Source organism: Achromobacter sp. HZ01 (genome assembly GCF_003267925.1).
Classification (GTDB): domain Bacteria; phylum Pseudomonadota; class Gammaproteobacteria; order Burkholderiales; family Burkholderiaceae_B; genus Achromobacter; species Achromobacter pulmonis_A.
Window position 1 is genome coordinate 1 of the sequence record NZ_LWKV01000001.1, and the last position, 54,822, is coordinate 54,822.

The following is a 54,822-nucleotide window of genomic DNA, read 5'->3' on the forward strand; positions in this document are numbered from 1 at the left end:
AGTCTTGGCGCTCGAGTCGTAGGCATCGCCGGTCAGCGTCACGGTGTTGTGCGTGCTGCCGTCGTACATTACCGCGTCGGCCGTCGACGCTTTCAACTGTGCGACGTTGACGGCGTCGGTGTCCTGCGTGCCGCCGGCCAGGCCATTGATCTGGCGGGTCTTGCCAGTGGCGGCATTGCCGACGCTCACGGCGCCCAGCGTGCTTTTCCAGGCGGCGCCCGCGTCGGTCGAGGCCATTCCGGTGCGAGGATTGTAGGCCTGGACGGAAGCGCCCGTGGTCGCCAGCGAGCCTGAGCCCAATGCGACGCCGTCGCCGACCGAGGCTACGGCGGCGCTACCTAGCGCAAGCGAATTGACGGCGGAGGCGGAAGCGATCGCACCGCTGCCGATGGCAATGGCGTTCGCTGCCCCTGTCTGCGCTTTCGCTCCCTGGCCCATCGCGATGGTGCCGACGGCCGAGGTCGCCGCTTGGTAGCCGATCGCCGTGGAGTTGTCGGCGGCCGCGTTGGCGGAGTTGCCCAACGCTACCGCGCTGCCCTTTGACGCGCTGGCGCCCAGACCCAAAGCCGTGCTCGACGAGCCGCTAGCCGTGGCATTGTGGCCGAATGCCGACGCGGCGTCGCCGCTTGCCGTGGCGTTGGCGCCAACCGCCGCGGAATTGGCGCTCTTCGCTACGGAAGCAAATCCGATGGCCAGCGCATGATCGTTGGAAGCGTTGGCATTCAATCCGATGGCGATCATGTCGGTATGGGCGGCGTTGGCGCTCGCAGCGGTCGCGTTATGACCGATGGCCACCGTGTCGTTGTTCGAAGCCTTCGACGACTCGCCCATCGCCAGCCCGCTTCGCCCGCCCGCGGTCGCACCGACTCCGCCGGCCAGCGCGTTGATGCCCGTCGCGCCGTCGTTGTTGTAGTTTCCGCCGGCCACGCCCGCGTCGTTCACACTGTAGTAATGCGTCTGCGAGCTGGCGAAAGCGCCTTTCAATTGGGCGACGTTCACCGCGTCGCTGTCCGCCGTGCCCCCGGCTACGCCGGTGATCTGGCGATACAGGCCGTTTGTGGAATCGCCTACCGAAACGGCGCCGCTCGTGCTCGTCGTCGCGGCGATGGCACTGGCTTGAGCTGCGGTCGTGCGAGGCGGAATAAATGGCGCGACTCCAGCCGCCGTACTCGATACGGAGTTGCTGCCCAGGGCGACGCCGCCAGCCACCGTGGCGCTGGCTTCAGGCCCAGCCGCGAGGGACCTGTAGCCCGAGGCGGTGGCATGGGAACCGATGGCGGTACTCCAGAATCCAGAACCGAGCGAACTGTCGCCTATCGCCACGGAGGACGCGTTGGTGGCCTGCGCCGCGGAGCCGATGGCGGTCGAACTCGTACCGGAAGCATAGGCGCTTGGGCCGAATGCGGAGGATTGGCCTCCGACAGCGCGTGCGCCATTCCCGACGGCGACGTCATAGGCGAGTTCGGCGACGCTCTTGAATCCCAATGCCGTGCTGCCGTAACCCGAAGCCCGCGTCTCGGTTCCGATGGCGGTGCTGCCCTCGCCGGATGCGGTCGCGCCGATGCCTGCGGCCAGCGCGTCGGCGCCGGTGGCGCCGTCGTTCGCATAGTTGGCCGCCGGCGTTCCGCCGTCATTGACGCTGTAGTAATGCGTTTCGGCAGACGTCGCCGAGGCGACCAGCGCGCCCGCGATGGCGATCAAGGCACGCGACGAGCGTTTCTTTTTTCCCTTCGCCAATTCGGACGCCACGACCCATTTTCCGGTGGCCTCGTTAAGTATGCACTTGTAGACCTTGTTCATGATCAACTCTCAGTACAGTGAACCAGCAAAACAAACATGCGTGCTCTCGTCTCGCTTGGGGCGCTAATGCACGGCCTTTCGCGCCTTGATACAAGGATGGAGCGGTCCAGGATTTCTGAGGTTGGGAAACCGATGAATGGGGCTGCGGAAAATTCCGAACGTACCCGATTCCGCTATTGCGGCGAAACGCCTATTCGCCTTTACAGCGATATGCGGCGGCAAGCATCTCCGCCTTCAGCAGCAGGTCTGGATCCACGCGCAGCGCCTTGGCCAGGAGATCGACCGTCCATTCGCACAAGGCCACGTCGCCGCTGTCCAATGCCAGCAAGGTGGGAAGGCACAGATTGGTGCGCGCCTGAGTCGAGGCCATGGACAGACCACGATGGGTACGCCAGGCGCGCATTGCGCTGAAGCCTCGGGCTTCTATCAGCACCTGTACCGGCCCTGGAAGGCCCTCTCGGTGTCGCGGCCAGGGGTGGGGCGTCTCGGATGTCAGGACGTTGAGCTGACGCGTGGGTTGCGGCGCGACATAGGTGCTCTGGGCGCGTCGGATCGGCCGGACTGGCGTGAATTGCTTCATGGTCTCGGAAGAGGCATCGGGCACGGCCACAAGAGACGCCCGGCGGAGGGAGCCGCCGGTCATGGCTGTTGTGTCTTCATGTCCGCGCAAGAATGCATGGGTCGCAGCACTTCCGGACCGGGAAAATTCCGCAATCCGCCGGGGAAATTTCCGAACATGGTTCTCGTCTCGCCGGCAACGGGGCGGCGACTAAGAACTTTCCGCAAAACATGAGGAAATTTCCACAGCAGGGGACGCCGGGAACTGTTGCAGACTTTAGCGGGGCCGGTTGCGCTGTGGCAGCCAGGCAGGCGGTGGTGGGAGGAGCTGATCAGATGATGGCGCGTGCATTGATAATCTCGGACAGGCTGTCCACTTATGAGGACTTTCGGCGGACGTTGAACCAGTATCCCGAGCTTTCGGTATGGGTGCTGGATGCATCGGACCTGCGTTTTTTCGAGCTGGAAGACAACGCGGAAACGCCCGAGTTGGTCATTCTGGATGTATTGGCCAGTCCCACCAAGTGCCTGGCCGCGACGGCCAGGGTGCGAGCCTTGTTCCCCAAGGCGAAGATCGCCGTCAGGGCGCTCGCGCTATGGGAGCGGTACCTGCCGCTAATTCTGCAGGCGGGCGCCCATGGCATCATCGACGGCTATACCTATCACAGCAGACACGCGATGTCTATGCTGATAGATTCGATGATGGCGGGAAACATCATCTACCGCATCCAAGGTTCAGACTGACCCCGTCGCGGCGTTCAATCCTTCGCCGGCAAGAGGGCATCGTTGGCCGCGTCGATCCCGCGGAAGGGTCATCAGCGCCTCCAGGGCCATGGGGCGGCCGAGCAGGTAGCCCTGCCCATGGCGACAGCCGAGCTGGTAGAGCGCCCGAAGTTCCGCAACCGTCGAAATGCCCTCCGCGACGACCCGCCAACCCATTTCCTTGGCGAGGCCCAGCGCGAATCTGACCGACTGCCGGGCAATCGGACTGTCGCCGACCTGAGCGGCGAACACGCGATCGAGCTTGAGTTCGTCTATGGGCAGGTCCAGAAGCCGGTCCAGATTTGCATAACCGACGCCGAAGTCGTCAATGCTGACTTGGAACCCGTATTGCCGCAGGCGGGTCAGCGCAGCCTTAAGCGCCTTGGCGTCGGCGGCGGGGGTGTCTTCGGTCAGCTCCACCCTGATAAGGGCGGGATCCACGCGTCTGCGCAATGCGGTCGACCTCAGAAAGTCGACATTGTCGTGCGTAGACAAGGTGGCGGCGCAGGCATTGACGGCCAGCGGCAATGGCCTGGACGCGAGGTTCAATGCGGCGCTGGCCGCCAGCGCAAGCTCTGTCACGCGTCTGAATAGCGGGGCTTGCATATTCATGCCCTGAATCGCGCCGATGAAGCGGCCCGCGGGCAACACGCCCCAGACGGGGTGATTCCAGCGCGCGAGCGCTTCGGCGGACTCGATGCGTCCGGTCTTCAGATTTACCTGGGGCTGGAACACGAGTTGGAGCTGCGAAGGATCCCGCAGCATTTCGATGACTTCGTGCTCATGGAACTGAATGAGTCGAGCCGAATTTTCCTGGCACCACATGGCGTGCTTCCCGGTTATGGTCGAGACAACATGCCTACAAGGCTAGCAACTCCGCCTTGCGGCAGGGGTAGGAAATTTCACATTCGGAGCCAGCCGCTGCTGTAGGAAATTTCCGCAGAAGGTTCCGAAATTTCGTCAGCCCGGGATACTGAGGAACACGTAGATTGCATCCGTGCGACAGTCATTCTTTGGTGTCCTGTCATGGATCCGGCCTCACTTCTTCGTCCCTGTCATCCCCCTTCCTGCGTACGATCGCGCTTGAGCCGTTCCACGACGTCGCGCGCCGCCATGGCGTTCGGCGGCGCGGTCGCCGCGTTTCCCGGTTTCACCGAACCCATGACCGCGCTCTGGCTGGAGCTGACATCGCTGGTCTGCGTCACAGGGTTCGTCGCCGCGCTGGTGGTCTTGATTCTGCTGGTCCGCAAGAGCCGGCAGCATCTGCGCTCCGAAACGCGCCTGAAGGATCTGCTGGCGTTCCAGACCGCGGTTCTGGACGCCATTCCGGATCCCATCGTGCTGCGGGACAAGGACCTGAATCTGCTGGCGTGCAACAGCGCATACGAGAAGCTGCTGCAGCGGTCGCGGGGGGCGCTGAGAAACACGTCGGTCGACCGGGCCTTGCAGATGTTGGTCTGTGACGTGGAGCTGGCCCAGATAGAAAAGGATTACCGCGAAGTCATGGCGACGGGCGTCGCACTGAGCAAAGACCGCGAATTTCACGTGCACGGCCGGGAGATGACGGTCCGGCACTGGATGGAGCCCTTGCGCAATGCCCGCGGCGCGGTGACGGGCGTGGTCGGTGGCTGGATGGACATCACGCACCGCCAGCGCGTTCTGAAGGAACTGGCGGTTGCCAAGGACCGCGCGGAGGGCGCGGACAGGGCCAAGACCACCTTCCTGGCGTCTGTGAGCCATGAAATTCGCACGCCCATGAACGCGATCATGGGCGTGCTGGAACTGACGTTGTCGCATCCGGGCTTGCCACGTCAGGACCGGAGACAGCTGAGCACCGCATACGACGCGTCCAAGTCGCTGTTGTCGCTGATAGACGATCTGCTCGACCTTTCCAAGATGGAGGCCGGGAAATTCCAGTTGTCGCCTCGGCCTACGGCGCTTGTAGAGCTGGTCGAGGAGGTGGTGAACGTGTTCCGTCCCATTGCCGAAGGCAAGGGTTTGGAGCTGGTCCTGGAGGTCGATATGCCCGAGGGCGGCGCTGGCGCCTACCACGTGGATCCCTTGCGGCTGAAACAGGTCTTGAACAATTTCGTGTCCAATGCGATCCGCTTCACGCGGCGCGGCACGGTGCGGGTATTCGTGGGCGCCGATGTCCGGGAGGGAGACCTTCAATGGATCTCATTGAAGGTCGTCGACACCGGCGTGGGCATTCCCGCGCAGGCGATTGAATCCTTGCTGCAACCCTTCGTGCAGGTTGCAGAAACGCTGCCCGCATCGGACCGGGGCACCGGCCTCGGGCTATCCATTTGCGACAGGCTGGTGCGGAAGATGGGAGGCGCGATCGCGATAGAAAGCGAACTGGGCGTCGGCACGAGCATCTCCGCCCGCCTGCCGCTGCGTGAGGCGCCGGCGCAGCCTGCTTCGCCCGCGCGCATTGCAGCGTTCGAGCCGGTCGCGCCGGCGTGCGTGCCGCTGAATGTGCTGGTCGTCGACGACCAGCCGTCCAATGTCCTGCTATTGCAGCGCCAGTTGCAGAAGCTGGGCCATCGCGTTTGCTGCGCCCGCAACGGAGCGCAGGCGCTCGAGATGTTGGGCGAACAGCGGTTCGACGTCGTGGTGTGCGACTGCGCGATGCCCGTGATGGACGGCTACACCTTCGCGCGCATCCTGCGGCAACGTGGCGACGCGAGCGCCGCCTTGCCCATCCTGGGCTATACCGCGGGCGCGCACGAAGCGGAAGTCGAGCGCGCCAGGGCAGCGGGCATGGACCGGATTCTGATCAAGCCCGTGAACCTGAGTTCGCTGGGAAGAGCCATCGATGAGGTGGCGCATCGGAGCGCGCGGGGCCAGGCCGATAGCGTTGGCGCCGGCGTATGCAGTAACGCCGGGTTAGGGGACTGAGCGAAGCCATGCCGCACCTGGCTTGCCATCCGCAGGGCTGGCGACGCCGGCCCGGGCCCTGGCGAGAAGTCAGCGCCCCTGCCGCAGGCGATGCAGCTCGGCGCAGAGTCGTTCCAGCGCAGGCACGAACAAGGTGTTCAGCCGTTCGACCTCGGCGCCGTCGCCGCTGCGGGTGACGGCCTCGATGTGTTCGCATAGCCGCGTCAGCGATGCGCATCCGGCCAGCCGCGCCGTGCCTTTGATGCGATGCGCCAGCGCGCCGGCCCCATGCCAGTCCCGACTTGCGCAGCAGGCCCGATAGCCCGCCAGGTCATTGAGCCCGGTGTCGGCCAGGCTGTCGACGAGTTCGGCCACGACGGCGGCGTCCCCGTCGACCAGGCCGTGGAGCACCGCGGAGATGGCGGCGCATTCGCGGTCGTCCGGCAGACAGTAGCCGGCGCTCAATAGGGCTGGCAGCAGCTCCGAATCGGCGATGGGCCGGGCGCGATACGCCTCATCGTCAGCAATGGCGCTGCCCGAGGGCGCGATCCACAGGCGTATCGGCGCCTCCCCGACCGCGGCGGGCGGCAACGCCGCTGAAGCCTGCGGCGATTTTCCGTCCCACACGACAACTCGGGGGGTGGCCGAATAGCCCGACATGGCGGCGACATCCGGGCAGCTTTCCACCACGAGACCGAGGTTCTCCAGGCGGGCGCACAATTCGCGCATCCGCCCAGGATCGGATCCGATGACGAGCGCGAGATTCATCTGGTTCTCCGAGAGGCGGGCATGACGACTACCGGGCGATTCCGCACTGGCGCGCAAAGTCGATCAGTTCAAGCAGCGTCTGTACGTTCAGTTTTTCCATAATGCGCGTCTTGTGCGTGCTGACCGTTTTGTTGCTGATGAAAAGCGCTTCGCCGATTTCTTTGTTTGACATGCCGCGGGCCAGCATCTGCATGATGACAATCTCCTTGTCCGAGAGACGGCTCAGCCGATCCACGTTGTCGGCCGTACCGGCCTGCCGCGCGGAGTGCGGGCCCTCGGTGTTGGGAAAGACGGTGTAGCCGGCCAGGACGGCTTCGACGCAGCGAAGGATTTCGGATATTTCCTGCGACTTGCTGACGTAGCCGTTGGCCCCGGCGAGTTTTACGCGCGGCGCAAAAACCGACTGGTCCTGTCCTGATACCACCAGGATGCGGATGTCCGGTTGGATGGACTTGATCCGCGGAATCACGTCCAACCCGTTGATCTTCGGAATGTCGATATCCAGAATGACCAAACCAGGGTGGTTGTCCTTGACGGTCTGTATGGTGGACTGGCCGTTGTCGGCTTCCAGTATGCCTGTTACGCCCAACACCTGACTCAGGTGTGTCTTCAGGACCAGGCGCAACGAAGGGTGGTCGTCTACGACGAGTACTGTGGTCAAGTGCGACTCCGTTCTGTAAGGGGCGGAAAGGCGGGCGCGGGGCGGGAAGGCCGGATCGTCCGGTTTGCGTCAATGGGATTCATCGGTCCATCTCCCTATGCACTTGCGCAGCGTGGAAAGGCTGACGGGTTTGACCAGGAAGTCATTGAGGCCGGCTTGCCGAAGGCGCTCCACGTATTCACTCTGGACGTCGGCGCTCAGCCCCACCACGGGGAGGGTCCGTATGCGGGCATCGTCGTGCGCGCGAACCCGACGCGTCAATTCGAAGCCGTCCATGTCGGGCATGTGGCAATCCGTTAGCATCAACGCGTATGGCGCCCGTTCCAGTTGGTTCAACGCCTGCCTGCCGTCCGAGACCACATCCGCCTGCCACCCCAGCTTGTCCACCATATTTCGAATCACGATCTGATAAGGCAAATGGTCTTCCACGATCAGTATTCGGCGCGTTTCAAGAACGGCGCCATTTTCCCGTAGCGCCGCCGGGGATTTGGTAACAGGATGCTCCGTCTGCAACGCACTGAGACAGGTGCGCGCCAGTTCGCCAAACAACACCGGCCCGCCGGCCAGCATCTGCGCCGGGGACGTCCCTGGCGGCAAGGTCTCCGGCGCATATCCGCCCGGCGCGAAGTAAAGCGTGGCTGGCAGCGGCGAGGGCCCCGGTTGCGGCAATTCGACGACATGCAGGTCGGCGGCGCCGGGAGGCTCGACCGGCCGCATGCCCAATGCGCGCGCATATGCCTGAAGGGCGGCGTCGTCCGCTGCGCGGTGCACCTCGATGCGGATACGCTTGCCGGCCAGTATGGAGTCGGGCGGATCCAGCTGCAGGATGTGCAGGGGCAAGGTGACGTCGAACCGGCTGCCGACGCCTTCGGTGCTCTGCACTTGAATGCTTCCCCCCATCAGGCGGCTCAGGCGCATGCAGATCGCCAGCCCCAGGCCGCTGCCTCCGTATTGGCGCACGGTCGACGCATCGGCCTGCGAAAAAGGGCGGAACAACCGGCTCTGCGCTTCGGCCGAAATCCCGATGCCGGTATCCGAAACCGAGATCAGGACCGTCTGAACGGATGCGGCTGCCGCGGACCCGGCGGGCGCCGTCCTGACCAGGATGCTGATTCCGCCGGCCACGGTGAACTTGATGGCGTTGCCGATCAGGTTCAGGAGAATCTGCTTCACCCGCACCGGGTCGCCCCGATATTGCGCCGCGATCTCGGGTGCGACGCATGCGTCCAGCGTCAATCCCTTCTCCCGGGCCTTGGCCGAGAAGATATGCGTCACCTGGTCCAGCACCTCGCGCAGGCTGTACGGTATCGATTCGACCGGCACCGGACCGTCCTCCAGGCGGGAGAAATCCAGGATATCGCCCAGGATTTCGATCAGAAGCCGGGAGGCGCTGTCCGCCAGGTCGACCTGCTGGCGCTGATAGTCGTCCATGGGCGTATCGCGCAACAACTCGAGCGCGCCCAGCGTCGTCGCCAGCGGCGTGCGGATTTCGTGACTCATCGCAGCCAGAAAGCGGGACTTCGCCTGGGCATTTGCGTCGGCCTCAGCCTTGGCGCGGCTGAGCGCCTCTGCATCACGGTGCTCCTGCGTGACATCCAGCAGGTAGCCGTTCCAGAGGACCGAGCCGTCGGCGAGACGCCGGGGCAGGGCAGTGCCGACTCTCACCCATCCGTCATCGCCCGCGCGGTGCGTTGCCAGGTCGATCTGTATCGGCTTGCCGCCGTCGCGGGATGCGTCCACTGCCGCGTCGGTGGCAGGCCAGTAGTCTTCCAGGATGTTGGGCAGATTTCCCCTGCCGGACTGCTGGCGGATCTCGCGCGACGACATACGCAGGAACCTCTCGGTTTGGCCCACCAAATACGGGATCCAGCGATGGCCGCCGGGCTCCTCGCGGATCCGGAAAAATGCCATGGGCAGGGTTCGCGTCAGGTCTTCTACGGTGTCCCGGATTTCGCGGGCCTCGCGTTCGGCCGACAGGCGCGCGCTGGCATCGACAAGCGCCACCAGGGCGCCGCGAGGCGCGTCGTCATCGCCGCGAAAGGGCTGCACGATCAACATTCCTTCGATGGCCCGGCCGTCGGCGGCGTGTACTTCGATGACTTCGGCGATCGCCCTGTCCGCCACGGCGCATTGGGCGGCGAAGGCTTCCAACTGCGCCCCCAGCGACCCGGCCGCGCCATGCAGCGAGCCGGCCTTCGCCCCAATCAGCCGGCTGCGGTCCAGCCCCACCATGTTTTCGAAAGCCCGGTTCACGGTCAGGTATCGGTTCATGCCGTCGAGCGCTGCGACGAGCGTGGGGGTGGCGTCCAGCAGACGGGTCTGCATCTCGCGAGACGCCCGGGCTTCCCGCGCGTCGAGGCGCAGGCGCCGGGCTTCGGCCAGCATCTTCCGCAGGAAATGCAGCAAGACCAGTATGGCGGCGAAAAGCAGGAGGGCAATGCCGCTCAGGAACGCTTCCATAAAGGTCGACATGGCCTCGGGGTTCTCCGAAAGGAAGCCGGCTTGCCCGCTGCCGCCGGCGGACCACAAGCCCTGCGAATTTTGTTACTACATCATCACGGTGCAATATTCGCACAACGATTTTGTAACATTAATTGTCGGGTATGTCGGTGGCGTCGGCGCGAAACAGACGTGCATTCCGTGGCGGCGCCCGGAAAGGCGGCGAGAGGATCCCACGGATGGACACCGGTCAGAAGAATTCATCCAGCAAGGCGTAAAACTCGAGGCGCCGCTCGTCGCGCTCGGCGCCGTACAGCTGAAAGAATGGGCTGACCCATTCCGATCCCAGATTGCGCTCGATGCTGCGTGCCGCAAGCGCCAGGTCCTGAAAACGGTCGCTGAACCCGAGGCGGCCGCAGTCGAGAAAACCTGTGAACCGGCCGGCTTCGGCCATGAAGTTCGGCAGGCAGGCATCGCCGTGGGTCACGACCAAGTCTGGCGTGCCCCGGGGCTTCAACGACAAAAGCTCTTCAAACAGATCCGTGGCGGTTCGCCCCAGCCGTTTCTGATCGAAATCCGTTTCGTCGACGAGGCCGGCGCTAATGCGATCCTTTGCGGCGGCCATGCGCCGCTCCAGACGATGGTCGAAGGGGCATTCTGCGACGGGCTCCTGATGCAAAGCGCGCAATGCCATCGAGACAATGCCTATGATTTGCGCCGGCGAAAGCTCGCCAGCGCTGGCCAGATCCAGTCCGGGCAGCGCGTTCATGAGCAGCCAGTGACGATTGTTCTCCTCCATCGTGTCCAGAACCAGAGGGGCGGGCAGGCCACGCTGGTTCAGCCAGCGGAGGCGAGCGATCTCGTCGGGAAGCTCGCTTAGCGCGCCGACCGGCTCCGACTTCAGGAACAGATCCCGTCCGCCGCCGAGGCGAACTCGGAACACGTCGGCGCCCGACTCTCCAATCGACTGGCGTTCGATTGGCGCTCCCCGGAACTTTTCGCCCCATTTGGCGGGAATACTCATGTGCTCGTCACTCCTTCGATGGCGGGATGAATAGGGGCAGGTTACTGCGCCGGGCCGGCGCAGAGGCGCGCGTAGCTCTGGAGTCGGCGGCATCGTCGCTCGCTGATCCTCACCAACACAAACGCGTCTTTCCGACATTTATGTCCGCCTTCGGGCGGTCGTTTCTAATTATGGAGGCGGCGGTAGCGGTGCTGATAATTGGGGTTTATCGCGCCCAGTCGGTCCCGCAAGGCGCCTTGGGCTATTTCGTCCTGTACGAGATCCATAGAGGGGGAGAACTGCCGATACCAGTATCACCTATGGCCTTGTTATAGGACGGAGCCAAGAGAACAATCCACTTCGAACTTTACTTCGAATGGATAGGCCGTATGAGAATCTCGTTTTTGCACACCATCGACACTAGCGAAGCCGTCTTCGGACTCGCGGCGATGAAAGCCGGTTGGTCATCGGATCAAATTCGTCATACGACTCGCGAGGATCTGCGGCAGGCGATGGCGCAACAATCGGCGCCAAACTGTGGCGCGCACGGCCGGGTCCACGAAGCGGTACGGAGTTTGATGGCCGAGGCCGACGCGGTAATCGTGACGTGCGCGACGCTCGGCCCCGCAATCGACACGATGGGAGAAACCTCCGTTCCCATCATCCGGGCAGATGCGGCCCTGGCCAAAGCGGCGTCGCGCGCCGGCAGAAACCTCGTCGTGCTCTGTGCGGTCGAATCGAGCGTTGCGCCGAACCGAGAGCTCTTCGAGCTCCATGCGGCCGCCACCGGCGCTAGTGTGACTGTTCGCTTGATACCCAACGCCTGGGCGCTCTACCAAGAAGGCGAAACAGCCGCATGCATGGCGGCATGTGCGCAAGCGGCGGATGAGGCGTATGCCCACGGCTTTGATGTCGTGGCCTACGCCCATCCATGGATGGCTGAGTCTGTGGAATTGATGAGAAGCGAGTGCCGACCGATCCACGGCGTACAAGCGGCGCTGGACGCCGTGACTGATGCGCACTAACCCCCGCAACGTCCGCCAATGCAACGGGCCGCCCTAGGGCGGCCTGTATTGATTGTGGCGCTGGTCTCGTGCGGCTCTGCCATCCCCTCGCAGCGCGGACGTTATCGACGTAGGCGATCTGATCTGATCTGATTTCCGGCGCGCTGCGCAAAATCCCCGCCTCAATACTTCTGATTTCCGACCAGACGCCGCACCGCGGGCTCTAGAGTGATTCCCGACCTAAACGGACCGGGGAATCGCCATGACCAAACTGGAAATCTACGACCACCGCGCGCTGGCGCTGGTGCCTGCCGACGCCGTGCTTGAAGTCCTGGCCACAGGCTGCACCTGGAGCGAAGGGCCGGTCTGGATGCAGGAGGACGGCAGCGTGCTGTGGAGCGATATTCCGAAGAACCGCATGCTGCGCTGGCATCCCGACGGCGGCGGGCGCGTGTGGCGCCAGCCGGCGGATTTCGTCAATGGCCATACGCGCGAGCCGGGCGGGTCGCTGCTGCATTGTTCGCACGGCCGGCGCGCCGTTCTGCGTACGCGCTTCGGGCCCGACCTGGCGCCGCTGGGCAATGAGATCGTGGTCGATCGCTACGAAGGAAAGCGGCTCAATTCGCCCAACGACGTGGTGGTCAAATCGGACGGAACCATCTGGTTCACGGATCCCCCCTACGGCATTCTCTCCAACCATGAGGGATACAAAGCAGATTCCGAGTTGGGAGACAACTTCGTGTTCCGGTTCGATCCGGCAAGCGCCATTCTGGAAGTCGTCAGCGACTTCGTCGAGGAACCCAATGGCCTGGCTTTTTCGCCGGACGAGTCGGTGCTCTATGTGTCCGACACCTCGGCTGCGTTGCGCACCGATGGCGGCGGCAATCATCACATCGTGGCCTTCGACGTCGCCGGTGGCCGCCGCCTGCAAAACCCTAGGGTGTTCGCGCAGGTCGACCCGGGCGTGCCCGATGGTTTGCGGGTCGACATGCAGGGCTGGGTCTACACCAGCAGCGGCGACAGCGTCCAGGTCTATGGCGCCGACGGAAGGCGGCTGGCAAAGATTCCGGTTCCGGAGAAGGTCGGCAACGTGGCGTTTGGCGGGGCGGGGACGAACCAGCTGTTCATTTGCGCCAGTACGTCGTTGTATCGCATCACCCTGAACACCAAGGGAATTCCATGAAGACGAAGCGCAAACACGGCGGGGCGGAACATCGGGCTGTTGGGCGGGAGGTCCTGTTGCTGGTCGAGAAATGCAGCCACTGCTTCAGCACCTATGACCTGGCCACGGGCGAGCGCATCGCCTCCGTCGCGCTGCCCGACTATCCGCACGAATTCGTCATCGACAGCCATTGCCGCTACGCCTATGTCGGCCACTATGGGGTGGAGCATTCCGGCGTGGCCGGCCCTGGCGGGCATTCGGTGTTCCAGATCGACATCCGCGCGTCCGAGCTGGTGCGCACCATCGATCTATCTCCCTACAACCGGCTGCACGGCCTGCAGATCGACGCGCAGGACCGCCTGTACGCGCTCAGCGAGGAACGCTCCACGCTCTTGGTGCTGGACACGCCGCAGACGGACGCGGCGCCCCGGCGCGCGGTGGGCAGCGGCGGGGTCAAGAGCCATCTGCTGGCGCTGTCCCGCGACGGGCAGACGGCCTATTGCATGAACCTGCTGTCGCATACGGTCGCCAAGGTGCGTCCCTGGGACCCGCTGGCCGCGCCGGTGCTGTGCCAGCCCGGCGAAAAGCCCGAGGGCTGCTGTCTCAGCGCGGACGAGCAGACGCTCTATGTGACGAACCGCTGGAGCAATACGCTGGCGGCGATCGACACCGCCTCGATGACGGTCAAGCGCGAGGCGCCGTCCAGGAACGATCCCACGCGCCTGTACCGCTATCGCGACGGCCGCATGCTCGTCACCAACTACGGCGAGCGCAGCCTGTCCATCGTCGATCCGGACACCTTGCAGGAACTGGCGCACGTGCCAACCGAAGCGCGCGCCATCGCCTTGTCCTTCCATCCGTCCAGGCCGCTGGCCTATGTCTCGCTGGACGACGACAGGGTAGGGCTGTTCAACCTGGAAACCCGCGCGTTCGAAAGCTATATCGCCACGCAGCGCGAACCCGACGTGTCCAGGGTCGTGTACCTGTAGGGGGCGGCGGGACCCGGGAGGAGCGTGTCGCGATGACCAAGTCTATTTGGGCCTGGCTGATGATGCCGCTGTCCGGGTCGGCCACGCACAGCATCGCGGATTGGGCCGCCTGGCATGCGCGGATGATGGTGCTGGCCTGGGGCATCCTGTTTCCGGTGGGCGCTTTCGCGGCGCGCTTCTACAAGGTATCGGCGCATCAGGACTGGCCCAGGCAGCTGGACAACAAGGCCTGGTGGCTGGCGCATCGCGCGATCCAGAGCCTTGCCGTGGCGACCATGACGGCGGGTTTGCTCCTGGCCTTCGGTTCGGGCCGGGGCGAGAGCGCGGCCGCGGCGGTGCACGGCTGGCTCGGTTGGCTGCTGTGCGCGGCGGGGTGGCTGCAGGTGGCGGCCGGCCTGTTGCGCGGCAGCAAGGGCGGGCCTACCGATGTCCGGATGCGCGGCGACCACTACGACATGAGCCGCCGGCGGCTTGGCTTCGAACGCCTGCACAAGGCGGGCGGCTGGCTGGCCATCGTGGTCGCGGTGCCGACCATCGCGATCGGGCTGGCGGTGGCGGACGCGCCGCGCTGGATGGCGCTGGTGCTGGCGTGCTGGTGGGCCGCGCTGGTCGTCTGGTTCTGCCGGATGCAGCGGCAGGGGCGCTGCATGGACACTTACCAGGCCATCTGGGGGCCGGACGAGCGCCATCCCGGCAACCGGATCGCGCCCGTGGGCTGGGGCGTGCGGCGCTACTCGGCGCAATCCTGGCTGGAGCGGCCGGGCCGCTGCAAGAAACACTGACGGCGAGGTGGCGGCATGCCTGGGCTCGAACTGAACAATGTGGTCAAGCGTTATGGCGACGTGACCGTCGTGCAGCAGATGAATCTGTCGGTCCATGAGGGCGAGTTCATGGTGCTGCTGGGCGAGTCGGGCTGCGGCAAGAGCACGACGCTGAGGATGATCGCCGGCCTGGAGGAGGTCTCCGAAGGCGAGATCCGCATAGGCGGGCGCGCGGTGACCCATCTGGCGCCCCGCGACCGGGACATCGCGATGGTGTTCCAGAACTATGCGCTGTATCCGCACATGAGCGCGGGCGAGAACATGTCGTTCTCGCTGCGCCTGGCCCGCCAGCCCGCGGCCGAGGTCCAGGCCCGGGTGCGGGAGGCCGCCAGGATCCTGAACATCGAGCATCTGCTCGACCGCAAGCCCAAGGCGCTGTCGGGCGGCCAGCGCCAGCGCGTGGCCATCGGCCGGGCCATCGTGCGCGAGCCGCAGGTGTTCCTGTTCGACGAACCGCTGTCCAACCTGGACGCCAAGCTGCGCGGGCACATGCGGGCGGAACTGGCCATCCTGCACCGGCGCCTGGGCAAGACCACCGTGTACGTGACCCACGACCAGACCGAGGCTATGACCCTGGCCACGCGCATCGCAATATTCGACCGCGGCCAGATACGGCAGGTGGATACGCCGGCCGAGGTGTTTTCCCGGCCGGCGAATCTGTTCGTCGCGGGTTTCATCGGCATGCCCACCATGAATTTCTTCAACGCGCGCGCCAGTGTCGAAGACGGCCGGATGCTGTTGCGCGGCGAAGGCTTCGCCTGGCCCGCGCCGCAATGGCTGGCGGCGGCCGCGCCGCGGCCGGACCAGGCGCTGACCCTGGGACTGCGGCCGCAAAGCCTGCGCGCCGCGGCCGGCGGACCGGCGCCGCTGAACGTGCTGGTCGACGTGGTCGAGTACCTGGGTACCGAGAGCCTGGTGACCGGGCACATGAATACCCCGGGCGGGCAGCGCGTGTCGGCAGTCTTGCCCGGCAACGCGAAAGCGCGGTTGCAGCAGGCGCTGGCGCTGCAATTCAGCGACGAAGACCTGCACGTATTCGATACCGACAGCGGCCTCAGCCTGCGCGGCTAGAAAGGGCCCATTGCATTTCTTTCCACCTATCAGGAGACAAGCATGAAGCGACGCGATTTCATGAAAAGCAGCGCCATTGCGGTATTCGGCGCCGGCCTGCCGTTGAGCGGCGCGATGGCGCAGAACCGTTACGCCAAGTACGCGGGGCAGACGGTGGTGTTCAGCATTCCGGCGCACCCGCACTATGACGCCATGCTCAAGATCCTGCCGCGGTTCACCAAGGAGACGGGCATCAAGGTCGAGACCGACCGGCTGGCCATGGGCCGCATGAAGGAAAAGCAGCTGCTGGAGATGGCCAAGGCCCAGGGCGACTACGACCTGGGCTGCTATGTGGTGATGTGGAAGGGCGAGTACGTGTCCAAGGACCTGATCCATCCGCTGGACCCGTTCTTCCAGAACGCGGCGCTGGTCGATCCCGCCTACGACATTCATGACATCGTCCCGATCTACCTGGAGAACCTGGGCCTGGTGGGCGGCCCCAAGGGCTATCTGGCCGGGCCGGGCGCCAAGCTCTATGGCCTGCCCTATGGCGCGGAGACGTCGGTGCTGGCCTACCGCCGCGATCTTTTTTCCAAGCATGACCTCAAGCCGCCGGCCAATTACGACGAGTTCCGCGCCTTGCTGCCGCTGGTCAGGCAAAAGACCGGCATCGGCGCGCTGGCCTCGCGCGGGCAGGCGGGCCACCAGGCGGTGCACGCATGGCTGCTGCACCTGAATCCGCTGGGCGGCAGCGTGTTCGACGACGAATGGCATCCGCGCTTCAACGACGAAGCGGGCCTGGCGGCGCTGAAGTTCCTGCAGGAAGTCGTGGCCACCGGCCCGGCGGGCATTCCCGGCTATGGCCAGGGCGAAAGCAACACCGCCTTCCTGCAGGGCCAGGCGGCCATGTACCTGGATTCCACGCTGCTGGCCGGCCTGGTCAACGACCCGGCCAAGTCCCGCGTGGCCGGCAAGGTGGGCTGGGCGCTGCATCCCATGGGCACGCGCCGCGCCTCGCAGTCCGGCGGCCTGGGCCTGGCCGTGGCCAAAAACGCCAGGAACGCCGACGCCGCCTTCCTGCTCATGCAGTGGCTGACTTCCAAGGCGCAGGACAAGGCGGTGACGGCCGCCGGCGGCGTGCCCATCCGCAATTCGACCCTGGGCGACGCGGAACTGATGCGCAAGTATCCGGAGTTCGTCATCTTCAAGGAGGCGCTCAAGTACTCGAACCCGGACTGGCGGCCCATCATCGCGGTCTGGGACAAGATCAACGTGCAGGCGCTGGGCGTGGGCATATCCGAGGCCCTGACGGGCAAGAAGACCGCGCAGGCCGCGCTGGACGACATGGTGCCGCAGGTCACGCAGATCATGCGCGAAGCCGGCTACAAGGTCTGAGGCCCGTATGCGCACTCCCTCCTGGGCGCCTGTCCTGTACCTGGGGCCGGCGGTCGTGGTGATGGCGGCGGCCTGCCTGTATCCGGTGATCTCGGCGTTTCAGCTGGGGCTGCACGACTGGAGCATGGGCACGCCCTGGAGCGAGGCGCGCTGGACCGGCCTGGACAATTTCGTTTCGGCGTTTTCCAACGCCCGGGTGTGGTCTTCGCTGTGGACCACGCTGCTGTTCGCGGCGGTATGCGTCAGCGCCGAAATGGCGCTGGGCATCGCGCTGGCCCTGGCGCTGGAGCGGCCGGTGCGGGGCACGGCCGTGTTCCGCACGCTTTTCATCCTGCCCATGATGATCGCGCCGGTGGCGGTGGGGCTGGTGTGGCGCTACATCTTCGACGCGCAGTTCGGCCCGGTCAACGCGGCGCTGGCGCTGCTGCGGATCGCGCCCGTGGCGTGGCTGGCCGAGCCGGCGCTGGCCTTCATCGCCATCGTGGTGGCCGACATCTGGCAATGGACGCCGTTCGTTTTCATCATGATGGTCGCGGCGGTGGCCAACGTGGACGCCGCCGTCATCGAGGCCGCGCGCCTGGACGGGGCGCGCTGGTGGCAGCTGACCTTCCGGGTCAAGCTGCCCATGATTTCGCACGTGATCGCCATCACCCTGATGATGCGGCTGATCGACGCCTTCCGGGTGTTGGAGGTCGTGTACGTGCTGACCTTCGGCGGCCCGGGGGACTCCACCGAGATTCTTGCGCTGCACATCTACAAGACGGCCTTCGTCGGGCAGCAGCTGGGCGTGGCCGCGGCCATTTCCGTGCTGCTGCTCGTGGTGGTGGCCGTGCTGTCCTGGGGCGCGCTGCGCCTGTCCAATCCCTTGAAAGCGGACCGCTGACGCCCGCCATGAACCGATCCGTATTCCCGCGCTGTCTGCACTATGCGGCGCTCGTCGTGCTGGCGGCGCTGTGCGTGGCGCCGATCGCCATCATCTTCGCCACCAGCCTGCGCCAGCAGGTGGACATCTTCGCCGAACCGCTGAACTTCATTTTCGCGCCCACGCTGGAGAACTACCGCGCCGTGCTGGAGGAAGAGCGCTTTTCCCGCTACCTGGCCAACAGCCTGATCGTGGGCCTGGCGTCGACCGCCATCACGCTGCTGCTGGGCTGTATGGCGGCTTATGGGCTGGCGCGTTTTCGCTTCCGCGGCCGCGCCACGGTGGCTTATATCACCTTGCTGCTGCGCACGGTGCCGCTGGCGGTGCTGGCGATTCCGGTATTCATGATCTGGAATGCCTGGCATCTGGTGGACAGCCTGGCCGGACTGGTGCTGCTGTACGTGGCGGTCAACCTGCCTTTCACCATCTGGCTGCTGTACGGGTTCGTGCTGCAGGTGCCGGTGGAGCTGGAGGAGGCCGCCGCCATCGACGGCTGCGGCCCGGTCCGCGTGTTCGTCAAGGTGATCCTGCCGCTGATGGCGCCGGGGCTGGCCGCGGCCTCCATCTTCACGTTCCGGATCGCCTGGAACGAATTCATCCTGGCTTTGGTGCTCAGCGGCCGGCAGACGCGCACGCTGCCGGTGGCCGCCTCGCTCTACATTACCGACATCGGGGTGGACTGGGGACGGGTCATGGCCATGGGCGGGCTGATCGCCATCCCGCCGCTCATTTTCACGTTCGTGGCCGCGCGCCAGATCATCACCGGGCTGACGGCGGGCGCGGTCAAGGGCTAGCCAGCTGCCAGCTGCCGGCCGGTATTTGGAGCTGCCTCGGCGGGCTTGCTATAAAGACGGCTGCAGGATTTTTGCAGGGGTAGTCCAATGTCAGTTCAATCCATGGGCCGCTACGGCGCCGCGCTGTGCCTGGCCATGCTGGTTTCCGGGTGTTCGATGTTCGGTTCGGACAAGCCGCAGGCGCAGTCGCAGCGGCAGACCTCCAGCGCGTCCAAGGTCACCGCCGAGTGCAAGGCGAACCGCAAAAAATGCCTGTACGAGGGCGCCTACGAATCCGGCGAGCGCGATTATGCGGAAGACGAAGCCAGGCGCCTGAACCTGGCCGAAGTCGAACGGCTGCGGCGCATGGGCCGCTGAGCGCGCCACAGGAGCCGGACATGGACGACGTGCTGGCGGACGGCAATTACCGGGGCTGGTCCTACGTGATCTGCGCCACGCGGTCGGGCGCCCAGGCCGAGTGGACGGTGTACATCGAGGGCATCGCCGACCCTGCCGGCGATCCGCGCCAGGACATGGCCGATGTGGGCGGCAGCTTCGCGAGCAGCGACGAGGCCATCGCCACCGCGCACTCTTTCATGCACAGCTTCATCGACGCGGCGCAGGGGCAGGACTAGCGCGCGAAACAAAAACCCGCTGGGTCTCAGCGGGTCTGGTGCTGCTAGCCTTCGTGCCTGCTTTTCTTCCTGCGTCGGTTGGCGGCTCGGAGTATTTCTCCTGATTCGAGCCGGTACACGCCGTCACCTTCCATGGCCACTGCGCCGCCGGTGGACAGGCGGCAGACCAGGACGGTGGATGCATCGGCGTCGGGACCTGTCGTGGGCTGCTGAACGAGATGCCTCTCGATCCGATACTGGACTCCCGCTGCGGAGACCGCGATCACATCCTCCAATCGTCTGCACGATATTGACATGATGACCCTCCCTCGCGCCATCTTGAAACCGATGGCGCCGGAGTCATCGTCACAACAGGGTCCGGTGCTGTCAATGCCGCAATCCCGCATTCCAACGGGCTTGCGGCGGGCCTTCCCAGGGAGCTTCGTGCATACGCACGAGCCGGGGCATGCATCTGGGCTAGGGCGTTTCTAGCCCGGATTCGCGCTTGAAAACCGGCGCGGCCTATTCCAGTTTCACTTTGGCGGCTTCGACGACCGCGCGCCATTTCTTGTGGTCGGCGGCGATGGTCTGCGAGAACTGCGCCGGCGTGGTCGGCATGGCGGTGGCGCCCTGCGCCGCCAGGGCGTTCTGCACATCCTGCAGCGCAAGAATATTGTTCAGTTCCTTGTTCAGCGTCTGGATGATGGGGGCGGGCGTATTGGCCGGCGCGAGCAGGCCGTACCAGACGCGCACGTCGAAGTCGGGATAGCCGAGCTCGGCCACGGTGGGCACGTCGGGCATGGCGGCGCTGCGCTTGAGCGAAGTCACGGCCAGCGGCACGGCCGAGCCGGCCTTGATCTGCGGCGCGGCCGAGGGAATGGAGGTGAAGATCACGGGCACCTGGCCGCCCAGCAGGTCGGCCATCGCCGGGCCGGACCCTTTGTAGGGCACGTGGACCAGCTTGATGCCGGCGTCCAGTTGCAGCAGTTCGGCGGCCAGGTGGGTGATGGTGCCGGCGCCGGGCGATCCGTAGTTGATGGTGTTGGGCGCCTTCCGCGCGGCTTCGATGAGCTGCTTGAGGGACTGGTAGGGGCCGTTTTTGGCCGCCACCACCACCAGCGGCGCTTCGCCCACGATGCCGATGGGCGCGAAATCCTTGAGCGGATCGTAGGACAGTTTGCTGTAGAGCGAAGGCGCCACCGCCAGGTTGTCGACCTGGCCCATGACGATCTCGTAGCCGTCGGGCTTGGCGCGGGCGGCGGTGCCGATGCCGATGGTGCCGCCTGCGCCCGGACGGTTCTCGGCGACGACGTTCCATTTGACCGAATCCGACAGCTTGGCGGCCACGGTGCGCGACAGGAAGTCGGTGCCTCCGCCGGGCGTGAACGGCACGATGATCCGTATGGGCTGGCTGGGATACGGGTCCGCCGCGGCGGCGGGGGCGCAGGCGGCGAGCGTGCAGGCCGAGAACATCAAGGCTCGTAGCATCATGGTTCTAGTCTCCATTACCTCTTGGTGGGACGCGTCCGGTCGTGATCGCCGGACGTCGCTAGATGGCGCCGGCGGCGCGCAACTCCTGAATCCGGGATTCGGGCAGGCCCAGCCCGCGCAGCACCTCGTCGGTGTCCGCGCCCAATGGCGGCGCGGGACTGCGCGCCCGGCACGGCGCCTGCGCGAACTTGATCGGAAAGCCCAGCATGCGCACCTGCTGGCCGTCCGGGTGCGGGACGTCGATGGCCATTTCCTGGTCGGCGACCTGCGGATCGTCGAAGACTTCGCGCAGGTTCAGCACCTGCCCGCAGGGCACGCCGTACTGGTTGAGGCGTTCTATCCAGTAGCGGCTGCTTTGCTGGCGGGTGCGGGCCTCGATCGCGGCCTTGATGGAGGCGCGGTTCCGCATGCGGTCGGCGTTGGTCCGGAACTCGGGGTGCGAGCGCAGCGACCGCAGCTCCAGCGCGTCCAGGAACTTCTCGTACATGGCGTCGTTGGACGGCGCGATCGCGACCTGGCCGTCGGCGGTCTCGAACAGGCCGTAGGGCGCGACGATGCCATGGTCGTTGCCGGTGCGCGGCGGCAGTTCGCCGCTGGCGAAGTAGTTGGCCGCCTGGAAGCTGAGCAGGCCGATCATGCTGGACATCAGGCTGACGCTGATGGCGTCGCCGCGGCCGGTGCGCTCGCGGCGCAGCAGCGCGGCCAGCACGCCCAGCGCGCCGTTCATGCCCGCGACCAGGTCGCTGACCGGCGGGCCGGCGCGCATGGGCGGATCGTTTTCGCCGCCGTTCAGGCTCATGAAGCCGCTCATCGCCTGGGCGATGAAGTCGAAGGCGGGGCGGTCGCGGTAGGGGCCGGACGTGCCGAAGCCGTTGATGCTGCAATGGATGAGATCGGGACGCAGCGCCTGCAGGGCGGCGCCGCCGAAGCCCATTTTCTCCATGATGCCGGGGCGGTAGTTTTCGACCAGCACGTCGCAGCTCGGGATCAGCCGGCGCAGGATGCTCTTGCCTTCCTCGGTGTACAGGTCGAGGGTGACCGATTTCTTGTTGCGGTTGTAGTTGGCGAAGTACCAGCTCAGGCCATCGCGGATCACGCCCTGGGCGCGCACCGGATCGCCTTCGCCGGGCGATTCGATCTTGATGACTTCGGCTCCCATGTCGGCCAGGATGGAGGTGCAGTAGGGACCCGAGATGATGCGCGTCAGGTCCAGGACGCGGATTCCGGTCAGCGGCATGCGGGCTCCTCAACCGATGGCGCCGGCCGCGGCGCCGTAGTCGTGCAGATGCAGCCGCGGACCGGCCTTCATGAGCTGCCCGGGCAGTTGCCGCCCGACCACCCGTTCCAGCCGCCGCGCCACCTCGATCAGCGCGCGCAGGTCGATGCCGCTGTCCACGCCCATTTCGTCGAGCAGGTAGACCAGGTCTTCGGTGCAGATGTTGCCCGTGGCGCCGGGCGCGAACGGGCAGCCGCCCAGGCCGCCCAGCGAGGACTCATACGACGTCACGCCCGCGCGCAGCCCTTCGGCCACGTTCACCAGGCCGATGCCGCGCGTGTTGTGGAAGTGCAGCGAGATCGCCACGTCGGGATGCGCGTCGCGCAACGCCTCGACCGTGCGGCGCACCAGCCGGGGCGTGGCCATGCCGGTGGTGTCGCCCAGGGTGACCGCATCGAAGCCCAGCCGCGCGAAGTGGCCGAAGATGCTCTTGACGCGCGCCAGGTCCACGTCGCCTTCGAACGGACAGCCGAAGGCCACGGCGATGGCGCCCTTGCGGCGGATCGGCCGGTCCTGCAGGGCTTCGGCGATCTCCTCGATGTCGCGCAGCGACTGCGCGATGGGGCGGTTCAGGTTCTTGGTGTTGTGGCTTTCGGTGGCCGACAGGAACACGACGATCTCGTCGGCCTGCGATTGCAGCGCGTTCTGCACGCCCTTGAGATTGGGCGCCAGCGCGCCCAGCACCACGCCCGGGCGCTTGCGGACCTGCGCCAGCAGTTCGCGGGCGTCGCGCAGTTGCGGGACCGCGCGCGGCGAGACGAAGGAGGTCGCCTCGAAGTGCCTGACGCCCGCGTCGATCAGCGCGTTCAGTATCTCCGCCTTGGTTTCGGTGGGCACGAATTCGGGCTCGATCTGCAGCCCGTCGCGCATGCCGACTTCGACGATTTCAACCCGGTCTGGAAGGCTCACGGCGTTTGTCTCCTGGTATCCGTTCCACTGATTGCCGCCCATATTCAGGGATGGGCGGGCGCCGGACAATTCGCGAATATTCAGCGGGCCATCGCGCAACGCGATGGCTCGGGCCGGGGCGCTACCGCCGCGCCGCGGCTTCGGCGATCAGGTGGTCGAGCAGCAGGCGGGCGGCGCCGGACAGCGATTCATTGCTGCGCACGCACAGCTTCAGCTGGCGCCGCGCCCAGGCGTCGGTCAGCGTAATCATGCGCAGTTCGTCGCAGGCGTATGCGGACAGCGCCTTGACGGGCACGATGCCGATGCCGAGTTCGGCGCGCACCATGGACACCAGCGCGTCGTAGGACGTGACCTGGAAGCGCAGCCGCAGCCTGCGGTTGATGGCGGCGGCCTCGCGCGTGAACAGGTAGTTGGCCGCGCTGCCGCGGTGCATGCCGACGTGGTCGTAATCCAGCGTGTCGGCGAACGCGACCCGCTCGTGCCGCGCCAGCGGGTGCCCGGCGGGCGCCACCAGCGCCATGACGTCGCGGTGGTAGGGGTAGATGTCCAGGCCGCTTTCGTCGTCGGACTGTGTGTAGACGCCGATGTCGGCGGCGTTCTCGGCGACGGCGCGCGTCACGCCGGCGCTGATGGATTCCTCCAGGTCGATCTGCACCTGGGGATGCCGCAGCATGAAGCGGCGCAGCTCCATGGGCAGGAACTGGGCGATGGAAGACAGGTTGGCCGCCACCCGCACCCGGCCGCGCAGGCCGGCCGAGTAATCGCGGATTTCGTCGGCCAGGTCCTGTGTCTGGTGCAGCAGCATGCGCGCGCGCCGCGCCAGCGCATGCGCGGCGCTGGTGGGCGCGACGCCGCGCGCATGGCGCTGGAACAGCGGCACGTCGAGTGTGCGTTCGAGTTCGGAAAGGCGCTTGGACAGGGCAGACGGCGCGATATGCTCGCGCGCCGCGGCGGCCGCGATGCTGCCTTCTTCCAGCACGGCCAGGAACACCTGCAGAGAATACAGGTCCAGGCGAGGGTTCATGCGGGCGCTTGCGCTTCCCAGGCCGGATTCCAGACGACTTCCCAGACGTGGCCGTCGGGGTCCTGGAAGTAGCCGGCGTAGCCGCCCCAGAAAGTGTCCTGGGCGGATTTGAGGATATGGGCGCCGGCGGCCCGCGCCCGGGCCATGACGCGATCGACTTCCTCGCGCGAGCCTACGTTGTGGCCCAGCGTCAGATCGGTCGGCGCCGCCGCGCTGCGGGGCAGGCCGGTGTCGTGCGCGATGCTGCTGCGCGGCCACAGCGCCAGCCGCAGGCCGGGCTGCATGTCGATGAACACGACCGCGCCGTGCTCGAACTCCTGTCCGATGATGCCCGGCGTGGGCAGGCCCAGCCCGTCGCGGTAGAAGCGCAGGGCGGCGTCGAGATCGTCGACGCCGAGGGTGATGACGCTGATGCTGGGGCGCATGGCATCTCCTTGGCTGGGCGCGCCGGCGCGTCAGGAACGGGCCCGGCGGACGGCGGCCTCTTTCTTGGCGCGCGGCTTGGACGCGGTTTTGGCGGGTTGATCCGGGGTGTCGAATTCCTGTTTGTTGCGTTCGCCGCGCGGGGTGTTTTCGGGATGGGGTTTGGGAAAAGCCCAGGGCTTGGTTTTCTGAACCATTGCATGTACTCCTTGCACAGGCGGAACAGTAGCATTAGCCGCGGCCATGGGTAACTGAGGGTTGACGTCAATATTCATTACATCGCGATGCGGGAAGGAAAAAATACGATCGATTCGACCCTATCCCGCATGCGATTGTTCCCGGCGCCTGCCGGCTTACGCGGCGTCCTCGGGCAGTCCTTCCTGGCGGATGCGTTCGAACTGTTCGCGCACCCGGCGCGCCCACTCATCGACGGCGCTGCGCATGTCGTCCACGGTCGGCTCGTGGTCGGCCGGCAGATTGGCGCCGGTCACCGTTCCCACCGAAGCGATCAGCAGTTCGTTGCTGCCGGCGTCGCGTACCGTGGCCTCGACCAGCAGGCGCACCGATTGGTCGCGGAATCCGGCCGCCTTGACGCCCTGGCCGATCAGAAAGCCGATGGGGATGTACTCCATGGCGCGCGGGTCGCGATCGTTCCTGAAGGTGCCGGTAATGGCCGCGCGCACGCGCATCGCGCGCGGCGCGGGCGTATCCAGCAGTCGATAGCCGGCCTGCGAGAATTCGCGCCGCAGCGCTTCGTTCACATAAGCCAGCGCGCGCTCGCGCAGGGCCGGGTCGCTGCTCAGCTTCAGATCGTCGGGCCGGTCGCCCTGGATGTATTCCACTTTCTCAAGAATGAGTTTCTTGTCGTACTGACTGCTCAGCGCCGGACCCGGACGCACCCAGACCCGGCCGGCGCTCCATTCGGGATCCTCGCGCATTTGCTGCTGGCTGGCGCCCAGCGAGGTGGAATAGTCCTGGGCGTCAGGCAGGTTGGTGCAGCCGGCCAGCCCGACGGCCGTGCAACAGGCGGCAATGGTAAGGCGGATATTCATGTTTCTTTTTTTCCAGAATAGACAAATGCCTGGTGCGCAAAGGGACGCTTGGCTGCGTCTTTATTGCGTAGTGGGCGGGCAATTATTACTTGCCTTGGCGCAAAAACAGGCGTGGCTCCATTGCAAAACACTTTTGTGGCGTTAGATGTGGGGCCACGATGGTGCTATGTTGCCGTTTCCCCCATTCCTCCTACTGAGCGCACCATGTACCTGCCGTCCGCCTTCAAGGAAACGTCGCTCGACGTCCAGCACGATTTCATCCGCACCCATCCGCTGGGCGTGCTGACCACGGCGGGCGAGGGCGGCTTGATGGCCAACCACATTCCCTGTCTGCTCTATTCCGAAGGGCCTTGCGGCGTGTTGCGCCTGCATATGGCGCGTGCCAATCCGCAGCTGTCCGACCTGGCCGCGGGGCGCGAATGCATGGTCGTGTTCCATGGCCCGCAGGCCTATGTTTCGCCGTTCTGGTATCCCAGCAAGGCCGAGACGCACAAGGTCGTGCCGACCTGGAATTTCGTCGCCGTGCATGCCTGGGGCACGCCGGTCATCCAGGACGATCCGGCCTGGCTGCGGGCCCAGCTCGACGCGCTCACCGACAGCCAGGAGCGGGGCCGCGCGCAGCCCTGGCGCGTGGACGACGCGCCGGCAGATTTCATCGCCGCGCAGATGCGCGCCATCGTCGGCGTGGAGATCCGCCTTTCGCGCACCGAAGGCAAGTGGAAGCTCAGCCAGAACCGCACGCCGGCCGACCGCCAGGGCGTGGCGCAAGGCCTGGCGCAGGACGGCCTGGAACTCATGGCCGGACTGGTTGCGCGCGCCGGCCGGCCGGACTGAGCCGCCCGAGCGCGAAGCAGGCGATGGCCGCGGCCTGCAGGCAGGCCGCCACGGCCAGGAACCAGACCAGCGGATAGGCGGCCTGCGCCGAAAGCGCGCGCAGCACGCCGAACAGCGCAGGCGCGAATGCATAGGCGCCTTGCGCCATCGCCACGATCAGCGGCACCACGCGCTGCGCGTCCTCGCGCGAGAATTCGGCCTGGGCGATCAAGGGCGGCAGCGACGTGGCGTTGCCGATGCCCGAGCCGAACAGCAGCACGCCCAGCCACACGGCCCACAGGTGCTGGCCGGCCAGCATCAGGATCAGCGAACCGCAGATCTGGATGGCGTAGGCCAGGCAGGCCACCTTGCGGCGGTCGGCGCCGGCGGGCATCAGCCATCCCACCAGCGTGCGTCCCGCGATCGCGGCGGCCGTGGCCAGGCCCATCGCCACGCCGGCCGTCTGCGCGCCCAGCAAGGGCGCCAGCAGCGACAGCAGATGCGCGATCAGCCCGATCTGCGCGAACAGGCCCAGCGCCATGCCCGCGGCCAGCGTCAGGAACGCGCGGTCGCGCCACAGGTCGGGCACCGGCGCGATCGGCGCGGCTGCGGCCTGCGCCTGGCCCTGCGATGCGGCGCCATCGGGCTGCTGGCCGAGCTGCTGCGGCGTGACGGCGAACACTTTGCGCGACAGCACCGCGATGATGGCCACCATCGCCAGGCCCACCCACAAGGCGGCCTGCGCGAAACCGGCATGGGCGATCAGGTAGACCCACAAGGGAGAGAACACGATGCCGCCGACGCTGGCGCCGTTGTAGGCCATGCCCAGCGCCGCGGGCCGGCGCCGGACGAACCAGGGCGCGATCAGCGCATTGACCGCGGCGGCGCCCAGCGTCACCCAGCCCATGCCGCTGAACAAGGCCGACGCATACAGCTGCCACGGCCGCGCCGCGACCGCCCAGCCGGCCACGCCCAGGGCCAGCAGCACGGCGCCGCCCAGCGTCACCGCCGGCACGCCATGGCGCTTGTACAGGCGCGGCAGATTGGCCACCACCAGCGTGCCGCAAAGAAAGTGCAGGGTCACCGCGCCGGACACGAGCGCGACGCCCCATCCGGTGCGCTGCGCCACGGCATGCAGGAACACGGGCGGGCCGTAGAAGCCGACGCCCCAGCCGAAGACCGCCAGCACGAAGGTGGCGCAAAGAACGGTCCAGCCGAAGAATGCCTTGGGTTTGCTCATGGGTATCCGGCGAGGCCGGCTGTCTTGTTGAAGGAACTCGCAGTATGCTTGAGCCTGCACACGATACTTTGGCCTATAGCGAATCATGGAATCCACGTTCGCCGACATCAATCTCTCCGCGGTGGCCGGCGCCATCGCCGACCCGGCGCGCGCGCGCATGCTGTGCGCGCTGCTCGACGGCCGCGCCCGCACGGCGACCGAGCTGGCGGCGCTGGCCGACATCGGCGCGTCCACCGCCAGCAGCCATTTCCAGCGCATGCGCGAGCAGGGGCTGGTGGAAATGGCGGTGCAGGGCAAGCACCGCTATTTCCGCCTGGCAAGCGGCGAGGTCGGCCACGCGCTGGAAGCGCTGCTGGTGGTGGCCGGCGCGGAGCGCGCGCCGTTCAAGCCCAACACGCCTTCGGCGCTGCGCGAGGCGCGCACCTGCTATGACCATATGGCCGGCACGCTGGCCGTGCGCATCCACGACGCGATGCTGGCGCGGCGCTGGCTGGAGGCCGACGGCCGCGACTACGCGCTCACGCCGCTGGGCGAGGCCGCGCTGGCGCAGATCGGCGTGGACGTGGCGCAGGCGCGCCAGCGCCGCCGCCGTTTCGCCTGCCCCTGCCTGGACTGGAGCGAACGCCGCTCGCACCTGGGCGGCGCGCTGGGCGCGGCCCTGCTGGACGCGCTGCTGCGGCGCGGCTGGATCGACAAGGACCTGGATTCCCGGGCGCTGGGCGTCACGAAAAAGGGCGAACGCCAGTTCCCCGCTTTCTTCGGCAAGCCCGAGGCCGATGGCGGCGCATGGACGCAGGGAGCGCGCGATGTCGCCGCGTAGCCGCGTCCGGTCCGCCGCACATTCCGCCGCCCGTTTCAGGCGGCGCATTGAACACAACCATTCCAAGCCGCGAATGCGGCTTTTTTTTCGTCAACCCCGACTTTGATCTGTACAGGAGGTGGCCTTGCCTACGCTGGCGCTGCACGCGCTTCGTCATGCCATGAACATCGTGACGGAGCTGCGCATCGACGTTAACCATTCCCCCCGCGAGGTGGACAACGAACTCGATGCCATACACAACCGGATGAATCGTCCTTTGGATCGCCTGCATGCCTTGCCGGAGGTCAAGACCGACATCCCTGGCATCGTGCTTCGCTATCGCGAAGCCGACGGCGAGTACTACGTGTATGTGGTGGACCTGCAGCGCGACCGGGTGGCCGGCTACACGGTGTTCAACCGCCTGATCGAAGTGGGCCGGCGCGCCGATCCCTACGTGCGGGCGCCGCACTCCAAGTACGCCGAGCCCTACCAGGGCATGGGGCTGGCCACGGCGGTCTATCGCTGGGGGCTGGACGCCGGCCTGTGCATCATGAGCGGGGCGCGCCAGTCCACCGGCGCCCACCGGCTGTGGATGCGCCTGGCGCGCGACTACGAACTGGGCTACGTGGACCTGCGGCGCAAGCGCCTGAGCTACCTGGGCAGGCAGGTGCCCGAGGCCGTGCTGCAGGACCTGCATACGCGCATGGTGCTGCTGGGCAGGGGCTGGACGCTGCCGGATTACATGCGCGCGACGGGCATGGCCTCGTGTATTGGTGTGGATATGCAACAGGTTTAGGGAAATCCCCGTGCCGCGGCTTCCGGGCGTGCGCCAGCGCGCCCGCGCATCGGCGCGCAGCCCGCGTCAGGACTGGTCCTAGGTCCGACGCGGCGCTCATGCAAGCTGCCTTTTCATGGCCGGGCGGCAGTTCCGCGGCGCAACAGTATTTCAATTTTCTGCCGGAGTTACAAAACATATCTGAACTGTCATGGACAGCCGGAGTATGCTGGATCGCAGATAGAGGGATCCGAAGTGCATCAGAACAACTTGATCTACAAGGGATACCGGCTGACGGCCAAAGTGTCCCGGGGCGCCGGCGCAGAGGTCGAAGCGCCGCCCAACAGCCCCGTATTCATTGCGTCGGTGACGGTGGTCCAGGCAGGCGCCGTGCTCGACGGCGGCGACGAATATCCGGTTCCGTGTTTCGCCGACGGCGGTTTCGTCTTCAGTCCGCGCGAAGCCGTGCATGCGGCCATTCTGCATGGCCGCGAAATCGTCGACGGCCTGACCGGCACGCCGTCCTAGCTGGAAAAGACCTCGCGCCAGTCGCGCGTCTTGGCCAGGGTGTGCACCGTGGCCGATTGTTCGAGGATGGTCACCGCCTTCTTGAACTCGTCGGCCGAAGCGCCGTCCTCCAGAATCACCATGCGCGAGTTGCGGGCGTCGGCCATCTTCACGTCAGACATCTTGCCGTGGGTCTGGTAGACCTGCGTCCAATCCATTTTCTTGCCGGCCTTCAGCGCGATCGGCTCGATGTACGTCAGCGCCGTGCTGCCCGGGGCCCGCACCCCGAAGGCGAAATCCGCGGCATGGCCGCTGCTGCCCTTGGCGCGCGCGCCCTTGACCAGCCGGTTCGCGCCCAGCGCCTGCGCCAGCGTCCGGCCCACCTGCGCGCGAAAGCGCAGCTGGCTGAACTTGGGCATCCATTTGGCGCACTGGAACGACAGCGCCATGGCCAGCTTCACCGCGTCCCACAAGGCTTCCTGCAGCTGCTCGTTGGGGCCGGACGCGACGATGGCGCCGCTGTCGTCGAAATGCGCCAGGCTGACGCCGGGCGTTTCGTTCAGCAGGTCGATGCGCTTGGCCGCCAGCTCGATGCCGTAGCTGGACGCGTGCATCGCGGTTTCACAGGCATCGGTCAGGTAGAACGAGGACTCGTCGGGATGCGCGATGAAGAACGCCGCATGCTGTCCGTCCAGGCCCAGCGTCATGGGCGATACGGCGCGGATGGCGTGCTCGCCGGCCGGCAGGACTGTCCAGCCGGAGGCTTCCAGAAAATTGCTCATAGAATCAGTTCGATTTGGCGGCCTTTGAGGGGATGCGCGAAACCGCCGGTCAGCGTCAGGTTCGCCCGCGGCAGGAAGTGCTGCATCAGCGCGGCGATGGTGTGCAGCGCGGGCACGACCGGTTCGGCATAGCCTTCGCCCTCGTCCACCCAGATGTGTTCGTGGCTGCGTTCGGCAAGCGGCTTGCGGAACTGCGGCCGGCCTTCGCCCACCAGGCTGGTGTGGAAGGAGTCATCGGTGTCCACGCCGTACACGCGGTGCGGGCCCACGAAGAGGCTGGCGCAGAAGGCCTCGGGCAGGAAGATGGTGGCCTGCCCGTGCACCGCGGTGCGCGCGCCGCGGTAGGTCGTGCGGAAAATCACGTCTTCGCGCACTTCCCCCTTGATCCGGCAGGGGCTGGCGAATTCCATCCAGCGGATTTCGTTGGCGGCGGGCTTGGCGATCCAGGCGATCGGTTTTACGGTTTCCTTGGGTTCGGCAAGGATCTCTTGCACCTCATCGACGGTGATTAACGGTTCGAACTTCTTGGCCATGGAACGGATCTAGGGTCTGGAAAATGCGCGCGCCAGCCGGGTGCGGCGCGCAGCTGCGCGCGCGACACGGCGAGGGGGCGTAATCTTACAAGATCGCGACAGCGACCATGCGCGGGCTGTATGGATATACAGCCGCGGCCGGCGCTACAGCGAACTGGCGGAGAAGGTGTCGCACTGCTTGAGGCTGCCGCTTTCCAGGCCGCGCTTGAACCAGCGCACCCGCTGGGCCGACGAGCCGTGCGTGAATGCGTCGGGCACCACATAGCCCTGGCTCTGCTTCTGCAGCCGGTCGTCGCCGATCGCGGTGGCCGCGCCCAGCGCCTCTTCGACGTCGCCGCCTTCAAGAATGTTGCGCGCCGCGTCGGCGCGCTGGGCCCACAGGCCCGCGAAGCAGTCGGCCTGCAGTTCCATGCGCACCGACAGCGCGTTGGCCTGCGCGGGATTGCGCCGGCGCAGGTTGTCGACCTGTTCCGAAATGCCGAGCAGGTGCTGCACGTGGTGGCCGACTTCGTGCGCGATCACGTAGGCCTGGGCGAAGTCGCCCGGCGCCTTGAAGCGGTTCTGCAGCTCGTCGAAGAAGGACAGGTCGATGTAGACCTTGCTGTCGCCCGGACAGTAGAACGGCCCCATCGCCGACTGGCCCGTGCCACAGGCCGTGGGGGTGGCGCCGCGAAACAGCACCAGCTTGGGCGCCACGTACTGGCGGTTCAGGTCCTTCTGGAAAATGGCTTCCCAGGTGTCTTCGGTTTCGCCCAGCACCTTGGACACGAAGACCGCCTGGGGATCGTTGGCCGGCGGCCCCGAGGCCGGCGCCTGCTGCTGCGTGGGCGGGCCTTCGGCCATCTGCAGCACCACGCTGGGGTCCACGCCGAAATACATGGCGACCAGGGCCAGCACGATCGTGCCGATGCCGATGGTGCCCCGTCCTCCGATCCGCGGGCCGCTGGCGCGGCGGTCTTCTACGTTGTCGCTCTGGCGCGAGTTGTCTAGGCGCATTCTGATTCTCCGGGCGGGGCGGCGCTCCCGCGTTTTGCATCGCCGCGCTTCAGCCTTGGGCTTTATTGGGCTTTACTGGGCGACCTTCAAGAGTGTTAGGATAAACCCATGGCCCTGTATTTCTCCATCCATCCTGCGAATCCCCAACCGCGCCTGCTCAAGCAGGCGGCCCAATGGCTCAGCCAGGGCGGCCTGGTGGCGGTGCCCACCGACTCCAGCTACGCGGTCGTCGCCCGCCTGGACGACAAGAACGCCGCCGACGGATTGCGCCGCCTGCGGGGCCTGGACGAACGTCATCACCTCACGCTGCTGTGCCGCGACCTGGCCGAAATCGGCCACTTCGCGCGCGTGGACAACCGCCAGTACCGCCTGCTCAAGGCCGCCACGCCCGGCCCCTGGACCTTCATTCTCGAAGCCACCAAGGAAGTGCCGCGGCGCGTGTCGCATCCCTCGCGCAAGACCATAGGCATCCGCGTGCCGGACCATCCCGTCATGCTCGGCCTTTTGGAGCAGGTCGGGGCGCCCCTGCTTTCCACCACCCTCATCCCCAAGGACGAAACCGAAGCGCTGAACGACGCGGAAGTCATCCGCGAGCGCTACGAACACTCCCTGGCGGCCATCATCGACGCGGGCGCCTGCCCGCAATCGCCGACCACCGTCATCGACCTCACCGGCGACGAGCCGGTGGTGGTGCGCGTCGGGCGCGGCGATCCGGCGACGCTGGGTCTTGCCTGACCGCAGCGGCAACGCCGTCTTGCGGACCGGCGCGCGCCGGCCCGCGGCTCATCTACAATCCGGTTCGCCATGAACGACATCATCCAAACCATTGCGGTCTACGCGATTCCGGTCATTTTCGCCATCACGCTGCACGAGGCCGCGCACGGCTTCGTGGCGCGCATGTTCGGCGACCCGACCGCCCATGAGGCCGGCCGCATCAGCCTGAATCCCGCGCGCCACATCGACCCCGTCGGCACGCTGCTGGTGCCGGTGGCGATACTGCTGGCGTCCAAGCTGATGGGCAGCCCGGGCCTGCTGTTCGGCTGGGCCAAGCCGGTGCCGGTGGACTTCGGCCGGCTGCGCCGACCCAAGCAGGACATGCTGTGGGTGGCGCTGGCCGGGCCGGCCGCCAACCTGCTGATGGCGATCCTGTGGGCGTTCTCGCTGCGCCTGTTCCTGGATTCGGGCCTGCAGGAATCGTTCTGGTTCGAGATGGCCGTGGCCGGCGTCAATGTCAACCTGGTGCTGATGGCGCTGAACCTGCTGCCGATCCTGCCGCTGGACGGGGGACGAATTCTGTTCAGCCTGCTGCCCAACCGCATGGCCTGGCAGTACTCGAAAATCGAACCCTACGGGCTGGTGATCGTCATCGTGCTGCTGGTGACGGATGTGCTCTGGCTTTTCATGCGGCCGGTGCTGGCGTTGGGAACGACAATCGTTCAGTGGTTTCTATAAGATTTTGGCCAATATCCGTTAAACTCAGCTGTTTCACAGATTCTGGCCTTGAGGCATCCTGCCGCGGGGCCTTGGAGCCCTACATTTATGGCATCCCCTGCAACCGCCGCAGGCGTTAATTTCCAGGGCAGCATGGTGGCCCTGGTCACCCCAATGCAGCCCGACGGCAGCCTCGACTACGCTGCCTACCGGTCGTTGATCGACTGGCATGTCCAGGAAGGAACCGACGCGCTGGTGGTGGTGGGCACCACCGGGGAGTCGCCCACGGTCTCCATGGAAGAACACGCGGAGCTGATCCGCGTCGCCGTCGAACACGCGGCGGGCCGCATCCCGGTCATCGCCGGGGTCGGCGCCAACTCCACCGACGAAGCCATCCACCTGAGCCGCCACGCCAAGGCCGTGGGCGCGCAGGCCGGCCTGTCGGTGGTTCCGTACTACAACAAGCCTTCGCAGGAAGGCCTGTACCGCCACTTCCGCGCCGTTTCGGAAGCGGTGGACCTGCCCACCATCCTGTACAACGTGCCGGGCCGTACCGTTGCCGACATGAGCAACGACACGATCCTGCGCCTGGCCGAGGTGCCGGGCATCATCGGCATCAAGGACGCCACCGGCGACATCGCGCGCGGCGGCCTGCTGCTGCGCGAGGCCCCGGCCGGCTTCCAGGTCTTCAGCGGCGATGACCCCACCGCGGCCGCCCTGATCCTGCTGGGCGCGCGCGGCAACATCTCCGTCACGGCCAACGTGGCGCCCAGGCTCATGCGCGAGCTCTGTGCCGCCGCCCTGGCCGGCGATGTGCCCAAGGTGCGTGAACTTAATGCACGCCTGGCGCGTCTGAACAAGGCTTTGTTCGTTGAAGCCAATCCCATCCCCGTCAAGTGGGCGCTGTCCGAACTGGGCCGCACCGCACTGGGCTACCGGCTGCCGCTGGTGGAACTGGGGGCGCAGCACCACGCGACGGTGCGCGCAGCGCTTCAGGATGCGGGCCTGCTCTAAATATCGTGAGGATACGTATGAACAAACGTCATGCCGGTTTGTCGGCATTGATGTCTCTGGTGTTGTTGGCCGGCTGCAGCGAGGTCAACCAGCTCCTGGGCAATGAAGAGTCCGTCAATTACAAGAGCGCAGTCACGCAGCGCGGAGAGCCCCTCAGCATTCCGCCCGATCTGACCCAGGCCAACAGCGATCCGCGCTACCGCGCGCCCGCCTCGGGCTCGACCACCTATTCGCAATTCCAGCAGCAGGGCCAGGCCCAGGCCAGCGCACCCAAGACCAGCAACGTGCTGCCCGCGCGCAACGACATGCGCGTCGAGCGCGACGGCGACCTGCGCTGGCTGGTCGTGGACCGTCCGCCCGAGGACGTGTTCCCGCGCCTGGTGGACTTCTGGACCGAAAACGGCTTCACCGTCGCCAGCAACAACCCGAGCGCCGGCCTGATCGAAACCGACTGGGCGGAAAACCGCGCCAAGATCCCCGAAAGCTGGCTGCGCCAGGCCCTGGGCATGATCCTGGAATCGGCCTGGGATAGCGGCGAGCGCGAGAAATTCCGCACGCGCGTCGAACGCGTCAACGGCCATACCGAAGTCTACGTCAGCCATCGCCAGATGCTGGAAAAGCGCGTCGGCGTCGACGGCGGCCAGGTGCAATGGCAGAACGGCAAGGAAGATCCGGGCCTGAACGCCGCCATGCTGGCGCGCATGATGGTGTACCTGGGCTCCGACGTCGACAACGCCCGCAAGCTGGTGCAGCAGGCCGAGGCCTCGCCGCAGAAGCCGGCCGTGCAGCAGGACGTGCGCGCGCAGGGCACCTCGCTCGTCGTCAGCGAATCGTTCGACCGCGCCTGGCGCCGCGTCGGCGTGGCGCTGGACGGCGGCGGCTTTGCCGTGGACGACCGCGACCGTTCGGCCGGCGACTATTTCGTCCGCTACGTCGACACCGACACCGGCGAGAAGATCGAGCAGCCCGGCTTCTTCAGCCGCATGTTCTCCGGCGACAAGAAGGCCGAGGCGCCGCAATACCGCATCCACCTGGCCGGCTCCGGCGACCAGACCCTGGTGACGGTGCTCGACGCCAACGGCGCGCGCGACAACAGCGCCACCGCCCAGCGCCTGCTGAGCGTGCTGAAGGACAAGATGTAATCGGTACGGCGCGGCGCTCGGGCGCCGCCCGGATCGAGCAAAGAGGCCCCGTCGTCATGACGGGGCCTCTTTTTTTGCGTCCTGCCTGCGCGTGGACGCCGACGCAAGCAGGCCCCGACAGTTCGCACTGTCGGGGCCTGCCTGCTTCCTCTCCGAGCGGGGGTTCGTCGCTGAGTGGAATCAGGAAGCGGGCGTGGTGGATCCGCCCGGCGTGGTCGTGCCGCCGCCCGGCGTGGTGCCCGGGGTGGGGGCCGGAGCCGGCGTGGTGGGGGCAGGCGTGCTGGCGCCCGGAGCGGGGTTGGTCGCGGGCGCCGAAGCATCTTCCTTCTTGTTGCAGGCGCTGAGCGCAACAGCCAGCACCGACGCAATAATCAAGGTTTTGCTCATCATTTTTAGACTCCTGTAGATGACGACTCTTGAAACCCCGTTAGGGGAAACCAGTATTCAGGCTACAGGAACACGCAGGCCGATCGCGTGTGAAAGTTAAAAAGGTGGCTTCCCAACGGCAACAAACCTTTCAGCTTCGTGTTATGTCTTTCTTGATGTGACGCCGCGCACAGACCTGATTTCGTTCTGTGCAGGACGGATACGTACCCGTTTCCAGATGCTACGCCGCCACGTAGTGGATCCAGCCCGAATCCAGCCAGTCCGCCAGGCACGAGCGCGCCTCGTCGGACAGCCGCGCGCAGGACGGATCGGCGCAGTCCAGGCTGCGCGCATCGGCCAGCGCGCGCAGCGCGGTTTCGGCCGGCGCCATGGCCGTCTCGCCGTTGATGAAAAGCTGCTTGCCGCGATACAGCATGCGGCTGCGGCGGTCCAGCACCAGGCGGCCGCCGGCGGGCCAGTCCTCTTCCAGATCCACGTCCATGCCTTCCGGGGCGTCGAACACGCTGAGGTTGTTCGGCTCGGTCAGCCAGCAGCCCAGAAAGCGCGAGGCCAGGGCGTCGTCGAAACGCAGCTTCTCGACGGTTTGCAGCGTCGCGGCGACCAGCGCGTCGGGCAGCGCGGCCGGCGTGTCCACGGCCGGCTGGCCGGGGTCGCGGTAGACTGCGGACAGCTTCGGGCCGGGCAGGGCGGGTTCGCCGTAAGGGCCGCCCAGGAGGCCGACGCGCGCCATGACCTGGTCGGCGGCCGCCTCCAGCAGGCCGCGCGCCAGCGTGGCCTGCGTGGGCGCGCGAAAGCCGATGGAGATGGTCATGCAGCCGTCGCCCACCGCGACGCCGTCGTGCGCGGCCTGCGGCGGCAGGTACAGCATGTCGCCGGGGGCGAGCACCGCCTTTTCCTCGGGCTCGAAGCGGCTCAGTATCTTCAGCGGCAGGCCGGGCGTGAGCGACAGATCCTTCTGGCGTCCGTAGCGCCATTCGCGCTCGCCGGCGGCCTGCAGCAGGAACACGTCGTAGCTGTCGAAATGCGGGCCCACGCCGCCGCCGTGGCTGGCGATGCTGATCATCACGTCGTCCAGGCGGGCGTCGGGTATGAAGCGGAACAGCTGCATCAGTTCCGACGCAGCGTCGCTGTGCAGGTCCACGCTTTGCACCAGCAGCGTCCAGTCGCCTTCGTTGTCTTTGGGCAGGCGTGCGAAGGGGCCGTTCTCCATTTGCCATTCGCCGTTCTCGCGCCAGATCAGACGCGACTCCACGTCGTCGCGGCGCGCCAGCTTCTTGATGGCGGCGATGGTGACCGGCGGCTTGAAGCCCGGGATGGCCTGGCGGATCAGGAGCGGCTTGCGCTGCCAGTAGCGGCGCATGAAGTCGTTGGGGCTCTGGTCGCCCAGCAGCGTCAAGGGTCGGTCGAGGTTCATTGGAGGTGCTTCTTCAAGCGGTAAAGGGCGTCCAGCGCTTCGCGCGGGGTGAGGCTGTCGGGGTCGATGGCGGCGAGTTCCTCGCGCAGGGCGTCCAGGACCTCGAAGGCATCGGAGCGCTCGGCCGCGGCGTCGGCCTGGGCGTCGGCCTCGGCGGCGGCCGCGAACAGGCCGAGCTGCGGCGTGGGCGCGCCCTGGGCTTCCAGGCGTTCCAGTTCGCGCGTGGCCTGGCGGATCACCGCCGGCGGCACGCCGGCGCGCTGGGCCACCTGGATCCCGTAGCTGCGGCTGGCGGGGCCTTCGCGCACTTCGTGCAGGAACACGATGCCGCCGGCGGATTCGGCCGCGGCCAGGTGCACGTTGGCCGAGGCCGGCTGTTCGGCCGGCAGGCGGGTCAGTTCGAAGTAGTGGGTGGCGAACAGCGTCAGCGCGCGGTTGTGCGCCAGCAGCCGGCAGGCGATGGCCCAGGCCAGCGCCAGGCCGTCGTAGGTCGAGGTGCCGCGGCCGATCTCGTCCATCAGCACCAGGCTGTTGGGCGTGCTGGCCGAGAGGATGGCGGCGGCCTCGGTCATCTCCATCATGAAGGTCGAGCGCCCGCCGGCCAGGTCGTCGGCCGCGCCGATGCGGGTGAAGATGCGGTCGATCCGGCCGATGCGCGCGCGCGCCGCCGGCACGAAGCTGCCGATGCGCGCCAGCAGCACGATCAGCGCCACCTGCCGCATATAGGTCGATTTACCGCCCATGTTCGGGCCGGTGATCAGCAGCATGCGGCGCGCCGGCTCCAGCCGGCAGCCGTTGGGCGTGAAGCGTTCGATGGCGTGCTCGACCACCGGATGGCGGCCGGCCTCGATGTCGATGTCGGCCTGCTCGGACAGCTCGGGCGCGACCCAGTCGTGGCGGCGCGCATGCTCGGCCAGCGCCGCCAGCGTGTCCAGCTCGGCCAGCGCGGCGGCGCAGTCCGACAGCGGGCGCACGTGTTCGGCGAGCACGTCCAGCAACTGCTCGAACAGCCATTTCTCGCGCGCCAGCGAACGGTCCTGGGCCGACAGCACCTTGTCTTCCCAGGTCTTGAGTTCGGGCGTGATGTAGCGTTCGGCGTTCTTCAGCGTCTGGCGGCGGCGGTAGTCCTCGGGCACCTTGGCGGTCTGGCCTTTGGTGACTTCGATATAGAAGCCGTGCACGCGGTTGAACTCCACGCGCAGGTTGCCGATGCCGGTGCGCTCGCGCTCGCGCGCTTCGAGCTGGACCAGGAAGTCGCCGCCGTCGGCCGCCAGCGCGCGCAATTCGTCCAGCTCGGCGTCGAAGCCCGCGGCCAGCACGCCGCCGTCGCGGATGGCGACGGCGGGCTCGGCCGCAATGGCGCGCGCCAGCAGCGCGGCCAGCGCCGGGTCGACCGACAGGTGCGAGATCAATTCGCCCAGCCGCGGCGAGTCGGCCATGGGTTCGACCAGGTCGCGCAGCGCCGGCAGGGCCTGCAGCGCGTCGCGCAGGCTGGCCAGTTCGCGCGGGCGCACCGAACGCAGCGCCAGGCGCGTGGCGATGCGCTCGATGTCCGGAAAGGCGTTGAGCGCGCCGCGCAGCGATTCCAGCAGCCCGGCCGAGCCAAAGCCGGCCGCACCGAAGGTCTGCTCCACGTCCATGCGGCCGGCCAGCAGCGCGGAAATCGCCTGCTGGCGCGCCTGCGCCTGCTGGTTCTCGCGCAAGGGGTGATGCAGCCAGCGGCGCAGCAGGCGGCTGCCCATCGGCGTGCGGCAGCCGTCCAGCAGCGAGAACAGCGTGGGCGAATCTTCGCCGGACAAGGTCTGCGTCAGCTCCAGGTTGCGCCGCGTGACCGGGTCCAGCAGCACGTACTGCCCGGCGCGTTCGGCCGACAGGCTTTGCACGTGGGCCAGGGCCTGCGACTGCGTGCGGGCCGCGTAGCGCAGCAGGGCGCCGGCGGCGCAGACGCCGGCCGGCATGTCCTCGACGTCGAAACCGGCCAGCGTGTCGGTCTTGAAATGCGACAGCAGGTGCGCGCGCGCGCTGTCGGCCTCGAAGTGCCAGTCCGGCACGCGCGTGCGCGCGCATTCGAACGGGAAATCAAACTCCGCGCTGTCCGCGCAGATCACCTCGGCCGGCGCCACCCGGTGCAGTTCCGATTCCAGCTGGGCCGGCGCGCATTCGGTCACGCGGAACTCGCCGCTGGCCAGGTTCAGCCAGGCCAGGCCGGCGCGCGGCGCCCGCGCCGGGCCGGTGACGAAGGCGGCGGCCAGCGCGCGGTCGGCCTTGGCCGGTAGCAGCGCGTCATCGGTCAGCGTGCCGGGGGTCACGATGCGCACGATGCGGCGCTCGACCGGCCCCTTGGACGCGGCCGGATCGCCGATCTGCTCGCAGATGGCGACCGACTCGCCCATCGCGACCAGGCGGGCCAGGTACTGCTCCATGGCGTGCACCGGCAGGCCCGCCATCGGGATCGGCGTGCCGTTGGAAGAGCCGCGCTTGGTCAGCGTCAGATTGAGCAGCCGCGCGCCGCGCTCCGCATCTTCGTAGAACATTTCATAGAAATCGCCCATGCGGTAGAACAGCAGCAAAGGACCGGCCTCCGCCTTCAGGCGGAGGTATTGCTGCATCATGGGAGTGTGGCCCGCGAGGGCGTCGGCGGCGGAGTGGGGCGTTGCAGAATTCATGCCCGTGATTGTATCGGGCGGCGCGTGGGATGGGGGCGGCGCACGATGCCCATCCCACGGCCGGCCAAGCGCATACGGACTTGCCGCAAGCAGGATTGAACCCGCCATTCGGGGCCGGCTACAATCGACGGCAACACGGCCCGCCCCTCTGCGTCGAAAGATGTACGGGCGGGTTTTCTCGTTTTTGGGCCAGTCTCGTTTTGGGGCCAGCAATGTACGCCTATGACAAGCCCTATCTGAGCTTCGAACAGCAGCTGGCCTTGCTGAAAATGCGGGGCTTGATCGTCACCGATGACGCTGCGGCGCTGTCCTGCCTGCAGCGGATAGGGTATTACCGCTTGAGCGCCTACTGGTATCCGCTGCGCCGGATCGGGAAGTCCGCCGGCACCGGCGGACAGCCGTTACGGCGGCTCGATGAGTTTCAACCGGACAGCAGCTTCGAGCAGGTCTTGTCGCTGTACGTTTTCGACAAACGGCTGCGCCTGCTGGTGCTCGATGCCGTCGAACGTATCGAAGTTGCCTTGCGGGTGGATGTGTCCTACCTGCTGGGGGCCAGGGACCCGTTTGCGCACTCGAATCCCGCGCTGCTGCATGGCAACTTCGCCAGGAAGGTCATTCCCGCCAGCGGGCGCACCCGTCACCAGGTCTGGCTGGAGCGGTACCGGAACGTGGTGTCGCGTTCGAAAGAGGACTTTGTCAGGCACTACCAGCAGAAGTATGGCGAGCCGTTGCCGATCTGGGTGGCCGTCGAGCTGTGGGAGTTCGGAATGCTGTCGACCTTTTATCAGGGCATGAAGGTGGACGATGCAAGCGCAATCGCGGCGAAGTACGGGCTGCCCGGATGGCAGTTGATGCAAAGCTGGCTGCGGTCGGTGAATTTCGTTCGGAATGTGGCGGCTCACCATAGCCGGCTCTGGAACAAGAATCTGATCGATCAGCCCAAGTTGCCCGCGCCGGGACAGGTTCGTGCTTTCGATGTTCTGCTGGGGCGGCCGGCCGTGGGTTCGCGCTTGTTCATCGTGCTTTGCATCCTGCTGCATTTCGTCCGGATGGCAAGCCCGAATTCGGGCTGGCCGGTCCGTCTGCGGCAGCATCTGGAGAGTTTTCCGGCGGGCTCGCGCCTGTCGCTTGCAGACATGGGATTTCCGTCCGACTGGCGCAAGCATCCGTTGTGGCAGCCATGACGCCTCAAGTACGCTAGGCTGCAAGCCTCGATAGACCGTACTCACTTATGCAGACCCTCACCATTGCCGAAACGCTGGACGCCAGCGCCCGCATCACCATCGCCGGCGGAGCGCATATGGCCGAGTTCGCGCCCGACGGCGGCGGGCGGCTGACGCGGCTGGCCACGGGCGGGCACGACTGGATCGTGCCGCTGACCGATACCGCGTGGCCGGCGGCGCGTTGGCCGCGCGCGGGCAGTTATCCGCTGGCGCCTTACGCCAACCGCATCCGCGACGGGGTGTTCGTGTTCGACGGCGCGCGCCACGCGCTGCAATCGCTGCCGGGGCGGCCGCACGCGATCCACGGCGCCGGGCTGTACCTGCCCTGGCGCGTGCGCAACCATGCCGCGGACAGCGTCGATCTGGTGCTGGAGCAGCCGGCCGGCGTGCTGGGCTGGCCCTGGGCCTTCGAGTGCGTGCAGCGCTACCGGCTGGATGCGCGCGGGCTGAGCGTGGCGCTGTCCATCGTCAACCAGGGCGAGACGCCGATGCCGTTCGGGTTGGGGCTGCATCCTTATTTCACGGCGCAGCGGGTGACGCTGCATGCCCGGCGCCTTTGGCCGGCGGACGCCGAGGGGCTGCCGACGGGCAGCCGGGTGGGGCATGTGCGCGAGCTGCGGCTTTCGGCCGAGGGTTGCGATACCTATCTGTCGCAATGGGAGGGGCGCGCCACGCTGCACTGGCCGCAGGGGCACCGGTTGTCCATGCACGCCGATCCGGCTTTCGCGCACCTGGTGGTGTACTCGGCGCCGGGGTCGGACTTTCTTTGCGTGGAACCGGTGACCAACGTGGCGGACGCTTTCAACCTGGCGGCCGGCGGCGACGCGCGCACCGGCATGCGGGTGCTGGAGCCGGGCGCGCGTTTCAGCGCGACCGCCTTGCTGGGCCTGGAACCGGCGTTTTGAAAGCGCCCCCGGCTGCGGCGATAATCCGGGCAAACCAAGTCCAGGGAGTCGCGTCGTGAAAAAGCTCAGCACCGAACAATTGCAGGCCGCAGCCGAGATCCTGCGCAGGGTTCAGGCCAGGCTGGCCCGCAGCGGCAACCTGCCGCTGGAGCCCACGCTCTACGCCTGTGCCAAGGGCTTTCGGCGCAGTGTGCCGGACTATCTGTGGGCATGGATGTCCGGCCTGCTGGCGCCGCACAAGAGCCTGTCGGCCTGGATGGACGCGCACCAGCCGGGCTGGCGCGAAGGCAAGATTCCGGCCGCCGCGGTCTACGCGCGCACCGAGAACGGCTGGTTCGAATGGCTGATCGCCGAACTGGAAGCCGAGATCAAGGACCCCCACGCCCGCGCCAGGCGCCAGGCGCAGGGGTAGGGCTAGAACCCCTCCAGCACGACCTTGCCGCGCGCCTTGCCGCTTTCGATGAAAGCGTGGGCGCGGCGCAGGTTTTCGGCGTTGATCCTGCCGTAGTGTTCGCCCAGCGTAGTGCGCAGGGTGCCGTCGTCGATCAGCCGGGCCGCCTGGTTCAGCAATTCGTGCTGGGCGATCAGGTCGGGCGTGTCGTGCAGGGGCCGGGCGAACATGAATTCCCAGTGCAGCGAGGCGGACTTGGCTTTCAGCAGCCGCACGTCGATGGCGGCGGGATCGTCGATCAGGGCGACCCTGCCTTGCGGCGCGATGGCCTCGGCGATCTGCGGGAAGTGCTGGTCGGTGTGGGTCAGCGCGGCAATGTCGCTGACGTGCTCGAAGCCGATGCGCTTGAGTTCCCCGGTCAGGGGCCGGGTGTGGTCGATGACGTGATGCGCGCCCAGCTCGCGCACCCAGGCCTGGGTTTCCGGACGGGACGCGGTGCCGATCACGGTCAGGCCCGTGAGTTGCCGGGCCAGCTGCACGAGTATCGATCCCACGCCGCCGGCCGCGCCGATGACGAGCAGGCTGCGCTGGCTGGGCGCGCGGTTGTCCAGCACGCGCAGCCTGTCGAACAGCAATTCCCACGCGGTGATGGTGGTCAGCGGCAAGGCGGCGGCCTGGGCGAAGTCCAGGCTGGCCGGCATCGCGCCGACGATGCGTTCGTCGACGGCATGCAGTTCGCTGTTGGCGCCAGGGCGGGTCAGCGCGCCCGCGTACCAGACCCGGTCGCCGGGCTTGAACAGGCTGGTCTTGGGGCCGACGGCCCGCACGACGCCGGCGGCGTCCCAGCCGATGATCTCGGGCTGGCCGTCCTTGGGCTTGCGGTTGGCGCGGATTTTCACGTCCACCGGATTGACGGAAATGGCGCGGACTTCGACCAGCAGGTCGCGGTCGCCGGGCACGGGATCGGCGGCGGTGATGTCCTGCAGGGACTCGGGGTGGTCGGCGGGCAGGTTCTTGAAGTAGGCGATGGCTTTCATGGATGGGGCTCGCTTCGGGTCAGAGGGTGGTGCGGACGACGCTGGTTAGGAACACAAGCATGATTACCCAGTCCGCAACAATGAAAAACGGGCTAGCATCGCAGTCAGTTTCAAACATCCGTTGAAAATGAGAGCGGGCATGGTGCGCTTCGAGGACCTCAGGATCTTTCTGGCCGCGGCCGACCAGGGCAGTTTCTCGGCCGCCGCGCGCGAGCTGGACCTGACGCCGGCGGCGGCCAGCGCCGCGCTCAAGCGCCTGGAGCAGGCGCTGGACGCGCGCCTGTTCGTGCGCTCCACCCGCAGCCTGCGGCTGACCGGCGACGGCGAGCGCTACCTGGAGTACGCCCGTTCCGCCATTTCCACGCTGGAGGCGGGCAAGAACGCGGTGGCGCGCAGCAAGACGGAGATCTCGGGCGCCTTGTCGGTGTCGATCCCGTCGGACCTGGGCCGGCACGTGCTGCTGCCCTGGCTCGACGAGTTCCAGCAGCAGCACCCGCGCGTCAGTTTCCAGGTGCGGATCAGCGACCGCCTCGCCGATCTTTACCGCCAGCCGGTCGACCTCGCGGTGCGCTACGGCCAACCCGCCGATTCGGGGCTGGTGGCTTTGCCGCTGTCAGAGCACAACCGCCGCACGGTCTGCGCCTCGCCGGCCTATTTCGCGCGCCACGGCATGCCCCAGGCGCCGGCGGACCTGCGCCGCCACAACTGCCTGTCGTTCGTGCTGGGCGAAACGCTGCACGACCGCTGGACGTTTCTGCGCGCCGACGGCTCCGCCCTGACGGTGCCGGTCAAGGGCGACCGCGTGGGCGACGACGGCGAGCTCGTGCGCCGATGGGCGCTTGCGGGCCACGGCGTGGCCTACAAGTCGCGCTACGACGTGCTGTCGGACCTGCGCGCCGGCCGGCTCGTCGAAGCCTTGCCCGATTACACCGGCGAATCCTCGCCGCTGTATCTGCTTTGCGTGCACCGCATGCTGCTGTCGCCGGCCGTGCGGCGCCTGCGCGAATTCCTCCAGGAACGCTTCCGGCAATTCGAGGCAGGCTAGCTGACACGCCGCGCGCTCAATGGTGCGCGTGGCTGGCCCGGTTGGCCGCGCGCGTGCGGGCGGCTTTCTTGGCGGCGGCCGAGCGTCCCGCGGCGCCCTTGGTGGCGGCGGCCTTTTTGGCGGCGGCCGAACGCGCGGCTGCGCTGCGCTTGGAGGCCGACGCGCTGGCATGGCGCGACAGCGCGGAGCGCGACGCCGGCTTGGCGCTCTCGCGCTTCAGGGCCTTGGTGGTGGCGCGGGCGCGCGTGGCGGACTTGGCATGGCCGTCGGCGCCCGCGTGGCTGTCCTGCTCGGCCTTGCGCTTGGTGGCCGTGCTGGCCTTCTTGGGCGCCGGCAGCTTGACGCCGGCGCGGCGGGCCTTGGACAGCCCGATGGCGATCGCCTGCTTGGTGGAGCGCACCCCGTGCTTGCCTTCGCGCACGTGCTCGATTTCCTCGCGCACGAATTCTCCGGCCTGCGTGGATGCGGATTTGCCTTGACGTTTGTCGCGCGCCGCTCGTTCCAGGGTTTTTCGTTCAGGCATGACGATACCTCCTTGCTTGCGTTGCGGATGCGGGTCCGCGTGCGCCGAGTCCGGCGCGACGGAACTCGTAACACCACTCTAGCGCCGTGGGCGTATGCTGTGTGTTCGAATGGATTGCCGGTCGTAAGCGCCGGAACATCGCCGCCGGACCTGCGATTCACGACTCACACCCCTACGCGGAGACGAGCTATGTCGAATCATGTCTACAAGCAAATCGAACTGGTGGGTTCCTCCACCAAGTCCACCGACGACGCCATCACCCAGGCCATCGCGCGCGCATCCGAAACCCTGCGCAATCTGGATTGGTTCGAGGTCACCGAAGTGCGCGGCCACATCAAGGACGGCAAGGTGGCGTACTGGCAGGTCGGCTTGAAGATCGGCATGCGCCTGGAAGGGGACAACTGAGCCCGCGGGCTGCTTCTTTCTTGAGCACGGCTTCCAAGTGACTGTCGGATAAGCGTTTTTTCAGCTTGTCATGCGACTGTTCAGAGGTTTGTCCACATCCGGTGGGGACAAGCCCCGGACGCCGATGGCGTGCGCGAGGCCGCGCCGCCGAAGCGCGGAGCGGTGCGGGGCGCTGCGCGTTTCTTGCCCGGCGCCCCCAAGTCTTTGGCGGGCAAGGGAATTTTGCAGCTGCGCAGAGACTGTCCTCAGGCTTATCCACATTTCCCGGGGACAACCGGCGGGCCGCGGCGAGGTGGCTGGGCCATTCTTGACCACCGTCTGCAGGTCATTGATGTGCAAGGGGAATCCCAAGCTGCCCTCATGCTGTCCTCATGCTTTTCCACAGAATGCGGGGACAAATCCACACCGGCGGTCCGGCGAGCGCGCGCCGGGCGCTTTCCGGTGGATAAACCCGCCCGAAATCATCCAAAAGACGGATTGCGCAGTTTTTGATCGCCGCTTGCAAGTGCCTGGCACGACAGGGGATTTCGGTTCTACCCCAAGGCTTTCCTCAAGTTTCTCCACAGTCGGCGGGGATAACCGGCAAGGGGGTATCCGCCCCGGCGAAAAAAAAGCCCTCCGACGCATCGGAGGGCTCGATCGCCTGGAGGTAGGGCAGGCGATCTCTGCCGGCTGGAGCGTGGCTCGCGGCCGGCAACGGCGGCGATCAGGCGTTGAACTTCTTGATCCAGTCCACGTAGCGGTCGATCCAGCCTTGCAGGAACTTGCGCGTGCCTTCGTTGGTGATGTTGTACTGGTCGTCGATGAGGTCTTCGTGGAACTGCAGGAACACCTCGGGCGTGGTCAGGACGTTGGCCCCTTCGGCGGCCAGGATGTTGCGCAGGTGCTGCTGCATCAGCGCGGTGCCGGCGGCGCTGGGCGAGGTGCCGACGATGCCGGCGGCCTTGCCCGCCCAACAATTCGTGCCGTAGGGGCGCGTGCCCCAGTCGATGGCGTTCTTGAGGGCGGCCGGCAGCGAGCGGTTGTGCTCGGGGGACACGAACAGGACGCCCTGGGCGTCGGCGACCTGCTGCTTGAGCTTGGCGGCGGGCGCGGGCATGTTGTTTTCGTTGTCCTGGTTGTAGAGCGGCACGTCTCCCAGGCTGACGTAGTCGAACTTGAAGTCCGCGGGCATCAGCTTCTCGAGTGCGCGCGCCAGCCGCAGATTGAACGACGCGGCGCGCAGGCTACCGACGAATACGGCGATCTTGTAGGTGCTCATGAGGCGCATGCTCCAGGCGGTAGAGGAACGGTCAGTGTAGACCTGTCCTGGAGCCGGCTCAATGCGGATTACGCATTTTCTTATTCGGAAAGAGAGCCTGCGGACGGTCTGCGCACTTCGCGCTGGAAAATCTCCAGGCTGAGTTTCTTCGTCCGGATGAAGCTGGGTTCGGACAGCGTTTCCACGGTGCGGGGGCGGGCGTCGCGATACTCCAGGATCTCGGCGACCCGGGTCGGGCGCCTGGTCAGCAGCAGGACCTGGTCGGCCAGGTACACGGCTTCTTCCAGATCGTGCGACACCAGCAGCATGGTGGTGCCGGTCTGCATGAAAACCTCTTGCAGCTTCTCGCGGATGAACAGGGTCATCTCGAAGTCCAGGGCGGAAAAGGGCTCGTCCAGGAACAGCACCTCGGGCCCCGGAGCCAGCGCGCGCATGATGGATGCGGTCTGTTGCTGCCCGCCGGACAGCTCGTACGGATAGCGCTTCAGGTCGAACTTGACGTCGAACGACGCCACCAGCTCTTCCACGCGCGCGTCGACCTGGGCCTTGCTGCGGCCTTCGAGGAGCAGGGGATAGGCGATGTTGTCGATGGTGCGCAGCCAGGGGAACAAGGCTTCGCGGTAGTTCTGGAAGACATAGCCGATCTTGGTCTGCGCGAGCGACTTCCCGTCGAACAGGATCTCGCCCGAATCGACCGGGATCAGGCCGGCGATCATGTTGATCAGGGTGGATTTGCCGCAGCCGTTGGGGCCGAAGACGGACACGATCTTGCCTTTGGGGATGTCGAGGTCGAAGTTCTCGTACAGCGGCCAGCCGGCGAAGTATTTGGTCAGCCCGCGTATCGTGATGTGCGTGCCCAGCGGGCCCGGGGTGAAGGGGGCGGCCGCGGGGGCCGGGGCGATGACGGGATTGATGACGGTGGACATTTACCGGCCGCTCCAATGGACGACGCGCTTTTCAAGCACGAGAAAAAGAATGTTCAGCGCATAGCCGAGCGCGCCGGCCGCCAGGATCGAGGCGTACATTTCGCGCACGTTCAGCACCTGCTGCGAGTTGATGATGCGATTGCCCAGCCCGCTGTCGGAACCGATGAACATCTCCGCCACGATGACGATGACCAGCGCCATCGATACGCCGCTGCGCAGCCCCACGAACGTGGGCTGCAGGCTTTCCCAGATCAGCACGTCCTTGAAGATGCGCCAGCGCGACGCGCCCATCACGCGCGCCGCCATGACGCGCTGTTTGCGCGCATTGATCACGCCATAGGCGCTGTTGAACAGGATCACCAGCACCGCCGCGAAGGCGGCGATGGCGATCTTGTTCATGTCGGTGACGCCGAAGATCATCAGAAACAGCGGGATCAGCGCCGAGGACGGCGTGGAGCGGAAGAAGTCGACCAGGAACTCGACGCTGCGGTAGGCCTTTTCGCTGCTGCCCAGCAGCACGCCCAGGGGCACGCCGATCACGCCGGCGATCAGGAAGGCCTGCAGGGTCCGGTTCAGCGACGACAGGAAGTCGCCCAGCAGCGGTCCGCCCGCCATGCCCCTGGCCAGCGCCGCGAGGGCGGCGCCCGGGGTGGGGAGCAGGACGGGGCTGACCAGCTGCAGCCGCAGCACCAGATCCCACACGATGAACAATGCCAGCGGCCCGATCAGCGGCAGCAGGCGGGCGGCGCGGAACCTGCGCGGGGGCCGTTTCGCCTCGGGCGTGGCGGCGGTCAATGCGGTCGCGGTCATGGCTCAGCCCTTGTAAAGCATCGTGGAAACGTCGACCTTCTGCGCGAAGACGCCTTTTTCGGCGAAGAGGTCGAAGTACTTCTGGAAGTACTGGATGTCGCTTGGCGTGAATTCGTCGTAGAGCGTGTAGGCCGCGAGCGGCACGGCCTGCGTCATCGGGCCTTCGATCGCGGTGTAGCCCTTCATGTAGGGGCGCGCCTCGTCGGGCTTGCCGCGGATCAGCTCGATGCCGCGGGCATACGCGGCGATGAATTTCCGGCTTTCCTCGGGATGCTTTTCGAGGAAGGCGGTGGTCAGCGAGGCCGATCCGCCGAACCACGGCGCCATCGGATCGCCCAGCACATACTTGGCGATGACGCCCGCCTCCAGCACGCGGGTGGTGCCGTTGAGCCGGCCCACGGTGCCGGTGGGCTCGAGCGTGTAGCAGGCATCGAGCTGGCCGGCGGCGACCGCGGCGACGTGCTGGCTGATCGCCAGTTCGACCACGGTCGCCCCGGTCACGCCGGCGCGCTCCAGCACCGCCTTGGCCAGCGTGGAATTCTGGATGCCGGGCCCGGTTCCCACCCTTTTCCCCTTGAGGTCCGCCATGGATTGGATGGGGCTGTCTTTCGCGACGATGAATTCATCCAGCACGTTGCGCGCGTTGCTGGGATTGGACGCGAAAATCTTGAACAGGCCGGGCGAGGCTATCTCGCCGATGGCCAGGTTGGCCGATCCGGTGCCGTTGGCGCTGCCGTCCGCGCGGCCGGCCAGCATGGCTTCCATGACTTGCTGCGGGCCGGCGAACTTCAGCGCCTCGACGTTGAGGCCAGCCTCCTTGAAGTAGCCCTTTTCCAGGGCCGCGTAGAAGGGCAGGCCGGCCGCGACGGGCCAGAAGCCGATGCGGATGACCGGGCCCGATTGCGCCCGCACGAGCGCGGGCGCCGCCATTGCCGCGGCGCCCAGCGCGGCGCCCCGGATCAGCCGGCGGCGGCTGGCGTTGAAGGCAAAGGGCTTGTTTCGGTCGATCATGCGAGGCTCTCCTGGTCGGCAATGGATATGGCGCTTGTGAACACGCGTGCATATGGAGGACATCAAGCAAGAGCCATGCCAGGCCGCATCCGGCCTGCCGCAACGGCGGCGCAAGGCAGAGGCGGCGTTCGGCTGGTGCGCCGCATGGGCCGTGTTGGTGCATGGCGCACCACCGCAGGGGCCAACAAAAAGCCCGGTATCTGACGGTATTCTGAACAACAAACGAAAATTGTTTACACTCGCATCCTCAAAATCCAAAGACCAGGGAACCGCCGCGGGGGCGGGGCCCTGTCCAGATACGGGAGAACGTCGATGCGCAAGTTGTTGTTGGGAGCGGTGTTGGCCGCCACGGTATTCGGAGGCGTGGCCCAGGCGGCCGTCGAACCCAAGGCCGTGGTCGCCACGTATTCGGACCTGGCGCTGGCCGGCTACGAAGATTCGCTGGCTTCCGCCCGGACGCTGCGCAAGGCCGTCGACGCCTTGATCGCCAAGCCCAGCGCAGAGACGCTCGCGGCCGCGCGCGCGGCCTGGCTGGCGGCCCGCGTGCCGTACCAGCAGACCGAGGCCTACCGCTTCGGCAACCCCATCGTCGACGACTGGGAAGGCCGCGTGAACGCCTGGCCGCTGGACGAAGGCCTGATCGACTACGTCGACGCCTCGTACGGCACCGAGAACGACGAGAACGCCTACTACGCGGTCAACGTCATCGCCAATTCGAAGATCTCGGTCGGCGGCAAGACGGTGGACGTCAGCAAGATCACGCCCGAGCTGCTGTCCGAAGTGCTGCACGAGGCCGATGGCAACGAGGCCAACGTGGCCACGGGCTATCACGCCATCGAATTCCTGCTGTGGGGCCAGGACCTGAATGGCACCGGCCCGGCGCCGGCCGACCGCAAGGGCACGCCGCAGGAGCGCCATTCGGGGAACCGCCCGCATACGGATTTCGATCCCAGGCAATGCACCGGCGGCCATTGCGAGCGCCGGGTCGAATTCCTGAAGGCCGTGACCGACCTGCTGGTGTCCGACCTGGAAGAGATGGTCGGCAACTGGAAGAAGGACGGCGCCGCGCGCAAGGCCGTCGAGGAAGATCCCAAGGCGGGCCTGATCGCCATGCTGACGGGCCTGGGCAGCCTGTCCTACGGCGAACTGGCCGGCGAGCGCATGAAGCTGGGCCTGATGCTGCACGATCCCGAGGAAGAGCACGACTGCTTCTCGGACAACACGCACAACTCCCACTATTACGACCAGATCGGCATCCGCAACGTCTACCTCGGCGCGTACACCCGCATCGATGGCAAGACGGTCTCGGGCGCCAGCCTGTCCGACCTGGTCCGCGCCAAGGACCCCAAGCTCGACGCCGAAGTGCGCGCCAAGCTGGACGCCACGGTCGCCGCCATGCAGGCCATGAAGACCCGCGCCGAAACGGTGGAAACCTACGACCAGATGATTGCCGACGGCAACAAGGAAGGCAACGCCGTGGTGCAGGCCGCCATCGACCGCCTGGTCGACCAGACGCGCAGCCTGGAGCGCGTGATCGCGCTGCTGGAGCTGGGCAAGGTCTCCATCGAAGGTTCCGACAGCCTGGACAAACCCGACGCCGTATTCCAGTGAAATTCGCATTAGCCGCCGTATTGGCGGCGTCGGCGCACGCCGTCGCCGCCGCCGCGCCCGACCTGCCCGCCGGGCGCGACGACCTGAGCGCCGAGGACCGCAAGCGCGTCACGGCCATCACCGCGCCCACGCGCGACTTCTCCAAGGTCGAGAGCTTCGAGACCATGCAGGCTGGGGCCGCCACCATCAACAAGCTGATCAACGCCGACATTTTTTCGCACCCGTCGGCCAACATGAGCTTCGAAGGGCGCCAGCAGTTCCTGGTCGGCAACGGGCTGTTCCGCAAGGACTGGGTGTCGGCGCCGGCCTCGACGCAGGCCTCCGACGGATTGGGACCGCTGTTCAACGCGCGTTCCTGCCAGGCCTGCCATACCAAGGACGGACGCGGCACCGTGCCGGGCTTCGATCCGCTCGAACGCACCGACGCCGTGGCGCTGCTGCTGCGCCTGGCGGTGCCGCAGGGTCCCGACCGCGGCCATCCCAGGCTGGCCGCCGACGAGATCGCCTCGCTGCCCGAGCCGGTCTACGGCGTGCAGCTGCAGAACTTCGCGGTGGCGGGGCTGCCGGCCGAAGGCCGCATGGAGATCGAGTACGAGCCGGTCACGGTGGCGCTCAACGGCGGCGAGACCGCCACGCTGATGAAGCCGACCTACCGCATCGAGAACCCCGGCTACGGTCCGCTGCGCGCCGATACGCAGATCTCGCCGCGCCTGGCCCCGCCCATGATCGGGCTGGGCCTGCTCGAAGCCATCCACGAGGCCGATATCCTGGCCAACGTGGGCTCGGACCGGCGCGACGGCATCGTCGGCAAGGCCAACTGGGTGACCGACGCCCGCACCGGCGCGCGCGTGCTGGGACGCTTCAACCTGAAGGCCGGCCAACCCACGGTGGAGCAGCAGAGCGCGGCCGCGTTCTCCAACGACATGGGCCTGTCCACGCCGCTGTTCCCCAGGCATTCCGGCGACTGCACCGCCGCGCAGCCGCAGTGCCTGGACATGCCGCACGGCGCGCAGCCGCGCTTCGGCGACGAGGAAGTGCCGGGCAAGCTGATGGATTTCGTCACCATCTATTCCACCAACCTGGCGGTGCCGCAGCGCCGCGAGGCCGACGACGCGCGCGTGCTGGCCGGCAAGAAGCTGTTCTACGAATCCAATTGCATCGCCTGCCACGTGCCCAAGTACGTGACCAGCCGCAACGCCAGGCAGCCCGAGCACCGCTTTCAGCTGATCTGGCCTTACACCGACATGCTGGTGCACGACATGGGCGACGAGCTGGCCGACGGCGTGTCCGACGGCGAGGCCACCGGCCGCGAATGGCGCACGCCGCCGCTGTGGGGCATCGGCCTGACCAAGACCGTCAATCCCAACGCCACCTGGCTGCACGACGGGCGCGCGCGCAGCCTGCTGGAGGCGGTGCTGTGGCATGGCGGCGAGGCCAGGCCGGCGCGCGACCGGGTGGTCGCGATGACGCCCGAAGAACGCGCCGATCTGATCCGTTTCCTGGAGTCTCTGTAATGGCGGGATACGCGAAGCATGTAGTGAAACTGGCCGCCGCGGCGGCCTTGGCGGCGGCCGCGCCGTGGGCCGCGGCCAACGGGCTGCCGGCCGACCTGGGCGAACGGCTGGCGCGCGACTACGCCCGTCCGGCCGTGGCCACGATGGCGGACGCCGCCTCGGCCCTGGAGGACGAACTGGGCAAGTGGTGCGCCCAGCCCGGCGCGGCCGGCGCGGCCCGGATCGAAGAGAACTTCGAGCGGCTGGCGCTGGCCTGGTCCGGCGTGGAGATCCTGCGCTTCGGGCCGCTGGTGCAGGCCAACCGCTATGAGCGCCTGGCGTTCTGGCCCGACACCCGCGGCGTGATGCCCAGGCAGGTGCAGGCGCTGCTCGCGGCCGAAGACCAGGCGCTGCTTGCGCCCGGCGCGCTGGCCGGGCGCAGCGTGGCGGTGCAGGGCCTGCCGGCGCTGGAATACGTGCTCTACGGCGAGCCGGCCCTGTTGGACAAGCACGGCACGCCGGGCTTTGCCTACGCCTGCGGCTATGCGCGGGCCGTGGCCGCCAACGTCGCCACGATCTCGCGCGACGTGGCCCAGGCCTGGAGCGCCGACGGCGGCTTCGGACGCCAGTTCGCGCGCCCGCAGCCCGGCAACGACCTCTACCGCGATTCGCAGGAAGTGGCGGCCGAGGCCATGAAGGCCTTGTCGACCGGCCTGCAGTTCGCGCGCGACGTGAAGATCGTGCCCGTGCTGGGCGAGAACGCCGGCCAGGCGCGTCCCAAGCGCGCGGCGTTCTGGCGCAGCAAGCTGTCGATGAAACTGGTGGCCGCCAACGCCGAGGCGCTCGATGCGTTCTACCGGGCCGGCGCCTATCCGCTGCCGGCGGGCGACGAGTGGATGGCCGCGTCGGTGACCGGCGAGCTGGCCAGCGCCGCGCGCACCCTGCGCGCCGTGCCGGTCCCGCTGGAGCAGGCGCTGGCCGGCGAAGAAGGGCGACGGCTGCTGACGCTGGCGTCGCTGACGCTGCAGAACGCCAAGGCCATCGTCGACCAGGACCTGGCGCCCGCCCTGGGCGTCATGATCGGATTCAATGCGCTCGATGGCGATTGACCGGCGCCGCTTCCTCTCGCTGGCGGCCGCGCTGGGCCTGGCGCCCGGCGCGGCGCTGGCCGCCGCGCCCGCGGACGGCGCGGTCCTGTATCTCAGCGCGCGCAAGCGCGGGGGCCGCGACGAAGCGGTGCTGCTGGATGAGACCGGACGCGACCGGCTGGTGGTGCCGATGCCGGCGCGCGGGCACAGCTTCGCCATCGATCCGGCCGGCGGGCGCGCGGTCGTGTTCGGGCGCCAGCCCGGCTTTTTCGCGCTGGCGTTCTCGCTGCGCGGCGCGGGCGGCCCGCAGGCGCTGCCCATGCACGACGAGCGGCATTTCTTCGGCCACGGGGCCTACCTGGACGGCGGCCGGCTGCTGGCCGCCACCGAAAACGATTTCGAGGCCGGGCGCGGCGTGCTCGGTCTGTACGACGCCAGCGCCGGCGGCGCGTACCGCCGCGTCGGCGAGTTTGACACCGGCGGCATCGGCCCGCACGAAGTGGTGCTGATGCCCGACGGCAAGACGCTGTGCGTGGCCAACGGCGGCATCCTGACGCATCCCGACTACGGCAAGCTGGAACTCAACCTGGACACGATGCGGCCGTCGCTGGCCTATATCGACGCGGCCAGCGGCGAGCTGCTGGAGCGCCACGAGCTCGCGCCCGAACTGCATCGTCTGTCGATCCGCCATCTTGCGCTGGCCGCCGACGGCAGCGTCTGGTTCGGCTGCCAGTACATGGGGCCGGCGGCCGACCGGCCGGCGCTGGTGGGCCGCCACCGGCGCGGCGGCCGGCTGGAATTGTTCGCAGGCCCCGAAC

56 protein-coding genes (1 of these 56 only partly in view) are annotated in these 54,822 nt (G+C 66.9%); 29 read left to right on the forward strand and 27 right to left on the reverse strand.

Annotation, left to right across the window (positions count from 1 at the left end; genetic code table 11):
- On the reverse strand, positions 1-1,800 hold a 1,800-nt coding region (locus tag A6B37_RS25905), incomplete at its 3' end, for an ESPR-type extended signal peptide-containing protein (protein ID WP_281492747.1).
- Positions 1,801-1,990: 190 nt separating this feature from the next.
- Entirely contained in the window at positions 1,991-2,380 is a 390-nt protein-coding gene (locus tag A6B37_RS25910) for a hypothetical protein (protein ID WP_146196882.1), read from the reverse strand.
- Positions 2,381-2,472: 92 nt separating this feature from the next.
- Here A6B37_RS25910 and A6B37_RS25915 point away from each other — a divergent pair, with 92 nt between their 5' ends.
- On the forward strand, positions 2,473-3,102 hold the full coding sequence (locus A6B37_RS25915; RefSeq protein ID WP_146747984.1) for a response regulator transcription factor: 630 nt from the start codon (positions 2,473-2,475) through the stop codon (positions 3,100-3,102).
- Here A6B37_RS25915 and A6B37_RS00035 read toward each other — a convergent pair.
- The gene (locus A6B37_RS00035; protein WP_102772575.1) at positions 3,094-3,945 is read right to left on the reverse strand and encodes an EAL domain-containing protein; all 852 of its coding nucleotides are present in this window, start codon (positions 3,943-3,945) and stop codon (positions 3,094-3,096) included. The genes A6B37_RS25915 and A6B37_RS00035 overlap by 9 nt on opposite strands.
- Positions 3,946-4,203: 258 nt before the next feature.
- On the opposite strand from A6B37_RS00035, the gene A6B37_RS00040 reads away from it, so the two are divergent.
- On the forward strand, positions 4,204-6,021 hold the full coding sequence (locus A6B37_RS00040) for an ATP-binding protein (RefSeq protein ID WP_168202088.1): 1,818 nt from the start codon (positions 4,204-4,206) through the stop codon (positions 6,019-6,021).
- 69 nt (positions 6,022-6,090) lie between these two features.
- Here A6B37_RS00040 and A6B37_RS00045 read toward each other — a convergent pair whose 3' ends face one another.
- The 4 genes from A6B37_RS00045 to A6B37_RS00060 form a co-directional block, all read right to left on the reverse strand.
- Complete coding sequence (locus tag A6B37_RS00045; protein ID WP_111824558.1) at positions 6,091-6,768, reverse strand: Hpt domain-containing protein; 678 nt, start codon at positions 6,766-6,768, stop codon at positions 6,091-6,093.
- Positions 6,769-6,796: 28 nt separating this feature from the next.
- Positions 6,797-7,429, reverse strand: a complete 633-nt coding sequence (locus tag A6B37_RS00050) for a response regulator transcription factor (protein WP_102772572.1) — start codon at positions 7,427-7,429, stop codon at positions 6,797-6,799.
- A gap of 69 nt (positions 7,430-7,498) precedes the next feature.
- Complete coding sequence (locus A6B37_RS00055) at positions 7,499-9,901, reverse strand: ATP-binding protein (RefSeq protein WP_111824559.1); 2,403 nt, start codon at positions 9,899-9,901, stop codon at positions 7,499-7,501.
- Positions 9,902-10,118: 217 nt separating this feature from the next.
- Positions 10,119-10,892, reverse strand: a complete 774-nt coding sequence (locus tag A6B37_RS00060) for an APH(3')-II family aminoglycoside O-phosphotransferase (protein ID WP_111824560.1) — start codon at positions 10,890-10,892, stop codon at positions 10,119-10,121.
- A gap of 368 nt (positions 10,893-11,260) precedes the next feature.
- Between A6B37_RS00060 and A6B37_RS00065 the strand changes: the two genes are divergently transcribed.
- The 10 genes from A6B37_RS00065 (at position 11,261) to A6B37_RS00110 (ending at position 19,622) form a co-directional block, all read left to right on the forward strand.
- A complete protein-coding gene (locus A6B37_RS00065; RefSeq protein ID WP_111824561.1) occupies positions 11,261-11,896 on the forward strand; it encodes an arylsulfatase in 636 nt (211 codons plus the stop codon).
- Between the two features lie 241 nt (positions 11,897-12,137).
- A complete protein-coding gene (locus A6B37_RS00070) occupies positions 12,138-13,058 on the forward strand; it encodes an SMP-30/gluconolactonase/LRE family protein (protein ID WP_111824562.1) in 921 nt (306 codons plus the stop codon).
- Between the two features lie 56 nt (positions 13,059-13,114).
- Entirely contained in the window at positions 13,115-14,026 is a 912-nt protein-coding gene (locus tag A6B37_RS00075) for a YncE family protein (protein WP_348639083.1), read from the forward strand.
- 32 nt (positions 14,027-14,058) lie between these two features.
- Positions 14,059-14,808, forward strand: a complete 750-nt coding sequence (locus A6B37_RS00080; protein ID WP_246842334.1) for a cytochrome b561 domain-containing protein — start codon at positions 14,059-14,061, stop codon at positions 14,806-14,808.
- Between the two features lie 15 nt (positions 14,809-14,823).
- Positions 14,824-15,918, forward strand: coding sequence for a sn-glycerol-3-phosphate ABC transporter ATP-binding protein UgpC (ugpC, locus tag A6B37_RS00085; RefSeq protein ID WP_111824564.1), 1,095 nt, complete (start codon positions 14,824-14,826; stop codon positions 15,916-15,918).
- Positions 15,919-15,960: 42 nt separating this feature from the next.
- Positions 15,961-17,292, forward strand: coding sequence for an extracellular solute-binding protein (locus A6B37_RS00090; RefSeq protein ID WP_102772565.1), 1,332 nt, complete (start codon positions 15,961-15,963; stop codon positions 17,290-17,292).
- Positions 17,293-17,299: 7 nt separating this feature from the next.
- Positions 17,300-18,175 carry a sugar ABC transporter permease gene (locus tag A6B37_RS00095; RefSeq protein ID WP_111824565.1) on the forward strand — a complete coding sequence of 292 codons (876 nt, stop codon included), beginning with the start codon at positions 17,300-17,302 and terminating at the stop codon, positions 18,173-18,175.
- Positions 18,176-18,183: 8 nt separating this feature from the next.
- The gene (locus A6B37_RS00100; protein WP_111824566.1) at positions 18,184-19,008 is read left to right on the forward strand and encodes a carbohydrate ABC transporter permease; all 825 of its coding nucleotides are present in this window, start codon (positions 18,184-18,186) and stop codon (positions 19,006-19,008) included.
- 87 nt (positions 19,009-19,095) lie between these two features.
- Positions 19,096-19,365 (forward strand): hypothetical protein, encoded by a 270-nt coding sequence (locus tag A6B37_RS00105; protein ID WP_168202089.1) that lies wholly within the window; start codon positions 19,096-19,098, stop codon positions 19,363-19,365.
- A 20-nt stretch (positions 19,366-19,385) separates the two neighbouring features.
- On the forward strand, positions 19,386-19,622 hold the full coding sequence (locus tag A6B37_RS00110) for a hypothetical protein (protein WP_102772562.1): 237 nt from the start codon (positions 19,386-19,388) through the stop codon (positions 19,620-19,622).
- Between the two features lie 501 nt (positions 19,623-20,123).
- Here A6B37_RS00110 and A6B37_RS00115 read toward each other — a convergent pair.
- The 7 genes from A6B37_RS00115 to A6B37_RS00140 all read right to left on the reverse strand — a co-directional run bounded on the left by A6B37_RS00115 (position 20,124) and on the right by A6B37_RS00140 (position 25,776).
- Positions 20,124-21,092: a tripartite tricarboxylate transporter substrate binding protein gene (locus tag A6B37_RS00115; protein ID WP_246842335.1), complete on the reverse strand. Its 969-nt coding sequence runs from the start codon at positions 21,090-21,092 to the stop codon at positions 20,124-20,126.
- 58 nt (positions 21,093-21,150) lie between these two features.
- Positions 21,151-22,329: a CoA transferase gene (locus A6B37_RS00120; RefSeq protein WP_111824567.1), complete on the reverse strand. Its 1,179-nt coding sequence runs from the start codon at positions 22,327-22,329 to the stop codon at positions 21,151-21,153.
- Positions 22,330-22,338: 9 nt separating this feature from the next.
- Complete coding sequence (locus A6B37_RS00125; RefSeq protein WP_111824568.1) at positions 22,339-23,277, reverse strand: hydroxymethylglutaryl-CoA lyase; 939 nt, start codon at positions 23,275-23,277, stop codon at positions 22,339-22,341.
- Between the two features lie 121 nt (positions 23,278-23,398).
- Positions 23,399-24,301: a LysR family transcriptional regulator gene (locus tag A6B37_RS00130; protein WP_111824569.1), complete on the reverse strand. Its 903-nt coding sequence runs from the start codon at positions 24,299-24,301 to the stop codon at positions 23,399-23,401.
- Positions 24,298-24,726, reverse strand: a complete 429-nt coding sequence (locus A6B37_RS00135; RefSeq protein WP_102772558.1) for a VOC family protein — start codon at positions 24,724-24,726, stop codon at positions 24,298-24,300. The genes A6B37_RS00130 and A6B37_RS00135 overlap by 4 nt, the downstream gene beginning before the upstream one ends.
- A 30-nt stretch (positions 24,727-24,756) precedes the next feature.
- Positions 24,757-24,999, reverse strand: a complete 243-nt coding sequence (locus tag A6B37_RS25920) for a hypothetical protein (RefSeq protein WP_146747985.1) — start codon at positions 24,997-24,999, stop codon at positions 24,757-24,759.
- Positions 25,000-25,077: 78 nt separating this feature from the next.
- Positions 25,078-25,776: a DUF3313 domain-containing protein gene (locus A6B37_RS00140; protein ID WP_102772557.1), complete on the reverse strand. Its 699-nt coding sequence runs from the start codon at positions 25,774-25,776 to the stop codon at positions 25,078-25,080.
- Between the two features lie 204 nt (positions 25,777-25,980).
- Between A6B37_RS00140 and A6B37_RS00145 the strand changes: the two genes are divergently transcribed.
- Positions 25,981-26,610 carry an FMN-binding negative transcriptional regulator gene (locus A6B37_RS00145; protein WP_111824570.1) on the forward strand — a complete coding sequence of 210 codons (630 nt, stop codon included), beginning with the start codon at positions 25,981-25,983 and terminating at the stop codon, positions 26,608-26,610.
- Here the strand turns inward: A6B37_RS00145 and A6B37_RS00150 are convergent.
- The gene (locus tag A6B37_RS00150) at positions 26,570-27,829 is read right to left on the reverse strand and encodes an MFS transporter (protein WP_111824571.1); all 1,260 of its coding nucleotides are present in this window, start codon (positions 27,827-27,829) and stop codon (positions 26,570-26,572) included. The two genes, A6B37_RS00145 and A6B37_RS00150, sit on opposite strands and share 41 nt — an antisense overlap.
- An 85-nt stretch (positions 27,830-27,914) precedes the next feature.
- Between A6B37_RS00150 and A6B37_RS00155 the strand changes: the two genes are divergently transcribed.
- The 3 genes from A6B37_RS00155 to A6B37_RS00165 all read left to right on the forward strand — a co-directional run bounded on the left by A6B37_RS00155 (position 27,915) and on the right by A6B37_RS00165 (position 29,931).
- Positions 27,915-28,649, forward strand: coding sequence for a winged helix-turn-helix domain-containing protein (locus A6B37_RS00155; protein ID WP_111824572.1), 735 nt, complete (start codon positions 27,915-27,917; stop codon positions 28,647-28,649).
- Between the two features lie 124 nt (positions 28,650-28,773).
- On the forward strand, positions 28,774-29,424 hold the full coding sequence (locus tag A6B37_RS00160; RefSeq protein ID WP_111824573.1) for an N-acetyltransferase: 651 nt from the start codon (positions 28,774-28,776) through the stop codon (positions 29,422-29,424).
- Positions 29,425-29,658: 234 nt separating this feature from the next.
- On the forward strand, positions 29,659-29,931 hold the full coding sequence (locus tag A6B37_RS00165) for a hypothetical protein (RefSeq protein ID WP_111824574.1): 273 nt from the start codon (positions 29,659-29,661) through the stop codon (positions 29,929-29,931).
- On the opposite strand, the gene A6B37_RS00170 is transcribed toward A6B37_RS00165, so the two are convergent.
- The 3 genes from A6B37_RS00170 to A6B37_RS00180 form a co-directional block, all read right to left on the reverse strand.
- Entirely contained in the window at positions 29,928-30,692 is a 765-nt protein-coding gene (locus A6B37_RS00170) for a DUF1828 domain-containing protein (RefSeq protein WP_111824575.1), read from the reverse strand. The genes A6B37_RS00165 and A6B37_RS00170 overlap by 4 nt on opposite strands.
- Entirely contained in the window at positions 30,689-31,225 is a 537-nt protein-coding gene (locus A6B37_RS00175) for a hypothetical protein (RefSeq protein ID WP_102772550.1), read from the reverse strand. Before A6B37_RS00175 ends, A6B37_RS00170 begins: the two co-directional genes overlap by 4 nt.
- A gap of 144 nt (positions 31,226-31,369) precedes the next feature.
- Positions 31,370-32,221, reverse strand: a complete 852-nt coding sequence (locus A6B37_RS00180; RefSeq protein WP_102772549.1) for a neutral zinc metallopeptidase — start codon at positions 32,219-32,221, stop codon at positions 31,370-31,372.
- A 108-nt stretch (positions 32,222-32,329) separates the two neighbouring features.
- Between A6B37_RS00180 and A6B37_RS00185 the strand changes: the two genes are divergently transcribed.
- From A6B37_RS00185 to bamC, 4 genes are all read left to right on the forward strand, one after another.
- On the forward strand, positions 32,330-32,956 hold the full coding sequence (locus A6B37_RS00185; RefSeq protein WP_102772548.1) for an L-threonylcarbamoyladenylate synthase: 627 nt from the start codon (positions 32,330-32,332) through the stop codon (positions 32,954-32,956).
- 69 nt (positions 32,957-33,025) lie between these two features.
- Positions 33,026-33,673 carry a site-2 protease family protein gene (locus A6B37_RS00190; RefSeq protein WP_102772547.1) on the forward strand — a complete coding sequence of 216 codons (648 nt, stop codon included), beginning with the start codon at positions 33,026-33,028 and terminating at the stop codon, positions 33,671-33,673.
- An 87-nt stretch (positions 33,674-33,760) separates the two neighbouring features.
- Complete coding sequence (dapA, locus tag A6B37_RS00195; protein WP_102772546.1) at positions 33,761-34,666, forward strand: 4-hydroxy-tetrahydrodipicolinate synthase; 906 nt, start codon at positions 33,761-33,763, stop codon at positions 34,664-34,666.
- Positions 34,667-34,683: 17 nt separating this feature from the next.
- Complete coding sequence (gene bamC / locus A6B37_RS00200; protein ID WP_168202091.1) at positions 34,684-35,808, forward strand: outer membrane protein assembly factor BamC; 1,125 nt, start codon at positions 34,684-34,686, stop codon at positions 35,806-35,808.
- Between the two features lie 180 nt (positions 35,809-35,988).
- Here the strand turns inward: bamC and A6B37_RS00205 are convergent, their stop codons facing one another.
- The 3 genes from A6B37_RS00205 to mutS form a co-directional block, all read right to left on the reverse strand.
- On the reverse strand, positions 35,989-36,198 hold the full coding sequence (locus A6B37_RS00205) for an endopeptidase (RefSeq protein ID WP_102772545.1): 210 nt from the start codon (positions 36,196-36,198) through the stop codon (positions 35,989-35,991).
- 217 nt (positions 36,199-36,415) lie between these two features.
- Positions 36,416-37,609 carry a cupin domain-containing protein gene (locus tag A6B37_RS00210; RefSeq protein ID WP_102772544.1) on the reverse strand — a complete coding sequence of 398 codons (1,194 nt, stop codon included), beginning with the start codon at positions 37,607-37,609 and terminating at the stop codon, positions 36,416-36,418.
- The gene (gene mutS, locus A6B37_RS00215; RefSeq protein ID WP_102772543.1) at positions 37,606-40,221 is read right to left on the reverse strand and encodes a DNA mismatch repair protein MutS; all 2,616 of its coding nucleotides are present in this window, start codon (positions 40,219-40,221) and stop codon (positions 37,606-37,608) included. Before mutS ends, A6B37_RS00210 begins: the two co-directional genes overlap by 4 nt.
- Positions 40,222-40,487: 266 nt before the next feature.
- Here mutS and A6B37_RS00220 point away from each other — a divergent pair, with 266 nt between their 5' ends.
- From A6B37_RS00220 to A6B37_RS00230, 3 genes are read left to right on the forward strand one after another with little or no spacing between them, the layout of a single operon-like run.
- Positions 40,488-41,459: an Abi family protein gene (locus tag A6B37_RS00220; protein ID WP_111824576.1), complete on the forward strand. Its 972-nt coding sequence runs from the start codon at positions 40,488-40,490 to the stop codon at positions 41,457-41,459.
- A gap of 47 nt (positions 41,460-41,506) precedes the next feature.
- Positions 41,507-42,403 (forward strand): aldose 1-epimerase, encoded by an 897-nt coding sequence (locus A6B37_RS00225; RefSeq protein WP_111824577.1) that lies wholly within the window; start codon positions 41,507-41,509, stop codon positions 42,401-42,403.
- A gap of 55 nt (positions 42,404-42,458) precedes the next feature.
- Positions 42,459-42,815 carry a hypothetical protein gene (locus A6B37_RS00230; RefSeq protein WP_102772540.1) on the forward strand — a complete coding sequence of 119 codons (357 nt, stop codon included), beginning with the start codon at positions 42,459-42,461 and terminating at the stop codon, positions 42,813-42,815.
- 2 nt (positions 42,816-42,817) lie between these two features.
- On the opposite strand, the gene A6B37_RS00235 is transcribed toward A6B37_RS00230, so the two are convergent.
- A complete protein-coding gene (locus A6B37_RS00235; RefSeq protein WP_111824578.1) occupies positions 42,818-43,831 on the reverse strand; it encodes a zinc-binding alcohol dehydrogenase family protein in 1,014 nt (337 codons plus the stop codon).
- A gap of 139 nt (positions 43,832-43,970) precedes the next feature.
- Here A6B37_RS00235 and A6B37_RS00240 point away from each other — a divergent pair, with 139 nt between their 5' ends.
- A complete protein-coding gene (locus A6B37_RS00240; RefSeq protein ID WP_102772538.1) occupies positions 43,971-44,876 on the forward strand; it encodes a LysR family transcriptional regulator in 906 nt (301 codons plus the stop codon).
- 16 nt (positions 44,877-44,892) lie between these two features.
- On the opposite strand, the gene A6B37_RS00245 is transcribed toward A6B37_RS00240, so the two are convergent.
- Positions 44,893-45,399, reverse strand: a complete 507-nt coding sequence (locus A6B37_RS00245) for a DUF6496 domain-containing protein (RefSeq protein ID WP_111824579.1) — start codon at positions 45,397-45,399, stop codon at positions 44,893-44,895.
- Between the two features lie 189 nt (positions 45,400-45,588).
- Between A6B37_RS00245 and A6B37_RS00250 the strand changes: the two genes are divergently transcribed.
- Positions 45,589-45,804: a dodecin gene (locus A6B37_RS00250; RefSeq protein WP_102772536.1), complete on the forward strand. Its 216-nt coding sequence runs from the start codon at positions 45,589-45,591 to the stop codon at positions 45,802-45,804.
- 706 nt (positions 45,805-46,510) lie between these two features.
- Here A6B37_RS00250 and A6B37_RS00255 read toward each other — a convergent pair.
- The 4 genes from A6B37_RS00255 to A6B37_RS00270 form a co-directional block, all read right to left on the reverse strand.
- Complete coding sequence (locus A6B37_RS00255) at positions 46,511-47,065, reverse strand: NAD(P)H-dependent oxidoreductase (RefSeq protein ID WP_102772535.1); 555 nt, start codon at positions 47,063-47,065, stop codon at positions 46,511-46,513.
- A gap of 80 nt (positions 47,066-47,145) precedes the next feature.
- The gene (locus A6B37_RS00260; protein ID WP_102772534.1) at positions 47,146-47,991 is read right to left on the reverse strand and encodes an ATP-binding cassette domain-containing protein; all 846 of its coding nucleotides are present in this window, start codon (positions 47,989-47,991) and stop codon (positions 47,146-47,148) included.
- The gene (locus A6B37_RS00265) at positions 47,992-48,801 is read right to left on the reverse strand and encodes an ABC transporter permease (protein WP_181390913.1); all 810 of its coding nucleotides are present in this window, start codon (positions 48,799-48,801) and stop codon (positions 47,992-47,994) included.
- Positions 48,802-48,804: 3 nt separating this feature from the next.
- On the reverse strand, positions 48,805-49,812 hold the full coding sequence (locus tag A6B37_RS00270) for an ABC transporter substrate-binding protein (RefSeq protein WP_102772533.1): 1,008 nt from the start codon (positions 49,810-49,812) through the stop codon (positions 48,805-48,807).
- 312 nt (positions 49,813-50,124) lie between these two features.
- On the opposite strand from A6B37_RS00270, the gene A6B37_RS00275 reads away from it, so the two are divergent.
- The 4 genes in view from A6B37_RS00275 to A6B37_RS00290 are tightly spaced (each overlapping or abutting the next) and all read left to right on the forward strand, a layout consistent with a single transcriptional unit that may run on beyond the window.
- Positions 50,125-51,423: an imelysin family protein gene (locus tag A6B37_RS00275; protein WP_111824580.1), complete on the forward strand. Its 1,299-nt coding sequence runs from the start codon at positions 50,125-50,127 to the stop codon at positions 51,421-51,423.
- Positions 51,420-52,937 (forward strand): di-heme oxidoredictase family protein, encoded by a 1,518-nt coding sequence (locus A6B37_RS00280; protein ID WP_111824581.1) that lies wholly within the window; start codon positions 51,420-51,422, stop codon positions 52,935-52,937. The genes A6B37_RS00275 and A6B37_RS00280 overlap by 4 nt, the downstream gene beginning before the upstream one ends.
- A complete protein-coding gene (locus A6B37_RS00285; RefSeq protein WP_111824582.1) occupies positions 52,937-54,025 on the forward strand; it encodes an imelysin family protein in 1,089 nt (362 codons plus the stop codon). Before A6B37_RS00280 ends, A6B37_RS00285 begins: the two co-directional genes overlap by 1 nt.
- A protein-coding gene (locus A6B37_RS00290) for a DUF1513 domain-containing protein (protein WP_102772856.1) crosses the window boundary here: on the forward strand, positions 54,015-54,822 show its 5' portion. 314 nt of this gene lie beyond the right edge of the window; 808 of the gene's 1,122 nt are visible here — the first part of the coding sequence; its start codon is at positions 54,015-54,017; its stop codon lies beyond the right edge, outside the window. The genes A6B37_RS00285 and A6B37_RS00290 overlap by 11 nt, the downstream gene beginning before the upstream one ends.

What these genes read in the sequence shown, in the direction of transcription:
- A6B37_RS00270 (WP_102772533.1), bottom strand. Translation starts at nt 49,812, where the DNA reads ATGATCGACCGAAACAAGCCCTTTGCCTTCAACGCCAGCCGCCGCCGG.
- dapA (WP_102772546.1), top strand. Translation starts at nt 33,761, where the DNA reads ATGGCATCCCCTGCAACCGCCGCAGGCGTTAATTTCCAGGGCAGCATG.
- A6B37_RS00245 (WP_111824579.1), bottom strand. Translation starts at nt 45,399, where the DNA reads ATGCCTGAACGAAAAACCCTGGAACGAGCGGCGCGCGACAAACGTCAA.
- A6B37_RS00140 (WP_102772557.1), bottom strand. Translation starts at nt 25,776, where the DNA reads ATGAATATCCGCCTTACCATTGCCGCCTGTTGCACGGCCGTCGGGCTG.
- A6B37_RS00070 (WP_111824562.1), top strand. Translation starts at nt 12,138, where the DNA reads ATGACCAAACTGGAAATCTACGACCACCGCGCGCTGGCGCTGGTGCCT.
- A6B37_RS00095 (WP_111824565.1), top strand. Translation starts at nt 17,300, where the DNA reads ATGCGCACTCCCTCCTGGGCGCCTGTCCTGTACCTGGGGCCGGCGGTC.
- A6B37_RS00220 (WP_111824576.1), top strand. Translation starts at nt 40,488, where the DNA reads ATGTACGCCTATGACAAGCCCTATCTGAGCTTCGAACAGCAGCTGGCC.
- A6B37_RS00190 (WP_102772547.1), top strand. Translation starts at nt 33,026, where the DNA reads ATGAACGACATCATCCAAACCATTGCGGTCTACGCGATTCCGGTCATT.
- A6B37_RS00260 (WP_102772534.1), bottom strand. Translation starts at nt 47,991, where the DNA reads ATGTCCACCGTCATCAATCCCGTCATCGCCCCGGCCCCCGCGGCCGCC.
- A6B37_RS00170 (WP_111824575.1), bottom strand. Translation starts at nt 30,692, where the DNA reads ATGAGCAATTTTCTGGAAGCCTCCGGCTGGACAGTCCTGCCGGCCGGC.
- A6B37_RS00100 (WP_111824566.1), top strand. Translation starts at nt 18,184, where the DNA reads ATGAACCGATCCGTATTCCCGCGCTGTCTGCACTATGCGGCGCTCGTC.
- A6B37_RS00080 (WP_246842334.1), top strand. Translation starts at nt 14,059, where the DNA reads ATGACCAAGTCTATTTGGGCCTGGCTGATGATGCCGCTGTCCGGGTCG.
- A6B37_RS00115 (WP_246842335.1), bottom strand. Translation starts at nt 21,092, where the DNA reads ATGATGCTACGAGCCTTGATGTTCTCGGCCTGCACGCTCGCCGCCTGC.
- A6B37_RS00285 (WP_111824582.1), top strand. Translation starts at nt 52,937, where the DNA reads ATGGCGGGATACGCGAAGCATGTAGTGAAACTGGCCGCCGCGGCGGCC.
- A6B37_RS00155 (WP_111824572.1), top strand. Translation starts at nt 27,915, where the DNA reads ATGGAATCCACGTTCGCCGACATCAATCTCTCCGCGGTGGCCGGCGCC.
- A6B37_RS00150 (WP_111824571.1), bottom strand. Translation starts at nt 27,829, where the DNA reads ATGAGCAAACCCAAGGCATTCTTCGGCTGGACCGTTCTTTGCGCCACC.
- A6B37_RS00110 (WP_102772562.1), top strand. Translation starts at nt 19,386, where the DNA reads ATGGACGACGTGCTGGCGGACGGCAATTACCGGGGCTGGTCCTACGTG.
- A6B37_RS00130 (WP_111824569.1), bottom strand. Translation starts at nt 24,301, where the DNA reads ATGAACCCTCGCCTGGACCTGTATTCTCTGCAGGTGTTCCTGGCCGTG.
- A6B37_RS00235 (WP_111824578.1), bottom strand. Translation starts at nt 43,831, where the DNA reads ATGAAAGCCATCGCCTACTTCAAGAACCTGCCCGCCGACCACCCCGAG.
- A6B37_RS00135 (WP_102772558.1), bottom strand. Translation starts at nt 24,726, where the DNA reads ATGCGCCCCAGCATCAGCGTCATCACCCTCGGCGTCGACGATCTCGAC.
- A6B37_RS00090 (WP_102772565.1), top strand. Translation starts at nt 15,961, where the DNA reads ATGAAGCGACGCGATTTCATGAAAAGCAGCGCCATTGCGGTATTCGGC.
- A6B37_RS00255 (WP_102772535.1), bottom strand. Translation starts at nt 47,065, where the DNA reads ATGAGCACCTACAAGATCGCCGTATTCGTCGGTAGCCTGCGCGCCGCG.
- A6B37_RS00045 (WP_111824558.1), bottom strand. Translation starts at nt 6,768, where the DNA reads ATGAATCTCGCGCTCGTCATCGGATCCGATCCTGGGCGGATGCGCGAA.
- A6B37_RS00175 (WP_102772550.1), bottom strand. Translation starts at nt 31,225, where the DNA reads ATGGCCAAGAAGTTCGAACCGTTAATCACCGTCGATGAGGTGCAAGAG.
- A6B37_RS00240 (WP_102772538.1), top strand. Translation starts at nt 43,971, where the DNA reads ATGGTGCGCTTCGAGGACCTCAGGATCTTTCTGGCCGCGGCCGACCAG.
- A6B37_RS00065 (WP_111824561.1), top strand. Translation starts at nt 11,261, where the DNA reads ATGAGAATCTCGTTTTTGCACACCATCGACACTAGCGAAGCCGTCTTC.
- A6B37_RS00185 (WP_102772548.1), top strand. Translation starts at nt 32,330, where the DNA reads ATGGCCCTGTATTTCTCCATCCATCCTGCGAATCCCCAACCGCGCCTG.
- ugpC (WP_111824564.1), top strand. Translation starts at nt 14,824, where the DNA reads ATGCCTGGGCTCGAACTGAACAATGTGGTCAAGCGTTATGGCGACGTG.
- A6B37_RS00120 (WP_111824567.1), bottom strand. Translation starts at nt 22,329, where the DNA reads ATGCCGCTGACCGGAATCCGCGTCCTGGACCTGACGCGCATCATCTCG.
- mutS (WP_102772543.1), bottom strand. Translation starts at nt 40,221, where the DNA reads ATGATGCAGCAATACCTCCGCCTGAAGGCGGAGGCCGGTCCTTTGCTG.
- A6B37_RS00210 (WP_102772544.1), bottom strand. Translation starts at nt 37,609, where the DNA reads ATGAACCTCGACCGACCCTTGACGCTGCTGGGCGACCAGAGCCCCAAC.
- A6B37_RS00060 (WP_111824560.1), bottom strand. Translation starts at nt 10,892, where the DNA reads ATGAGTATTCCCGCCAAATGGGGCGAAAAGTTCCGGGGAGCGCCAATC.
- A6B37_RS00105 (WP_168202089.1), top strand. Translation starts at nt 19,096, where the DNA reads ATGTCAGTTCAATCCATGGGCCGCTACGGCGCCGCGCTGTGCCTGGCC.
- A6B37_RS00035 (WP_102772575.1), bottom strand. Translation starts at nt 3,945, where the DNA reads ATGTGGTGCCAGGAAAATTCGGCTCGACTCATTCAGTTCCATGAGCAC.
- A6B37_RS25910 (WP_146196882.1), bottom strand. Translation starts at nt 2,380, where the DNA reads ATGAAGCAATTCACGCCAGTCCGGCCGATCCGACGCGCCCAGAGCACC.
- A6B37_RS25920 (WP_146747985.1), bottom strand. Translation starts at nt 24,999, where the DNA reads ATGAATATTGACGTCAACCCTCAGTTACCCATGGCCGCGGCTAATGCT.
- A6B37_RS00055 (WP_111824559.1), bottom strand. Translation starts at nt 9,901, where the DNA reads ATGTCGACCTTTATGGAAGCGTTCCTGAGCGGCATTGCCCTCCTGCTT.
- A6B37_RS00265 (WP_181390913.1), bottom strand. Translation starts at nt 48,801, where the DNA reads ATGACCGCGACCGCATTGACCGCCGCCACGCCCGAGGCGAAACGGCCC.
- A6B37_RS00275 (WP_111824580.1), top strand. Translation starts at nt 50,125, where the DNA reads ATGCGCAAGTTGTTGTTGGGAGCGGTGTTGGCCGCCACGGTATTCGGA.
- A6B37_RS25915 (WP_146747984.1), top strand. Translation starts at nt 2,473, where the DNA reads ATGCATGGGTCGCAGCACTTCCGGACCGGGAAAATTCCGCAATCCGCC.
- A6B37_RS00205 (WP_102772545.1), bottom strand. Translation starts at nt 36,198, where the DNA reads ATGATGAGCAAAACCTTGATTATTGCGTCGGTGCTGGCTGTTGCGCTC.
- A6B37_RS00145 (WP_111824570.1), top strand. Translation starts at nt 25,981, where the DNA reads ATGTACCTGCCGTCCGCCTTCAAGGAAACGTCGCTCGACGTCCAGCAC.
- A6B37_RS00225 (WP_111824577.1), top strand. Translation starts at nt 41,507, where the DNA reads ATGCAGACCCTCACCATTGCCGAAACGCTGGACGCCAGCGCCCGCATC.
- bamC (WP_168202091.1), top strand. Translation starts at nt 34,684, where the DNA reads ATGAACAAACGTCATGCCGGTTTGTCGGCATTGATGTCTCTGGTGTTG.
- A6B37_RS00250 (WP_102772536.1), top strand. Translation starts at nt 45,589, where the DNA reads ATGTCGAATCATGTCTACAAGCAAATCGAACTGGTGGGTTCCTCCACC.
- A6B37_RS00180 (WP_102772549.1), bottom strand. Translation starts at nt 32,221, where the DNA reads ATGCGCCTAGACAACTCGCGCCAGAGCGACAACGTAGAAGACCGCCGC.